Origin of the sequence: Flavihumibacter fluminis (assembly GCF_021491375.1) — a bacterium.
Taxonomy (GTDB): Bacteria; Bacteroidota; Bacteroidia; order Chitinophagales; family Chitinophagaceae; genus Flavihumibacter; species Flavihumibacter fluminis.
Genome location: NZ_JAKEVY010000007.1, coordinates 57,672 through 115,342 on the forward strand (window position 1 = coordinate 57,672; position 57,671 = coordinate 115,342).

Below are 57,671 nucleotides of genomic sequence, written 5' to 3' on the forward strand. Positions count from 1 at the left end.
TCCTCGCTGGGGAAGGATTTCGGAAGGTTCAGGAGAAGATCCCTTTCTCGGTTCAGCCATCGCGGCAGCTATGGTAAAAGGTTACCAGGGCAAGGATTTGTCAGCCGATAATACCCTGCTTGCCTGCGTGAAACATTTTGCCCTTTATGGTGCTGCTGAAGCAGGTCGCGATTATCACTCTGTTGATATGAGCCGCATTAAAATGTTCAATGATTATTTACCGCCTTATAAAGCCGCCATTGATGCTGGTGTTGGTACGGTTATGAGTTCTTTTAATGATGTTGATGGTATTCCCGCCAGTGCGAACAAATGGTTGCTGACTGACCTGTTGCGCAAACAATGGGGTTTCAAAGGAATGGTTGTTTCGGATTACACATCGGTTAATGAAATGATCGACCATGGGCTGGGTGATCTTAAGCAGGTATCTGCTCTGGCTGTTAAAGCCGGACTCGATATGGATATGGTGGGGGAAGGGTTTTTAACTACGCTCGAAGCTTCCTTGAAAGAAGGTAAAATTACAATGGCGGATATTGATCGCGCCTGCAGGATGGTACTGGAAGCCAAGTACAAACTGGGACTCTTTGAAGATCCATTTCGGTATTGCAATGAGCAGAGAGCCGCTTCGGAAATATTTTCAGCAACTCATAGAAAAGTTGCGCGAGAAACAGCTGCTCGTTCTTTCGTCCTGCTGAAGAACCAGGGTGTATTGCCACTTGCAAAAAAGGGCTCCATTGCATTGGTTGGTCCGCTTGCAGATGCAAAAGAAAACATGGTGGGAACCTGGTCGGTTTCAGCAGATGTATCGAAAGCTACTTCACTGTTAACCGGACTTAAAGAAGTTGCTGGCTCAGGAGTGAATGTTCGGTATGCGAAAGGTGCGAATGTTACGGAGGATTCTGCATTGGAAGCACGCACCAGCGTGTTTGGAAAACCCTGGCAGCGGGATCCAAGACATCCGGATACACTGATTGCTGAAGCAGTGCGATTGGCCTTACAGTCAGATATAGTAGTAGCTGCAATGGGAGAGTTGGCCGAATTCACTGGTGAAGCTTCAAGCAGAACCGATCTCAATCTTCCAAACAGCCAGAAAAAACTGCTTGATGCATTGATGGCAACCGGCAAGCCGGTTGTGATGGTACTCTTTTCCGGTCGTCCGCTTACGATTGTGGAAGAGGACAAAAAGCTTCCTGCCATTTTGAATGTGTGGTTTGGTGGTTCGGAAGCAGGATATGCAATCAGTGATGTATTATTTGGCGATGTGAATCCATCTGGCAAACTACCGGTTACCTTTCCACGAAATGTGGGACAAATTCCGATTTACTACAGTTACAAGAATACCGGGCGTCCCTTGGTGGGTGATGAATTCCAGAAGTTCCGTTCCAATTACCTGGATGTTTCCAATACACCACTGTATCCATTTGGTTACGGACTTAGTTATACGAAGTTTGATTACAGTCCGGTTTCACTTAGTAAGGCCTCGCTGAAAGGTGCAGAAAAATTAATTGCCCGGGTAACCGTAACCAATAGTGGAAAATTCGCTGGGGAAGAAGTGGTTCAACTCTATATCCGTGATATTATAGCCAGCAATACCCGTCCGCTCAAGGAACTTAAAGGATTTAAGAAAATCCTGCTGCAGCCGGGCGAATCAAAAGAGGTCAGCTTTGAAATAACAACCGATCTTCTGAAGTTCTACGATCATAACCTTCGTTACAATTGGGAGCCGGGGGAGTTTACTGTATTCATTGGTACCAATTCCCGAGATAACCAGTCGGCCAACTTTACCTGGTCCCGTTGATCCAGCTGATCCCTCCACTCCGCCTTGGCGGATGCCACTTGTCCGGTGCCATCTGCCAAAGCGGAGTAAAATAGTTAGCTTTGACGCATGAACCGTTACAGGCTTTTTTCAGTAGCACCCATTGCGTTGCTGGTCTTCGTCTGCTCCTTTTCACAGCATGGCTCTGATGAAAAGAAGTGGATAGAACTTTTCAATGGCAAGCATATCCGCAACTGGATTGTAAAGGTGAATCATCACGATGTGGGAGTGAATTTTGGAAATACTTTCCGGGTGGAGGATGGTCTTATTAAGGTTCGGTATGATCAGTATGGTGCTTATAATGACCAGTTTGCGCATTTGTATTTCAAACGTCCCTTTTCGCATTATCACTTGCTGGTTGAGTATAGATTTACTGGAAAATTCAAGGAAGATGCACCGGGTTATACCTATCGTAACAGTGGGGTAATGCTGCATTCCCAGGACCCCCGCACTATGTTGAAAGACCAGGATTGGCCCATTTCCATCGAAATGCAATTCCTGGGCGGGTTGGGTGATGGTAAGCCCCGTACTACCGGCAACCTCTGTACGCCCGGCACCAATGTGGTATACGAAGGCAAGCTGGATACCCGGCATTGTATTGACTCCAGGTCGAAAACCTATGATGGAGATCAATGGGTAACTGCGGAAGCTATTGTTTTGGGAGATAGCCTTATTAAACACATCATAAATGGTGATACGGTTCTGCAGTATTCTAAACCGCAAATCGGTGGGGGTGTGGTAAACAATTTTAACCCTGCCATCAAAATTGATGGAACTCCCCTGAAAAAAGGATTTATCGCTCTTCAGTCGGAAGGCCAGGAGATTGATTTTCGTCGCGTTGCGATCCGTATCCTGCGGCGTTGACAGTATCTAAAATCATATGTTGTACCTTTAGGCTATGGAAAAGATAGAAACCATTATCCTGGATTTGGGTGGCGTGTTGTTGAATATCAGCTTTGAAGCCACGGAAAAAGCATTCGAATCCATCGGGCTAACTAATTTTCATCAATATTTTTCACAGTATAAAGCCTCTCCTCTGTTTGAGCAGCTGGAAACAGGGGTAGTGTCGGAGCAGGAATTTTTCACGTATTTCCGGAAAGAAACCGGTCTTGATGTGGATGATGAAATGATTACCACTGCCTGGAATGCCATGTTGCTGGATTTTCCTCCTGAAAGAATTGAATGGCTTCGCAGCCTGGAAAACCGGTACCGGGTATTTTTGTTCAGCAATACGAACAGCATTCACCACGAAGCGTTTCAGTTAAAATTCAGTGCCGAATTTCCAGGCAAACCCTTTGATCTTCATTTCGAAAAAGCCTATTATTCTCATCTCCTTGGGAAACGCAAACCTTATGTGGAAGCCTTTGAGGCACTGATCAGAGATGCGAATATCAATCCGGCAACCGCTATCTTTATCGACGATACCAAAACCAATATCGAGGGCGCTCAAAAGGTAGGTATGAAAGGGATTTTCCTGACAAACGGGGAAACGGTGCTGGATCTGGGGATGTGAAAAGTGAAACGTGAGAAGTGAGACGTCAGACGTGAGATGTCAGATTGGTTCATGAACCAATCTTCCATTCTTCCCTCTTCCATTCCTCCCTCTTCCATTCTTCCCGTCTCCCTTGTCTCCCGTCTCCGGCCTTCTTTGTCCCTCTTCCGTTCCTCCCTCTTCCATTCCTCCTATTCCTTCACCTCCTCAAACTCAATATAGTCTCCTTTGGAAGTGGGTTTTGCAGCATCAGTGCGGGTGTTGGCGGTTGTAGCACGCTGTTGGTTGGCGCCATAGGGTCCATATCCCTGCTGCTCCTGCATGCGGGCAGCCATTTCTTCCTGGGCAGCCTTGAACTGGCGACGCACATTACGGGTAGCCCGGGTAACAGGAATTACAAATCCGAAAATAAACTTATACGCGATGTACGCCAATAACAGTAATAATACAGTTTTTAACATAGCCTGTCAAAGGTACGATCTCAGGCCGTTTTTATTTGTTAATCTTCCCCGGTCAACAGCCTGAACCACACATTTGGATTGTATAGGCCTTTTACCGTACATTTGCATCGGAAAAAGAAACAAAGGAAGGGAACGGAAGCGTTCCCTTCTTCTATTTTCGAAATTCACAAACCAGGCAGCGTGGCAAATGAAACATATATACAGGCGGTTGGGCAATTCATGAATGAATTGCTGGAAGGAGACTCCGACTGTTTTTTGGTGGAGGTTCGAATCAAGCCCACCAACAATTTCAAGGTTTTCCTGGATGCAGATTCAGGAATGTCCATCGCCCGCTGTGTGAATTTTAACCGCGCACTGTATAAGAAAATTGAAGAAGCAGGATGGTTTCCGGAAGGCGATTTCTCCCTGGAGGTTTCCTCCCCCGGATTGGATGAGCCGCTGAAACTCTGGCGCCAGTACAGGAAAAATATCGGCCGGATGGTAGATATTACTTTTCAGGATGGCAGCCAGTTGAATGGTAAACTGCTGGATGTAACCGAAGATGGTTGCGTGGTGGAAGAAACAAAAGGGAAAAACAAAAAAAAGGAAGTGATCACTCACTCCCTCTTATTTGACAATATAAAACAAACCAAAATTCAGGTAGTATTCTAAATAACACTACTATGGCAAGTATCAATTTGATTGAAGCATTCCAGGATTTTAAAGAGGCGGAGAATATCGATCGTCCTACGATGATGAAAGTGGTGGAAGATGTGTTTAAAACCCTTTTGCGAAAAAAATACGGAAGTGATGACAACTTCGATGTAATCGTAAACGCAGAAAAGGGTGATCTTGAAATTTTTCGGAGAAGGACGATCGTAGAAGATGGCGCAGTGGAAGATCCACTGGCTGAAATCGCCTACAGCGATGCCGTAAAGATTGAACCAGATTATGAAGTTGGGGAAGAGCTGTATGAAACAGTCGAAATCCTGGACTTCGGCCGCCGGGCTATCCTGGCCGCCAAACAAACACTTGCCAGCCGGATCAGCGATCTCAAAAAGAACGTCCTGGTTAAAAAATACGGCGACCGTGTTGGAGAGATCATCAATGCGGAAGTTTACCAGGTTTGGAAAAAGGAAATCCTGCTCCTGGATGAGGAAGGAAACGAACTGATCCTGCCTAAAAGCGAGCAAATCCCTCAGGATTATTTCAAAAAAGGGGAGACTATCCGGGCCGTGGTTAAGAAGGTGGAATTAAAAAATAATTCACCCGTAATCATTTTATCACGTACCAGTCCGTCTTTCTTAGCTAAATTGCTTGAAATTGAAGTGCCGGAGATCTTTGATGGTTTGATCGTTATTAAGAAAATCGTCCGTGAACCGGGCGAAAGAGCCAAAGTGGCGGTTGAGTCTTACGATGATCGCATTGACCCGGTGGGTGCCTGCGTAGGTATGAAGGGCAGCCGGATTCACGGAATCGTTCGCGAACTCAAGAATGAGAACATCGATGTGATCAACTACACTACCAACATGCAACTCCTGATCCAGCGGGCATTGACGCCGGCAAAGATCACCAGTATGGAGCTGGACAACGAAAAGCACCATGTGAATGTTTTCCTGAAACCCGACCAGGTATCCCTGGCTATCGGACGTAAGGGTGTTAATATTAAACTGGCTCAGGAACTGACCAGCCTAACCATCGATGTGTTCCGGGATAATGAAGGAGAACCTGAAGAATACGATATTGACCTGGATGAATTCAGCGATGAAATTGAAACTTGGGTTATTGATGAATTAAAACGCATTGGCTGTGATACCGCACGCAGCGTTTTGGACCTGACTGTTGACGAATTAGAGAGAAGAACCGACCTTGAGCGTGAAACGATCGAAGATGTGAAGAAAGTCCTCGAGGCTGAGTTCGAAAAAGAATAAGTTTCGAACAAGAAAAATAAGGTCTGCAGGGGCAGACGCAAAAAGAACGAATGGCAGAAACAACAACACCTAGATTGATGGCCGCCGCCAAGGAATTCAACATCGGCAAGGACACCCTTGTGGATTTCCTGGTGAGCAAAGGATTTGATCGTGATGAACTGAAGCCCACTTCCAAACTCACGGAAGACATGTACAATGCCCTCCAGCGTGAGTTCCAGAGCGATAAAGTGGCAAAGATCAAAAGCGACCAGATCGACCTGCCCAAAGGCAATGTGCAGGAAAAAAAGAAAAAAGAAGAGGAAGAACTCGTTTTTCGTAAGGATTCCAAGAAAACAGAACCTGCAGCAGAAAAGCCTGTTGTAGCTGAACCTGAGCCTGCACCTGAAGTGGCTGCTCCTGCGAAGGAAAAGGTAAAAGAAGAAACTGCTCCGGAACCAGTAGCTGCTCAACCTGAGCCGGTTAGTCCCAAAGAGGAACCTCAGCCTGAAAAGCCTGAGGTTGTGGAAGAAGAGCCTGCAAAGGCAAGCGGTCCGGCTATCGAAGGGCCAAAAATTGTTGACAAGATTGATCTGTCTGCCATTGATTCTTCAACTCGCCCGAAAAAAACAATTAAAAAGCAGGTAGAGAAAGCCCCGGTAGCGGAAAAACCTGCTCCTGAACCGGTTAAAGAACCAGTTAAACCCGAAGCGGTGAAAACAGAGGAACCGGCTGAGGTTAAAAACCCTGAAATTGCTCCAGCAACCCAGGAAGAGGAAAATGAACTGCCACCAGCTATTGAAAATATTCAGGCTGAGCGCCTGACCGGACCGAAGATCCTGGGTAAGATTCAGCTACCCGTGGACAGCGATACCCGTCCAAAAGCAGCTGGTCCTGCTGCTGGTGCAGGTGCGGGTCATGATGAAAAGCGCAAGCGCAAACGCATCCCGATCGATAAAAAAGGAGAAAATATCACCCGTCAGCAGGCCAGTGGTCAGCAGCAGGGTGGTGGTTTCCGTGGCGGCCAGGGTGGTCAACAGGGCGGTAATCGCTTCCAGCGACCCGGCCAGGGCGGCCAACAAGGTGGAAGAGGCGGCCAACAGGGCGGTCGCGGTGGTCAACAACGCAATCAGCCTCGTGAAGTAAAAGAAATCGATCAGAAAGAAATACAGGAAAAAATCCGCCAGACCCAGGCCAAAATGGCCGGAAGCGGTGGTTCCCAGAAAGGCGGTCGCGGTATGAAAACCCGACGTCTCCGTGAAAAACGTGCCGGCATGGCGGAAATGGAAGGTGCAGAATCACAAGACATGACCCTGCAGGTGACTGAGTTCATCAGCGTTAGCGAACTGGCTTCCCTGATGGATGTAAGTTATGCGGAAGTAATTGGAAAATGTATGGGACTGGGTATGATGGTGTCTATCAACCAGCGTCTGGATGCAGAAGTAATTGAACTGGTAGCCAGTGAGTTTGGATATAATGTGGAATTCATCGGCGTGGATGATGCCGATTCCATGGATGAAGAAGAAATTGTAGACGATCCGGAAGATCTGAAACCACGCCCGCCTATTGTTACCATCATGGGTCACGTTGACCATGGTAAAACTTCCTTGCTCGACTATATCCGAAGTGCCAACGTGGTTGGTGGTGAAGCCGGTGGTATCACACAGCACATAGGTGCCTATACGGTGGACCTTCCTAGCCAGAAAAAAATAGCCTTCCTGGATACTCCTGGTCACGAAGCGTTTACAGCAATGCGTGCCCGCGGTGCCAAGGTTACTGATATCGCGGTTATTGTGATTGCTGCTGACGATGCGGTGATGCCTCAGACGAAGGAAGCCATCTCGCACGCACAGGCGGCAGGCGTTCCCATGATTTTCGCGATCAACAAAATTGATAAGGACGGAGCCAATCCGCAGAAAATATATGAGCAACTGGCTGGTATGAATATCCTGGTAGAAGAATGGGGCGGAAAGTTCCAGAGCCAGGAACTCAGTGCGAAAAGCGGTTTGAATGTGGACCTTCTGCTGGAAAAAATCCTGCTGGAAGCGGAATTGCTGGAGCTTAAGGCAAACCCAGACAGGGAAGCAAATGGTAGTGTAATCGAAGCCTCCCTCGATAAGGGTAGAGGTTATGTGGCTACTGTTTTGGTTCAAAACGGAACACTGAAACAGGGGGACCTGGTAGTATCAGGGCAATATTTCGGTCGCATTAAAGCGATGTTCAATGAACGGAACAAGCGACTCGAAGCAGCTCCGCCTTCTACACCGGTTCTTATCCTCGGTTTGAATGGTGCTCCCCAGGCTGGTGAAACCTTCCGCGTATTTGAAGATGAATCAGAAGCAAAAGAAGTGGCCAACCGCAGGGCGCAAATCCTGCGCGAACAGGGTATCCGTACCAAGAAGCATATTACCCTGGATGAAATCGGTCGCCGTCTGGCACTGGGTAACTTTAAGCAGCTCAACCTGATCATCAAAGGTGACGTGGACGGATCTGTGGAAGCACTTTCCGACTCCCTGATCAAATTGAGTACGGAAGAAATCGCAGTGAATGTGGTACATAAAGCAGTAGGTGCGATTACCGAAAGCGATGTATTGCTGGCAACTGCTTCTGATGCGATCCTGATTGGATTTAACGTTCGGGCATCTTCACAGGCAGCTCGATTGGCAGAAAACGAAGGTGTGGAAATCAAAACCTACTCAATCATCTATAACGCGATTGAAGAAATCAAGAGCGCGATGGAGGGTATGTTGGAACCCAAGGTGCAGGAGAAAGAAGTGGCTACGGTGGAAGTGCGCGAAGTATACAAGTTCGACAAGGCTACTGTGGCGGGATGTTTTGTTACCGAAGGGAAGATCAAACGCGACAGCAAAGTGCGTCTCTACCGCGATGGAGTACTTATTTACCCAAGAACGGAAGGTGCATTTGGGGAACTGGGCAGCCTGAAACGCTTTAAAGACGACGTAAAAGAAGTAAACAATAACTACGAGTGTGGTTTAACACTGAAAAACTTCAGCGATGTTCAGGTGGGTGATACCATCGTGGCCATTGAAGAGGAAGAAGTAAAACGCACCCTCTGAGGAAAGTGAGATGTGAGACGTGAGATGTGAGACGAAAACCACTTCTCACGTCTGACGTCTGACGTCTGACGTCTCACGTCTCACGTTTGACGTCTCACTTCCTTGTTTTTTGTTAAAACATGAATCAACTAACACAGGAGCTGCTCTCCTGTGTTAACTTTAATAGGATTATTAAGATTATGCGGATTTTCTGTTCAATACTAGTGGCTATGCTGTTCTTCCAGAACAGCCAGGCGCAGACCCGAAAAGTGGTGGCGGATAAGATTATCGGGGTTGTTGGTGACAAGATCATATTGCAATCGGATATCAAAAACTCCATTTTGGATGCCCAACGCCAGGGGCAGCAGGTTCCGGAGAATGCGGAATGCTTCGTTATGGAACAGGCACTTGCCCAGAAAGCTCTTGTATTACAGGCTGAAAAAGACTCCCTGGTTGTAAGTGAGGAAGAAATTGATGGTATGCTGGATAACCAGGTTCGGCAGTTCATCGCCATGTATGGTTCCAAGGAAGCCCTGGAGCAAATTGCCGGCAGAACCGTTTACCAGATCAAAGAAGATTTTCGCCAGAATTTCCGGGAACGCCGCCTCGCAGAATTGATGCGGAACAAGATTGTCTCCAATATTAAGATTACCCCTACCGAAGTGAAGGAGTATTTTGATAAAATCCCAACCGACAGTCTTATGTTCTACGAAAGTGAACTTGAAATTGGAGAGATTGTTATGTATCCTAAGGCCAGCCGTGATCTGGAACTATATGCCATTGAAGAATTGAATGATTACAAACAACAGGTAGAATCGGGCAAAGCCAAATTTGAAACACTGGCGAGTTTATACACAGATGATCCGGGTAGTAAAAATACCGGTGGGATGTATCAAATCAACCGCACCGAAAGACAGATGGATCCAACTTTCATCAGCAACGCATTTCGCCTGCGGGAAGGACAGATTTCACCGGTTTTTAAAACCAAGTTCGGGTATCATATCATCCAGATGGTGAATCGCGCCGGTGATGATGCAACCGTTCGGCATATCCTTCGGATTCCTGCTATTACGGATACAGAGGTAAATACATCAGTAGAAAAATTGGATTCTGTTCGCAGCGACCTGCTTGCAAATAAATATGATTTTGGAGCTGCCGTTTCCAAATTCAGTGAATCAGAGGAATCAAAATTCACGGGTGGAATGAAACAATGTGGTCAGGGTTCTTATTGTACTATTGATCAGCTGGACAAGGACCTGGTTGTAGCACTGAAGGGATTAAATCCCGGCGATATCAGTAAGCCGCTGGTCTATACAGATGAAAGAGGTAAAAAGGGTGTTCGGTTGATATTTTTGAAAACCCGTACCGAACCACACAGAGAAAACCTGAAAGACGATTATAATAAAGTGGCGGATCGCGCTTTGGAAATTAAGAAGATGGAAACTGTAGACAAATGGTTCAAAAGCAAGATCCCGACTTTTCACCTGGTTATAGATCCTCAATTTTCAAGTTGTAATCAACTTGGAATCTGGATGAACAGCATCACGAAGAACCAGTAATACAATATTCTAATGAAATCAGCGGATGGTCTGCCCTCGGGCAGACCTTTTTTTGTGTAATTTTAAATATGCACACCCTCGCTGCCATGCATTCCGTTGTACAGGATCAGCTGAATTACCAGCTGTATTCCGATGAGGAGTCGAGGGTTCTGCATATTTCTGATTCGCTGGTACCACATCTTTCCTTTGCATTGGAATCCGGTAAAAACCGGCTGGACGATTTAATGCATCTCGATGCCAATGCAAGTGCTTTACTCCGGCATGCTACTCAGACCAGGCAACCGGTTCATTTCAGAGCTTCCATCCGAAAAGAAGCAGGAGTCTTATTGCCGGCTTACTGGACCGTAATACCACAATCATCAAATGATGGCTACAGATGGTATGGCTTTCCACCTCAAGAGAAAAATGAATCTGAAAATCGCTTGCATGAAATTGAAAGAACCTTATCCTCTTTGCATGATATCGTATTTGAAATAGATGAAAACGGCGTATTTGCCAATTTTTGGGTAGATGATATTAATAAACTCTTTCTATCACCAGCAGGATTTCTTGGAAAGGAATTGGAAGAAGTTATAAACGGTTTCCCACCCCCGGTTTCTGAAAAACTATTGCACGCTTATAGAACAGCCAGAATCAGTCAGGAAAAATTTTCGGTGGAATATCCTTCCTGGAACGATGATTCCTGGTATATGTGCCGCTTTATGCCTGTTAGGTATGCTGACAATTCCTACGCCGGAATGATAATCGTAATTACAGATATCACCCAGTCCAAGAAACTCGAAAAAAATCTCCGGGAAAGCGAGTTGCAGTACAGAGATCTGTTTGAAAACGCTCATGATATTATTTATACCATCGATTTTGATGGTTTGGTACAATCCTTTAACAGGCAGGCAGAAAACCTGCTGGAATATGATAAGCAGGAAATTAATGGGCAACGGTCACATGTTTTCTTTTCCCCGGAAAGACTGGAGCAGGCAGTTGAACTGGGAAATCTGAAAAGGAATGGTATATCAACAGACACATTTTATGAATCGGAATTCATTTCAAAATCCGGAAAACGGATTCCGGTAGAAATAAACTCCAGGGTAATTTTTCGGAATGGTCAACCGGTTGGTATTCATGTAACGGCGAAGGATATCCGCGTTCAGAAACAGGCAGCTCTCGAACTGGCAAAAAGTGAAGCCAAATACAGATTCCTGGCCGAACATTCCCGTGATCTGATTTGTCTGCACCGTCCAAATGGCGACTATATCTATATTTCTCCTTCCATACAACCAATTCTGGGATACGACCGGGAAGAACTAATCGGAAGGTCACCCTATGATTTTATTCATCCGGAGGATGCTGCAACAGTTGTTCAGGACGCGCATAATAATAATGAAAAGGGGATTGAATCTCCATCCGTTCAATTCCGGTTACGAAAAAAGAATGGCGACTATGTTTGGCTGGAATCAGTTTCCAAACCCATCATGGAGGACGGAGAACTTATTTTTATTCAAACCAATAGTCGGGATATTACCGAACGCAGGCATTCTGAAGAAAAACTGCGCTTAAGTGAGGAACGTTTTAAAGCGCTTTTTCAAAACTCCCTGGATGTTGTAATGATTATTTCTGAACACGGGATGCTTGAAAATGCCACACCCAGTTTCGAAAAGCAATTGGGTTATACTGTGTCAGATTGGATTGGTAGGTCAGTGCAGGAACTGGTGCATCCTGAACAGGTTACAGTATTTAATAAAGCGATTGAAACCATACTCCATCAAAAAGATTCAGATCTCGTACTTCGCATTCAATTTAAAAATAAGGACCAGCACTGGATATGGATGGAGTTAAAGGCGGCATCGGCAATAGCCACGCCAACCATTCAGGGAATAATTGTGAGTCTGCGTAATATTTCTGAATACATCGAAATCGAAAAAACCCTGCAGCATTATTCAGACCGGATTACCGGAATGTTGCACAGTATCACAGACGGTTTTATTGCGGTTGACCGGAACTTTATTATAACTATGTTCAATGCAGTTGCGCAGGAAGCACTGCAGCATAATTACAACCTGGTGGTTGGAGCTAATTTGTGGAGCCTTTTCCCTGAAGCACTGGACTCACAAAGTTTTCAGTCGCTTCAGCTCGCCATGAATGAAAATTCAACCATTCGGTATGAACAACACATTGATTCATTGCAAAAATGGTTTGATGTAAGTGCATTCCCCTATGATGAAGGATTGTTTATCTATTTTAAAGATGTAACCAATCGCAAAAAACAGGAGAAGCTGGTGCAATTGGAAAAAGAGGTGCTTGAAATGCATACCGGATCACAGGCCAGTTTGCAGAAAATGGCCGATCACCTGCTTCGGGGAGTGGAGTCCATCAGCAACCGGTTTTACTGCGCAGTATGTATCGTTAAAAACAACCTGAGAGATGCTGAACTGCTTGCTGCGCCAAGCCTGCCAAAATTATTCTGGGATTTTACCAACAATACACCGCTGGAACCAGAGCTGACTACCTGCGGCAGAGCCATACTTCATAAGAAACCAGTACAAATTCCTGATGTTGCTGCATCAGATCTTGCAGATACAACCAGGCAGGGTGCTGCATCCCTGGGCATTCGGGCAACATTGTCCATTCCAATGATCAGCACCAGGAACGAAATTTTAGGAACCTTTGCCGTTTATTTCCTGGATGCCCGTAGCGCATCAACAGACGAGACAGAAGTACTGAGCAGGCTTACTCATTTGCTGACCATGATTATTGAAAACAAACAGGCAGCAGAGAAATTGTGGATTAGTAATGAACGTTATCTCCTTGCCACCAAAGCCAGTAATGAAGCCATTTGGGATTGGGATGCGGTGGAGCAGGTTTCCTTTTGGGGAGAAGGTTTTAATACCCTGTTTGGTTATCCATCGATGTTTTACACCGGATCATCGCAAAACTGGGAGAATAAAATTCATCCGGAGGATCGCGATCGGGTATTAAAGTTGATTCAAAAATATCTGGACGGAGAAAAAAAAGGACTGTACAAGACAGAATATCGTTTTTTGAAAGCAGATGGAACCTATGCCCTTGTGATTGATAAAGGCTACTGTCTCTATGATGAGAAGGGCATAGTAATTCGTATGATAGGATCAACAGAAGACATCACTGAACGAAAGCTTCTTGAAGAAAAATTACTGCAGCAGGAAATTCACAAACAACAGCAGATTGCACAGGCAGTGGTGGACGTTCAGGAAAATGAACGTGCGGAAATTGGAAAGGAATTACATGATAATGTGAACCAGCTGCTAACCACGGCAAAACTCTTTCTTGAATTGGCACGAAACGATGTTTCCATGCAGGAAAGCATGCTGAAAAGAAGTTCGGATACCATCATGAATGCGATCAACGAGATCCGGAAAATCAGCCGTTCCCTGATGCCGGCAAGCCTGAGCGATCTTGGACTTATCTCCTCAATTAACGACCTCATCGAAAATATCACCTTGTCGCGTCAATTACATGCCGAGTTCAAATACGATAAGAACATAGAAAAGCGTTTGAGGGCCAAAGAAAAGTTGATGTTTTTTCGGATCATACAGGAACAGGCCAATAATGTACTTAAACACGCTGACGCCAGCCACCTTTTAATCAGTATTACCAATCACCGGCAATTAACCCGTTTGGAGATCAAAGACAATGGGAAAGGGTTCGACCTCGAGACAGCCCGGAAAAAAGAAGGAATCGGTATGTTGAACATTATGAGCCGCGCAGCTATCTTTAATGCCAAAGTAGAAATTATAACGGCACCCGGAAAAGGATGTCATTTAGTTATAGATTTGCCCTATTCCTCTAAAAAAACAATACCAGAATGAAAAAAGTCTCAATCCTGATTGTTGACGACCACAAACTTATCCGTGAAACCTGGAGCTTTATTCTTGGAAGTGATGACCGTTTTGAAGTTATTGCCGATTGTGGTGACCCGGATGAAGCCATCAAAGTGGCCGCCGAAAAGAAACCCAATGTGGTGCTGATGGATATCAACATGATCCCCATGAGCGGCTTCGATGCTACTGAACAGATCAAGAAAGTAAGTCCTGAAACTCGTATCATAGGTGTTTCCATGCATTCTCAACCGGCCTATGCACGAAAAATGCTTCAGGTAGGAGCGCATGGTTATGTAACCAAAAACAGCAGTCGCGAGGAAATGGTAAAAGCCATCCTGGAGGTGGATAAGGGAAATAAGTACATCTGCGACGAAATCCGAAATATCATTTCGGAACAATTAACCGAAACAGAACCACAGGGACCGGATATCCAGAGTTTGACCGACCGGGAAATCCAGATCATCGGATTTATCAAAAAAGGACATTCCTCCCGGGAGATTGCTGCAGAGCTCGATATTTCACTTAAAACTGTAGAAGTTCATCGCCATAATATTCTAAAAAAACTAAAGTTAAAGAATACGGCTGCGCTCGTGAATTTCATCAATAGTAACCCAAGCTTATATTGAATTGACCTTCGCTGAAAAAGCGATACAATACTTTGCCAGGCTTAAGCCACCGGGTAGGTTGCCACCCGGTGTGCAGCCACTTTATCCGCATAAAGACCCCGCTGTTCAGGCAGTAATCAGGGAGTTTTTTAGCAGGTATTATTCCGATGAGCAACAGCGTACAATGCTGATCGGAATAAATCCAGGGCGGATGGGGGCTGGAATAACCGGTGTAAATTTTACAGCTCCCCGTCAACTTGCTCAGTTCCTGGGTATACCTCATCCCTGGTCGGATTCTTCTGAACTTTCCGCTGAATTTATTTATGATGTGGTGTCCGCTTATGGAGGCCCCATTGCATTTTTCAGCCAATTTTACCTGGGCTCTGTCAGCCCAATCGGTTTCGTCCGCGATGGGAAAAACCTGAATTATTACGATGATCCGCTGCTTCAGGAAAGGATCAGGCCCTATGCGCTTAAACAGTTAAAAGCCCAAATTGATTTTGGTGTCCGCAGGTCGGTAGCCATCTGCATCGGGGGTGATAAAAACCTGAAATTCCTGCAGGCCCTGAACGATGAACACAAGCTTTTCAATGAGCTGAGAGTGGTGCCTCATCCGCGATTTATCCAGCAATACCGCCGTTCAGCAAAACAATCCTACGTTCAACAATATTTGGATGAACTCTTGTATTGCATTAAAAAATAATACTAGCTTCGCATTCTTATTTTCTGTTTTATGATTTTCTAATTGGCCGGCACCTCCGGCACTGATCCTATCGGATCACAACTTTACAGAACCTCCAGGTTCTTTTACCAAACTGGCCTTCCTGGCCTATTTGTTATTCTTTAGTACGTAAACAATGCGAAATAATAATTCTACTACCTTAAAATCGGGTAGCATCTGGACCATTATCAAAACTGCACTTCGGGGTGAAGAGCAGGACTATACAACCGGTAGCATTCGCCGGGCGGTATTCTTATTAGCCATTCCCATGGTTATCGAAATGGGCATGGAGAGTGTTTTTGCCATCGTGGATCTTTATTTTGTCGGTCAACTTCCCGACAGCCAGCACAATATCCAAACAGTCGGTTTAACCGAATCGGTATTATCGCTGGTCTATGCCATGGCAATCGGTGTAAGTATGGCAGCAACTGCTATGGTAGCCAGAAGAGTAGGTGAAAAAGATAAAAAAGGGGCGGCTCACGCAGCAATGCAATCTCTCCTGGTTGGAATTGGTATTGCAGTGGCAGTGAGCATAGTTGGACTTGTACTGGCGCCTGATATCCTGCGCTGGATGGGTGCAGAACCGGAAACGGTTCGGATTGGTACGCCTTATACCAGGCTGATGATGGGCACCAGCCTGGTGATTACTTTGCTCTTCCTGATCAATGGAATTTTCCGGGGTGCCGGAGATGCGTCCATGGCTATGAAAAGCCTGATGATCGCCAATATTGCCAATATTCTGCTCTGTCCGATCCTCATCCTCGGATGGGGCCCAATACCCGGAATGGGATTGATTGGTGCTGCACTGGCTACCACTATTGGCCGGGGAATAGGCGTTTGCTACCAACTTTATTACCTGTTCCGGGGAAACACGATGGTGAATCTTAGGCTGGCGACCTGGCTGCCCGATTGGAAGGTGATCCGCTCACTTTTCAAAATTGCAGCCCCCGGTACGGCACAGTTCATTATCGGATCCTGTTCCTGGATATTCCTGGCTAAGCTGGTTGCTGAAACAGGCCATTCTGCTGCTTCCGCAGGGTACCAGACCGCTATTCGGATTATGGTATTTTTTATTCTGCCTGCCTGGGGTATGTCCAATGCAGCTGCAACATTGGTGGGACAAAACCTCGGTGCCCGGAAACCGGATCGTGCTGTTCAGTCGGTTTATGCTACCGCGCGATATAATGCCATTTTTATGGGAATAGTAATGCTGGTGTTTTTTGCTGCCGCGGAATGGGTTGTTGGTTTTTTTACCCATGAACCTGAAGTAAAACGAATCGGAACCCAGGCCCTGCAAATCATGAGTGCCGGATTTATTTTCTACGGTATCGGAATGGTGATGGCCAATGCGTTCAATGGTGCAGGAGACACCAAAACTCCAACGAGAATCAACCTGGTAGGTTTCTGGTTTTTCCAGATTCCTCTGGCTTATATCCTTTCCAAACCATTAGGACTTGGCCCACTTGGTGTATTTATTGCCATACCAGTGGCCGAAACTTCCATTACCATCGCGGCCTGGATACTTTTTTTGAAAGGCCGATGGAAAGATGTTGTCATATAATGGTAAATTAGAACATGAGTTATTTAAACGCTGATAAACTCCGCCAGGTAGTTTTTTTGTTGATGCTGCTCTTGCTGGGCGGCATCCTTTTTTTCGAGCTAAGAGCCTTTTTGCCTGCCGCTCTCGGAGCTTTTACTTTATTTATTCTGATGAACCGCTGGATGCGTATCCTCGTGATCAGAGGATGGAAACCTTCGCTGGCAGCAGCTTCTTTAATGCTGCTTTCATTTATGATTATTGTGCTTCCCATAGCAGGAGTTATCAGTATGCTGGTTAATAGACTGAAAGGATCGGGTATCCAATTGCAGCAGGCTGTAGAGGCCATTGGGAAATTCATTGAAAACCTCGAACAGAAGGTCGGCTTCCAATTGATCAGTGAACAATCCATGTCCAAATTAGGAGGACTTGCTGCACAGGAACTGCCAATCCTGCTGGGAGCCACTTTTAATACGCTTACAACCCTGGTGGTGATGTATTTTATATTGTACTTCATGCTGATGGGTGGCCGCAATTCAGAGTACAATATTTTTCAATGGCTGCCTATGTCGCGTAAGAATCAGCATCAGTTGCAGGAACAGATTAACTCACTTGTTTTCTCCAATGCAATCGGAATTCCGCTGATTGCCATCATCCAGGGTATAATCGGATTAGGAGGTTATTTGCTGATGGGGGTAAAAGAGCCTTTTTTATGGTTTGCGATTACCTGTATTGGTTCCATGATCCCGATCATTGGTGCAGCTATCGCCTATATCCCGCTGGCAATTATCTTTTTTGTAGAAGGTAATACCTGGATGGGGGTAGCAATGCTGATATTTGGTTTCGGTGTCATCGGCACATCCGATAATATTTTCCGGTTCTGGTTACAAAAGAAAATCGGGGACGTGCATCCGTTAATCACCGTATTTGGAGTAATTCTGGGTATTAATTTATTCGGGTTTATCGGACTGGTTTTTGGACCCTTGCTGATTTCTGTTTTTATTCTGCTCATTCGGATTTATCAACTGGAATTTACAGAAGCAGAGCAGATTCCGGAGTTCACGGAAAATGAATCAATTTAAATATTTGTTCTTCAACTGAGTTTTTTGAATTCTTTTGGATTTTACGTAAAAACACGCACACTATTTGCAAGTTAGCGCCCGTTATTACAATCCAATTGTCCATGAATTACAAAATATCCAAACGTACCCTAAGGGCAACAGTGTTTTTTGTCCTGTTGTCAATTCATCTGATGGTTCCTAGCAATGTGACCACCAGTATGGCCGCTAAAAATGGCCCGGCTAGATTATTAGCTTCTGTTTCAATGCCTGCTCCGGTTGTAGATACACTAAAACCTTCCATCTCCAAACTGGAATTGCCTGCAAAGGATGTTGTACTGCTTGCAGCGGATTCAATTTATTCCAACCTGGGACTCGCACGCAAGGGGCTATCGCGACAAGCTTTTCAATTTGCCTGGAAAGGATATAAGAACCTGCTTTCTAAAGGAAAAATCCGCCGGGATGATGTGTTATCCATTTGTGATTTCAGTCAGTCTTCCAAACGCAGGAGATTATATATCATTGATGTGGAAGCGCAAAAATTACTGATGCATACTTTTGTAGCACATGGACGCAACTCGGGTTCTGAGTTTGCCCGTAATTTTTCCAATCGTCCGGAATCTCACCAGAGCAGTCTTGGGTTTTATGTAACCCGATCAACTTATTATGGAGAGCATGGATTATCATTAAAAATTGACGGACTTGAAAGAGGAATTAACGATAAAGCATTGGCCCGTCATATTGTTGTACATGGATCGGATTATGTTGGCAAGGAGTTTCTCAAGTCTAACAAAATGACCGGAAGAAGTTATGGATGTCCGGCGGTTCCCCAGGAACTTGCTCCGAAAATTATTGAAACGATCAAGCAGGGTTCCTGTTTGTTTATCTATCATCCCTCAAAGAAATACCTGAATTCGTCAAAAATTCTTAACGTTTAGCTTGGACATAGACAAAGGCTGGTTTGGACACCCCTAAGCAAGAGCTCAATCCGTAGATTGGGCTTTTCTTTTTATATTCAGGAAAATTAGTATATCAACAAGTGTCAAATCAATCATCCTGCCTGAATTGTAGTTTGGATTCTATTGAAGGAGCCAATTACTGCAGCAACTGCGGACAAGCCCTTAATACACATCGTTTTAGCTTCAGTCATATTCTTCATGAATTTTTTCATGCGTTTACGCACACAGATAAAAGCGTATTTGGCCTGATTTCCGGTTTAGCTCTTCGTCCGGGTATTCTGGTTAGGGAATATCTCAATGGGAAACGAAAAAAATATTTTAATCCCTTTACTTTTTTATTACTGGTAGCTGCCTTTTCCATACTGGTTCTTGGTTGGGTTGGGGAGTTTCATAAGGATAGTGTTCCTGCTGGATCAGTTAAGCCATCTGCATCTGGTAAGTCTATTGATCCTAATATGCTGGAAATTGCCAGGCGGGCGAAGAAAGTTGGTGAATTCATGAATAAAAGACAGAATCTTGTGATGCTCATCGCTGTACCTTTCATTGCCCTTGTATATTTCCTGGCTTACAAAAAAACAGGCTTGAATTATGCAGAACACCTGGTTGCCAATGTGTTTTTTAATGCATTTGTGATTTTGTTCAGCTCTGTCCTTTTTTATCCTTTAATGGCATTTTTCCGACAGCCACCGGCTATGTATTGGGTGCTGGTTCCTATGCTGCTAAGTCATTGTTTGTACTATGCATTTGCCTATGGGCAACTGCTGCAGGTAAAGGGTTGGATGGGCTGGGTACGGGTTTTTATGGTAAGTGCGTTGGCCATTATACTGTGGTCTTCCCTCACACGCACAATAATTGGATTGTATATCCAGGGGGGCTAAAAGGCAGAGATTGTTATATGACAACAACAGCAATCGCCAGGGATATAAGACCAGTAAGGTAGCCGGCAATTAATTCCTTGTAATCATGTTCACCCAATATCAGTCTCGCAGTACCAACCATGCCTGTGATGAGAATGGCTACCATCAGCGGTAAACCCATCGGAATAAAACTGATCCAGGCCTGGTAAAGAAAAAAGCCTGACAGGACTCCCATGGCAATTCCATGCAGACTGATCTTCATAAAATTATTGGCAGTAAGTGCAATGATGCTGGACACAAATACCGCACATAACATCTGTACCAGTTCTGTCGGATTATCGCCCTGGTTTTTAGCCACATAGAAAATCCAGAAATAAAACACCATGGAGGCGATGATCGGGATAATTCGCTCCTTCTGTGTTTTCAACCGTATACTGGTGGCAAAACCTAGTTGTTTGAGAAGGAAAACCGTAAATGCAGGAAAGAAAGCTGTACTTACAAAAACTGACGTCAGTTTGATTTTTTTATACAGGTCTGAGTCTCCTGCAAATGCGAACGGGTGTAAGAAAAGCAGGAATGCCGCTATATAACTGGGTATAAATAGGGGATGAAAAACAATGGATACCACATGTGCAAAGGCACGAGGGAGCCAACCCTGCCTGCTACCTGATCCCAGATCCATATTGGCTTGATTCATTATAATTCCTTTCTTAATCGAGCAACCGGAATGTTTAGTTGTTCCCGGTATTTTGCCACTGTTCTGCGTGCAATGTTATAACCTTTTTCCTGTAATAGTTCGGTTAAACGTTCATCGCTCAGTGGTTTTCTTTTGTGTTCACCGGCCACCAGATCACTCAGGATCTTTTTAACTTCACGGGTGCTTACTTCCTCGCCACTATCCGTACTGAGACTTTCACTGAAAAAGAATTTTAACCGATAGGTCCCAAATTCGGTTTGTACAAACTTGCTGTTGGCAACCCGGCTTACCGTAGAGATGTCTAGCCCGGTTCTTTCCGCAATATCCTTGAGAATCATTGGGCGGAGTGTGGTTTCATCGCCCGTGAGAAAAAATTCATACTGGTAATCCAGTATGGTTTGCATGGTCATCATCAGGGTTTGCTGCCGTTGTTTGATGGCATCAATAAACCATTTGGCTGCATCAATTTTTTGCTTGATGAACATGACGGCTTCCTTCTGTCGCTTGTCTTTCTTTGTGCCACGATCATATTCTTTCAACATATCCCGGTATCCTTCACTTACACGCAGGTCAGGGGCATTCTTGCTGTTTAATGTTATCTCGAGCTTACCGCCTGTATTGTAAATGAAGAAATCAGGAACCACATAACTTTCCGCTTTGTTGACTTCCCCTACATTGCCTCCGGGTTTGGGACTCAGCCGAATGATTTGCTGTATAATCTGTTTTAGTTCTTCATCGTCAATATTCAATCCGCGTTGTATCTTATCGTAATGTTTTTTGGTAAACTCGTCGAAATAGTTCGTTAGAATTTCGATGGCTCCCTGAACAGCAGTGCCTTCATGTTTTTTGCGTTCCAGCTGCAGCAGCAGACATTCCTGCAGATTTCGGGCAGCAACTCCAGCAGGATCAAACTGTTGTATAAGGGAGATTAATTCTTCAATTTCTTCTTCGGAAGCTTCAATGTTCTGACGAAAAGCAAGGTCGTCCTGAATCGATGTGGTTTCCCTGCGCAGGTAACCATCATCATCAATACTACCTACTATCTGTTCGGCAATTTTACGCCGGCGATCGTCCAATGTAAGCATACCCAGTTGATCAGCGAGCAAATCATGGAGGGTAGATTCAATTTTAAAGGGCGTTACCTGCTTGTCATCCATTTCCGGATAATTATCATCCCTTAACCGGTAATCTGCAATATCATCATCCCCTTCAGAAACATATTCGCTGATGTCAATATTGTCATACTCTTCTTCCGACCCTTCGGTTTCAAATTCATCTTCTGCAGATTCAAATTCATCCCTTGTTTCATCGAAACTATCATCACTTGCTTCATCTGATTGTTCCAGGGCCGGGTTCTCTTCCAATTCTTCCTTGATCCGCTCTTCCAGGTTGGCCGTTGGCACCTGCAAAAGCTTCATCAACTGAATCTGCTGGGGAGACAGTTTTTGTAGTAATTTCTGCTGTAAACTTTGACCTAATGCCATTCGTTATGTTCAGGGTTTATACGCTTCTTTTTTGAAAAGGCGCGCTATCCACAAAAATCAGGCCGTAAATTACACAATAAGTTGGAGTAGGGGTGAAATCTTTCCTTAAAATAATGATAATGCTCGGCACCTGTTGGTCGCCAGTCTTTGCAAATGCTCAATCAGCGCGCGTTTGGAAGGATTTTGACGAATATGTTACGATTCGGGTTCGGTTCAGGAATGTACAGGATAAACCTTCAAAAACTCCTAATTTTAGGGATTTGGCTTTTAAAATTTACAAGCTGCCGGAGGAGTCAGTTGACGTTCAATCTGTTCTCCTCAAACCAGGCCTGCAGCAGCCATTGGGAATAAAATCAATTGCACCTGATTTTATTCTTTCTCAATGGGGGATAATTTGCGTGGGGGAATATCGGTTGCAACAAAAAACCGGGCTTCCGCTCCGGTTTCGTTTGGGTTCCTTGGAATATGTAAATGCGCTTGAAGGCAAATAAGCTCAATAAGTAAGAGATCTTGGGTTGGGGGCCATCCATTCCATTGAAGGGATGGTAGCGGGATCCCGGTAATAGTTATTCTTCAGGCTGTCGTTCCATCCATTTGGATTCTTTTCAAAACTTTTACTGCTGAAATAGATTACTCCATGCATATTGGGGGTGTTTCGCACAGCCTGGATCATTCGGGGCAGTTGGTTGGGGTCCTTCCAGGCACTGTTAGAGCCTGCCCTATAAATCCCCAATCCGATATAACAATGTTTGCCATAGGTGTTCTTGCTCCACCAGTCCAGCAATACTTCAAATGCTGCAGCTTTGTGACCGAATTCCCAATACAACTGCGGTGCTACATAATCGATCCAGCCTTCTTTTAGCCAGAGTAATATATCGGCATAAAGGTCGTCATAGTTGGTTTGTCCGGCTGAAGTAGCGCTGCCCCGGGGATCCTTATCATTATTACGCCAAACACCAAACGGAGATATCCCGAATTTCACCCAGGGTTTTTCAGCTTTTATTGCAATTGCAAGATGGCGGATAATAGAATCCACATTACTTCTTCTCCATTCATCCACGCTCATGCCTACCCCGAAAACTTTATAGGATTTCTGGTCGGGGAACTCTTTACCTGCGATGCGGTAAGGATAGAAGTAGTCATCAAAGTGAATGCCGTCAACCGGGTATCTTTTTACCAGATCACGCACAATGTTTACTACAAACTGTTGGGCATTCTTATTACCCGGATCGAAATATTTTTTATCGCCATAAGTCAGAAACCACTCAGGAAAGGTCCTTGTGATATGATTGGGGTCTGTCAGGGTGGTTTTTATATTGAATACGGCGCGGTAAGGATTCAGCCATGCATGAAATTCCATACCTCTTTGATGGGCCTCGTTAATCATGAATTGAAGCGGGTCATAGTAAGGCACAGGTGGTTTTCCCTGTTTGCCGGTTAACCATTCACTCCAGGGCTCGTAGGGAGAGGGGTAGAATGCGTCAGCAGCCGGACGAACCTGTGCGATTACTGCATTGAGTCCGTTTTTTTTATGCATTTCCAGCATCCGTATATATTCCTCTCTTTGTTTGGCCGGATCGGTAGTGCCTTTTGTAGGCCAGTCGATATTGGTAACAGTGGCAATCCAGGCTGCTCTGAATTCATTGGTGGCAGAGCCAACTTCCATAGGTGGCGGTTTAGGTGCTGCAGGTTGCTGAGCGATTACCAGGGTAGAGAGAAATAGGATACTGATTGCTGATAGCAATGATTGTTTTACTGACATGATTCTGTTTTCGGTTAATCCTGACTGTTGCGAAGTTTATCGAGCAGGTTGTTTAATTCGTTGGCCTCTTTTTCATTGAGGTTTTTTAGCAGGCTGTCCCATTCGTTTTCATGTTTATCCATTTCAGTAAGTAACAATTGTCCTTTTTCCGATATGGTAACATCAACGAGCCGGCGGTCGGTGCTGCAAATAACTTTGCTGACCAGTCCTTTTTTTACCAGGCGATCTACTATTCTTGAGGTATCGCTCATTTTATCCAGCATCCGCTGCCTGATCTGCAAGGTGCTGAGTGGTTCACCTGCCCCACGCAAAATCCGCAGGATATTAAACTGCTGGTTGGTCAGGTCGTACTGGTCCAGGTGTTTACGGGTATTTTCCATCAGCCAGTTATAGGAAAAGATCAGGTTGATCATGGCTTTCTGATGCTCATTCCTGAATTTCCGCTGGTTGATGTCTTTGTTAATACTCATAACAGGTATGTTCAGGTTTAAAATTACTGAAAATGAAATTAAACGAATTGGAGTTACTCATCCCCAGACGCGTGTTCCCTCTGAGCAGTTGGCGCAAATATCGATATTAGCGCGACTTTTAAGCAGTGCGGATCGGAATTTTTGGTAAGTAGGATCCTCCCATATTTCTCGAAAACTGGCTTTTTTAAGATCGCCGAGGCGATGTTGTGCATCTTTGTCAAAACAACAGGGTACTACCAACCCGTCCCAGGTTATTACCGTTGCATGCCAGGCCCTCCAGCAATGATTCAGCAACTTGTTTTTAAATGCATACTGACCATCCTTGTTTTTCTTATACCTGCTGTATTTCTCTATCGTTGGAATCAGTTGATTGGGATCGTTTTCATAGTCATATACCTGGGCAGTCTTCAGCCAGATATCATCCACGCCTACTGATTTTGCCAATGCTTTTGCATCCTCAATCTGGTGTTCATTTGGTTTTACTACGAGGAATTGAAATACAACAAATGGTTTTTGTGAGCCCATTTCTTTTTTGGCCTGTACTATGTTTCGTGCACCCTGTAGTACTTTTTCCAATTTGCCGCCTATCCTGTATTGCTGATATACTTCCTGGGTGGTCCCATCAATTGAAATGATGAGGCGATCCAGGCCGCTCTCCACTGTTTTCCTTGCATTGGTTTCGGTAAGGTAATGTGCATTGGTGGATGTGGCTGTATATATTCCCTTTTCGGATGCATACTTCACCATGTCAAGGAACTCCGGATTCAGGTAGGGTTCACCCTGGAAATAAAACACCAGGTAAAATAAGTCCTTGTATAATTGATCAATGGTATTGCGGAAAAAATTAGGCTGCAACATTCCGGTCGGACGTGTGAAGGCTCTTAGTCCGCTTGGGCATTCCGGACAGCGAAGATTGCAGGAAGTGGTCGGCTCCACGCTAATGGAAATCGGAACTCCCCATTGTACGGCTTTCCCGCTGTATTTGCTGATATAATAACTGCTGAGCACTTTTGCAGCGTTCCATGCCCTTCGGACACTCATCTTGCGCAGCATATTCATCGAGTCTCTAAAATGAAACGGCATTGGCCAAAGATACAATCCTGGCTTCACACCGCCCCTGCCGGATGCTATCTCCCGGGTGGAGTGAAGTAAATACCTATTTTTGCGCGCGATGGCAAAAAAGAAAAAAGGTCAGGAATCCGGACCTAAATATTTACTGGCAGTGCTTGTTCTGGTACTGGTCGGCTTTTTAGCCTGGTGGTGGTTCGCTACATCGGAACCTGATTTTGAACATTACGATGATTTTGGAATTGAAATACCAACCAATTTTCAAATTCATGGAATTGATGTGTCCAAATACCAACAGCGCATCAATTGGGAAGCGGTAAAGGCGATGCGGGCAGAAGATGTGAAAATCGGATTTGTCTTCATAAAAGCCACCGAAGGTTTGGGTAATATGGACCAGCAATTCCGGCGCAACTGGAAGCATGCCAAAGAAGCCGGTTTGCCAAGAGGAGCGTATCATTTTTTTATTGCACCCAAAAGCGGTGCTGAACAGGCAGAAAATTTTATTCGTCGCGTGGAACTGGAAAAAGGAGATTTGCCTCCTGTTTTGGATGTTGAACAAACCTATGGGGTTAGCAATTCCAGGCTGAGGTCGGAAGTGAAAGCCTTTCTCGATCGGCTGGAAGCACATTATGGCGTTAAGCCCATCATTTATACTAATGTTGATTTTTATAATCGGCACTTAAAAGATGAATTTGACAGCTACCCGCTCTGGGTGGCACATTATCTTAAAAAAGACCGGCCCCGAATCGCGCGGAACTGGGCCTTTTGGCAATACAGCGAAACCGGAAGGGTTAGCGGTATCCGAGGGAAAGTGGATTTCAACGTCTTTAACGGAGATTCAACAGATTTTCGCGACCTGCTGATAGAGTAGTAGCTTTGAAAAAAATCAAGTATGAGCGGAATGGAACAAGATGCCCGGGACCTGCTGTATAAAACACTGATGACAGTTTCCATAGGAGCACTCTGGATGCTGCTCAACATGACTATTGGGTTATATGCCGGATGGTTTTTCTTTGATGAAACTCCCAAAGCGGGTAACTATATCTGTTATATTTTCGCCCTCGGTTCTTTTATCTGGATGATCCGTTACTTTTATAAAATGTGGTCCTCAAAATCCTGAACCCTCGTCCCCTTCCCCGGCTCCTCCGTCTCCCGTCTCCTTTGTCTCCCGTCTCCATTCTCCTTCTTCCATTCCTCCCTCTTCTCCCGTCTCACATATATTTTCTCTTTCTGCTCTTTCGGTACTTCTCATTTATGATTTCAGCCATTGGCTTTTCATACACTTTGCTTTCAACCCAGGAAATGATGTCCAGGTAAGCAAATGCCCTGGTTTCAAAACGGTCTTTTTCCAGGTGCTTGATTTTATGCAGGAACTTTTCCAGCTCTGGTTTCATTTTTCTTGGAGATACGCCAAATGAATGGCGGATAAAACGGAACATTTCTTCTTCCACTACCGTCAGATTTTTCATTTTCGCCATAAAGCGATAGACGGATTTAATCAGTGATTCGATGATCTCATCATTTCCCAGCTCATAATGAGCAAGCATGTGCATCAGTCGGGCATAACTTTGCAGATCTATCCGCAGATCCGCTGATGTGTCATTGATGATCTTCTGCAGGAAATCAATACTGGTATTGTAATCTCCACTTCCGAAATACAAGGTCGCCAGTTTATAATTGAAAACCACAATCCGGTGCGGGTCAACATAGAGCGCATACTCATCCAGGTTAGTTAATACCCTGTCTACCATTTTGAGTCCTTCCTTAAAGGTTCCTGTCATCAGGTGCCAGTTTAACCTGGCACTATTGATGTAGATGCTGGTATGGATCCTGAAATTATCGTGTTGGAGTGCAATCGGCGTGTGTGAAAAAGCCTCAAACTCTTCCAGCACTTTTTCAAACAATTGATAATTCCGAAGGTCAAAATGGGCATTCAAAAGGTTGTGCATTCCCTTGATGTAGTGACCTAATTCCACCTTTTTCATGACCTCATTTTCATCAAAGAGATCTACCCATTTCTGGGCATACCGGTAATACATCAGGAAATCCTGCCGGATAAACGCATACCAGGTGTAACTCTGGTACAGATAGAGTCGTTCGTAAAAATCCGTCAGCTGAAATGCATCTTCCGGCAATTGCTCTTTAAAAAACTGCCGGATGCCTGCTTCATCTTTTTCATTGCGGGCATGACCATGTTTGGTGTACCAGCCATATAATCTCAACGCCAGGTTGGAAAGCCGTGTTACACGATCTATATGTCCACTTATCTCCAATGCTTCCTGGGTTAGCTTTTCTGTTTTTTCCTGGATGCTTCGGGTAATATGCAGGGTTTCAATTTTCTTCTCAAGTGAAATCACCTGTGCCAGGTAGTTAAATTTGCCATTGGCTTTAGCGATCTCCCTTGCTCTTTCCAGAATTTTAAGCGCCTGGTGCTTCAAACCTTTATTGTAAAGTATCCTGGCATTATCAAGTTGTTCAGACAATTGAAGTTCCAGGGTGTCTGTGCTTTTGAGATCCCGTAAGCTGGCCAGTACCTGCTTGTATAAATGGGTTTTAATATTGTTTAGCTGTGGTTTCTGGATGGACGGCAGTTTTTTCAACAATATCCGTTCATCATACTCTGCTAGTTTATCCAATGCGTCAAATAATTCAACAATTTTAAGGTCCTCTTTCGCCGAACTCCGCTTGATATAAAGCTTGAAATGCCTTTTTTCTGCCTTGTGAAGTGATTTTATGAGTTGAAAAAGAGAGTCGGTAGATCGGTTGGACATCATTAACTTATTTTCTGCAAATCCTTGCTGGATAAGGGTTTAACTGCAAAAATATCCTTTTTGGAGTAATAAACCGGTTCAAATTTTGATTTTCGGGAAGAAAATTCCCGGGCTACTTTTACATCATCAAACGGGAAATCAGAAAACGGCCCGGCCTTACATCGGAACGCAAATTAGAAGCAAACGGTGAAAAAATATGGCAGGCAATCGTTAGAAGCAAAGCATCGTAGAGGCCGTAATCCCGAATCCTGAAAAGGAACAAAGACAAGATTCGAAGATTTTTTTATATGGCAAGCAATCGTTAGAGGTCGACTGTGTCTACAGTGGACCTTCTTTTTTTAATGGCGACGTGAAAATAGGGGTCTCCAATCACATAACAAAGAAATTGGTTAAAATTTTTTAACAATTAGGTAATTTATCCTTCCCTGTTGCCATTTATCATTTGTAGTTCTGATTTATGTAAAATTCTTTTCCCAACCGGTTTTATTGAGGCATATTGAGATTCTAAATAGAATTCATGAGAAAAATTGCCTTTTTGATTCCGGCTGCGCTTTTATTGGCCACCGGATCATTTGCACAAAAAAAAGGGAAAAAGGATGCTCCTCCTCCCGCAGCTGATACCGCAAAAAAAGCACCTCCCGCACCACCGGCAAAACCTACTGTAAAGGATAAAACCAAATCAAGCAAAAAGCATGAAGGGTTGTTCACACTTTACCAGGATACTGTTACGGGTTCGGTGCAACTGTATATCCGCAAAGATCAATTAGGAAAAGAATATCTCTATCAGAGTTTCTCAATGGGCGGACCAACAGCTTTATTCCTGCATCAGAATATGATTCGTGCTACCTTCCCATTCAAGGTTGAAAAATCGTTCGATAAGCTGGAGTTCAAACAAATGAATACCAACTTTTACTACGATAAAAACAATGCGGTTAGTCGAGCTGAAAATGTTGACGTTAGTGAAGCCGTTATGTTTGCCGAAAAGGTAGTGATAGAAGACAGCCTTGGCTACCTGATAGCAGCAGACGGTCTCCTGCTGGGCGATAAACTCGACCCTGTAAAACCTATGATGCCACCCGGATTACCTCCCGGTGCCGTTTTCAACTTGGGCAACCTGAATCCCTCCAAATCAAAATATGGACTGGTTCGTTCTTTCCCCAATAATACCGACGTGCTGGTTGAACTTGCTTATGATAATCCTATGCCGTTTAATGGTGGAGGAAAGGACATAACAGATGCCCGTTATGTGCGCGTGAAAATGCAACATTCCTTTCTGGAACTTCCGAAGAATGATTTTCGCGCACGCCGCGATGATCCCAGAGTTGGTTATTTTGGATCAGAGGTGGATGACCTGACTTCTCTTTCACCAACTCCCTATAAAGACATCATCAATCGCTGGCACCTGGTAAAAAAAGATCCGAATGCTGCTCTCAGTGAGCCGGTAGAGCCAATTGTATGGTGGATTGAAAATACTACTCCCGTTGAACTTCGCCCGATTATAAAAGAAGCTGGAGAAAAATGGAATGAAGCCTTCGAAGCAGCCGGATTTAAAAATGCGGTTGTTATGAAGATCATGCCGGACAATGCGGATTGGGATCCTGCAGATATCCGTTACAATGTTATTCGTTGGGTTAGCTCTGCCAATCCTCCTTATGGTGCCATCGGACCCAGCTTTACCAACCCCCGTACTGGTCAGATCCTCGGAGCTGATATCACGGTAGAATGGAAATCGGGAGCCGGTGCTGTAGTTCAGGATGATTTGTTTAATGGAGGGATGAGTGCCGCAGTAACGCTGCCCTGGGAAAACCCTGAAGCTGCCATGAATGCTTCACAGGCTCATGGAAGTTTCCAGGTAAATGGTATGAAACAACACCTGAACTGTTCAATCGCACAGGAACTTAGCCTGCAGTTTCAAACCGGGATTGCTACCATTGCAACCCTGGATGATGAGGATCGTCAGACTGCAGAGGTAAAAGAACTTCATAAGCAATTCCTGTATTACCTGATCCTGCATGAAATGGGGCACACCCTTGGACTGAACCACAATATGAAGGCGAGTCAGATGCTGAGCCCAACTGAAGTGCACGATCTGTCTATTACGCGTAAAATCGGTTTACAAGGTTCTGTGATGGATTACCCTTCACTCAACGTCAACAGCAATCGTGCGAAACAGGGTGATTATTATACTACTAAAGTTGGCCCATATGATGTTTGGGCTATCCAGTATGGTTATACCCCATTCAGTGCGGCTGAAGAAGAAAGAGAACTGAATAAAATTCTTTCCCGTAGCACCGATCCTCAATTGACTTTCGGAAACGATGCGGATGATATGAGAGCGCCTGGGAAAGCCATCGATCCCCGTGTTATGGTGAACGATATGAGTAATGATATGGTCGCTTATGCAGAAGATCGCCTCAAACTGGTTAACTCCATGATGCCGAAACTGCAAGCCCGTTTTGCCAAGCCGGATCAAAGCTATGCTGAGCTTCGCTCCCGTTACTATCAATTGATGGGCCAGCGTGCCCAGATGGTAAACGCGGTTAGCCGTTATATCGGTGGTGTTTATGTGGATCGCAGTTTTGCCGGACAAAAGTCAAACGCTAAACCATTTACTCCGGTTTCTGAAGCCTATCAGAAAAAAGCGATGGCTTTGCTCAATACCTATCTGTTTGCTCCCAATGCTTTTGCTGCAGATGCCAGCCTGTTCCCTTACCTGCAGATGCAGCGTCGTGGATTTGGTTTCTTCAATGGTACGGAAGATGTAAAACCCTCCAATACCATTGCGAGCATCCAGCTGAGCACTCTGGCGCATATCCTCCATCCGGTAACACTGACCCGTATCAACAACAGTGGTCTTTACGGAAACACTTATAGTGTTGCTGAAGTGTTGGGCGATCTGTCAAAGGCAATTTTCCAGGCTGATCTGGGTGGCAGCGTGAACCTGTATCGTCAGAACCTGCAGACTGAATTCGTTAAAGGTGCTGCCGCTATTGTAGAAGCAAAAACCGGATATGACAATGCCTCCAAGGCAGCAGCTTTACATACATTGAAAAAAGTAAAAGCTATGCTGGCAGGAGCTGCAAGTCCTGATGAGCAAACCCGTGCACACCGAACCAACCTGGTATTCCTGATCGATAAAGCAATAACTGTTAAGTAAGTAGAAACTTTAGATAAAACAAACAACCCCGCCAAAAACGGGGTTGTTTGTTTTTGGAAACTGTTCATTCATCGAAAAAATTGAAAGCAGGGTTCATTTTAAAATACTAAAGGACTGCAGCCCCCGTTATGATCCTTAGTAAAATCCCTGCCCATGAAACGCATTATAACAGTGCTGTCCCTGGCCGCATTCGGTTTAGGCGCCTGTGAAAAGGTTGATAAGCTGACCCAGTTTACGGTAACAGATCGTACCGAATTAAAAATTGAAGCGGGTGCCGCAACCCTGCTGCCATATGATTTGTATACTCCTCCTGTATATTCTGAGGCAAGTCGCGAACTCACATTCAATAATACCAAAGCAGAAATGCTGGAGTCAGTTAAACTCCAGGAATTCAGAATGGTGATCACGCAACCTTTTGGAAGAAGCTGGGATTTCTTGAAAGATATTGAAGTGTTTATTGACGCAGACCAACTGCCGGAAACCAAAATCGCATTCGAAACAGATATTACTGATCAGATCAATGCAATCCTGCTCCTGAAAACAGCAGATGTTCAATTAACTGATTACCTAAAAAAAGGAACCTATATTATCAAGACAAGACTGACTACAGACAAACTAATTACGGATGACCTGGATGTCAGTATAACTACAAAATTTGCAGTAGATGCGAAAGTCCTGGGTTTATAACCCGGGACTTTTTTTGATCCTTCTCCACGACTGATAAAATACCACAATTAGCAGTATCCCAATTCCTATAGTGGCTGTCCTGGCTAGTAAAGGCTCATCATTTTGCTTAAAATAAATTCCGTACAATGCCCAGCAAATTACCAATGCATAGGCAGAATCGCTCCATTTAAGCAAGAAAAGAAGTCCCAGTACTACTGCCACTACCATCATTATGGCTGCCCAGCTTACGGGTGATAAGAACCCTCCTTCCCAACCACTATGAACAAGCAGGGCTGTGGTGTTCGCTATGGTAGCAACGCTGATCCATCCAAGGTAAACGCTGAAGGGTACCTGAAGAAAGAAATAAGCGGTGCTGGAAAAATTGGACCGGTTATCAAGCAGCAAGCGATAGATAATGATAAGGGTAACCAGAAATGCCAGCATCACGAGCAGGGATAATTGAATCTGCAGGTAATGCCACATAAAAATCCAGCTACAGTTGATGATGCAGGTTATGATAAAATAAGCCAACAATTTCGAAAGCATGGATTCCAGCGATCGGTTTTCGGTTTTACTGAATGCATACCAGATACTATAACCGCAAAAGGAGATCAGCAACAGATAGATAATTGACCAGATGCTGAAAGTGAAACCTGCCGGAACAAAATAATTCGGGTATAGATCCGAAATGGCGCCGGTACTCATCTGGTTGATAGGTAACAGAACTGCAAGTGCATTTACTACCAATACGGTTACCATCAAGATAGCTGCAACTACTGAATTTGTTCTTAGTGAATTATTCATATTGTCTGTTTGGGTCTTTGTATAGAATTGCAACAACCAGGCCTTTGCTTGGTTGAGTGGGAATTTCCAAAATTTTGGCTAGATTTCAGAATAAACCCAAACCCATGTCGCCCCGGGACTATATTCTGCCGTATTATACCCTGGTTCATCACCTTCAGCAAACTGTGGGTGCCAATCGGGAAGAATTAATGAACGCGCTTCAACAGGCGGGTTGCGAGCTGAGTTTGCGGACATTTCAGCGACTATTGGAATCGCTTCGGTCTGACCTGGGAATCCGGATTTCATATGATGCAAGTACCAATCAGTATCATCTGGAGGAGATGCCGGAAGGGCAATTGGGGAATTTCTTCCGCTATTGTAAGTATATGCAGGAAGCAGGCTTTATTCTGGATTTGCTGAAAACCCGGGCCGGGGAGGACAAATCGGTATATATTACTCCCGTGCAGGGCACCGCGGGTGCGGAATGGCTTTCGCAGCTCACGGAAGCAATCAATGAGAAAAAAATCCTTCGCCTGACCCTGAGCCAGAATAAAGGAGAAGACAATAAAACGTATTCGATTTTGCCGGTAGCAATAAAACAAGAGGATGAAACATGGGTTCTGCTGGCCTGGCAGCCCAAGAAAGAAAAGTGGAGGCAGATAAAGGCTGAACGGATAGTGGAACTTCAGACAAAAGCTCCAGGTACTGATATTGACCCCCCGCAGCAAAAGGAGGCCGTTCGGCAATTTAAAGTCACAGATAAACAGTCCAGGAAATAGGCCGGCCAGGGTGAATTTAATAGCAGCATCGGTTGATATGCAGGTGCCGCTAAAAAACAGAATGATTGAATTTCGTTGGGTAAACCAGTCATATGTTTCTGTATCGGTATATCACAACTATGTGTGTTGCAGCAGTTTTTACTGCCTGTTCTACCTCTCCTCAATTATCTGCTCCTGCACCCTATGGAGTACTGCCTGAAGAACGCCAATTGCGCTGGCAGGAACTGGAGACTTATGTACTCGTGCACTTTACACCCACTACTTTTGAAAATAAGGAATGGGGTTATGGCGATGCGGATCCCGCCAATTTTAATCCTTCTTCATTTGATGCCAACCAGATTGCCAAAGCGGCTGCCGACGGAGGTTTTAAAGGATTGATCCTTGTTGCCAAACATCATGATGGGTTTGCTTTATGGCCAACCAAAACCACACCTTATAATATCAGCAAAAGTCCCTGGAAAAATGGTCAGGGAGACATGGTTAAGGAATTTGAAAATGCAGCCCGGAAACTGGGACTGCAATTTGGCGTTTATTGTTCACCGTGGGATCGCAATTTCCCAACTTATGGATCACATGAATATGTAAAAGCTTTCCGCGAACAGTTACGCGAGCTCTACACCAATTACGGAAATCTTTTTATCACCTGGTTCGACGGGGCTAATGGCGGAGACGGCTATTATGGCGGTGCCCGGGAAAAAAGGAATATTGACCGTACCACTTATTACGGATGGGATACAACCTGGCAGCTGGTCAGGGATCTCCAGCCTGGTGCAGTTATCTTCAATGATATGGGAGATGTGCGCTGGGTGGGTAATGAGGAAGGTCATGCTGCCGAAACTTCCTGGGCTACCTTTACCCCGGAACCGGTGGATGGGAAAACCGTAGCAGCACCAGGTGAACTCAAATATTGGTTATCACCGGAAGGAACCAGAAATGGCAAATACTGGAAGCCGGCTGAATGTGATGTGCCATTGCGGCCAGGCTGGTTTTATCATCCCGATCAGGACCATCGTGTTAAAACTCCTGCACAATTATTTGATCTTTATTTTAAAAGTGTCGGCCGGGGTGGGGCCCTGGACCTGGGACTAGCTCCGGATAAACGCGGTTTACTTCACGATAATGATGTGGAATCCTTGTCCAAATTTGGAAAGCTGCTGGCTGAAACCTTTTCCAATAATCTTGCAACTGCAGCCAAACTAACAGCGAGCAATACACGCGGTAATGCGGATAAACAATTTGGTGTAAAATTTCTGACCGATGAAGATCGTTATTCTTATTGGGCAACGGATGACAGCGTTACAACTGCTGAGCTGGTACTGGACTGGAAAGAACCTGTAACATTTAATATTATCCGGTTACGTGAGAATATCCAGCTTGGTCAACGGATTGAGCGCATAGCCATTGACGTGAAAGAAAATAATAATTGGAAAGAAGTGGCGCAGGCTACGAGTATTGGCGCCAACCGGCTGGTTCGCTTGCCCTCTTTTCTGACCACCCAACAGCTGCGGGTTCGGATCCTTCAATCTCCGGTGAGTATTGCAATGAGCGATATTGGTGTTTTTAAAGAACCTGATGAGCTTCCAACCGTCTCCTATGGAAATATTATGACTCCCGGAGCAATGGATAAAAGAGGTTGGAAAGTGGTGTCTGTTTCTTCAGAAAGCAAGGATCCGAAAGGTGCAGCCCTTCATGCTATTGACAACGATCCTTCCACCCTTTGGTACACCTGGAACAATGAACGGGAAATGAGCCCACCTCCCCAAGAAATAGTTGTTGACATGGGCAAAGCACAAACTGTCAAGGCATTTACCTACCTGCCCCGCACAGGCGGATCATGGGGGGTGGTTGGGCAGTACGAATGGCAGGTAAGCTCCGACGGGAAGAACTGGACAAGCGTTGCTTCCGGGGAATTTGCCAATATTAAAGCCAATCCCATCGAGCAGGTGATACAACTTTCAAAACCTGTCAACTGCAGGTATTTCCGATTTATCGGGAAGTCTTCCGTAGAGGATAATTACATTTCTGCTGCTGAACTTGGGGCTCTATGATTTCACCGGTCGGGTGGCACCGGTCGGGTAAACAGGCTCCCACAGAGGCCTGGTTTCCGTAAACGGCCGAGCCCAGGGTGTTAAACATTCTGTAAAGGGAGGATTGACTGTGTGAAAATTTTCCGATTGCGTCATCTCAACGGAAAACCATCACCATGCCAACACGCTTAATCAAAAGCAGCCTCCTGGCGGGAGGATTGCTGCTTTGCACCGGAATTATTTATTCGTCAGTAGGTAATTCAAAAAACACAAAAAAGAAAACAGCTTCCATCACCACTGAATCAAACAGAATTGAACCCATCGGAACTCCAATTCCTGCAAACCGGGTAAAGGAGAGTCCAAAACAAATGACGGCGCCTCCATACGCCCGAAAAATTCAGGTAGCTATCCTGTTGGATGTGAGCAATAGCATGGACGGCCTAATCTCGCAGGCGAAGGCTCAGCTTTGGAACATGGTGAGCCTGCTCGGAAAATCCAACTGTGATGGATATACGCCAAAAATCGAGATTGCACTGTATGAATATGGCCGCTCCTCCAATAAACCCTCCGCAGGATATGTCCAACAGATTACTCCTTTCACAACAGACCTGGATGAAGTGTCTAACCAACTGTTCCGGTTGACTACCATGGGTGGCGATGAATATTGCGGGCAGGTTATGTACAACTCACTGAATGAATTGAAATGGGAAGACGGCCCTGACCATTATAAAGTAATTTTCATTGCAGGGAATGAAGACTTTTTACAGGGCAATCTCCCATTCACGAAAGCCTGTGCTATCGCAAAGCAAAAACAGGTGGTGGTAAACACTATTTATTGCGGTGATCGCATGCAGGGATTAAATGAGCATTGGAACCTTGGTGCTGAGTGCGGTAATGGAAGTTTTACACATATTAACTCCAACGCTGCTGTTGACCTGGTGGCTACTCCATACGACGATCGCTTGTTTGAACTGAACAAGGTCCTTAATGCAACCTACATTGGGTATGGACAATTGGGTCGCGAAAGCAAAGTCAAACAGGAAGAAGCAGATGCGCAGAACTATGAATTGAATAAGCCAGCAGCAGCAGAACGGGTAATAGTAAAAGGAAAAAAATCATTATACATGAATTCCCAGTGGGACCTGGTAGATGCACAGGAAGCAGATCCCCAGTTCTACAATAAAGTAGCACCCTCCGCCCTCCCGGAATCGATCCGATCCAAATCAAGGGCTGAAATCAAAGCCTATATTGAATCACTCGCCTCCAAAAGAAAAGAAATACAGAAAGAGCTGGAACTGATTCAGGCTCAGCGTGAAAAATTCATACTTGCCGAAAAAGCCAAAAAAACAGGAACCGTGGAACAAACACTGGCTACCGAAATGGAAAAGATCCTTCGGGAACAGGCCCGGCGCACAGGCATCCAGATCCCGTAATCTCCTCACCCGACCGGTGGCACCGGTCGGGTGAAGCAAGCTGGGGAAAACACGCGTTCTGCATGGGGCCATTTCTATGTAAATTGCATGCTTGTCGCTGGATCTTTCGATCGTCTAAACCAGCGCCGCCCGATTTTGATGAAGCAAGATTACCTGAACGGATTAAATGAGCAACAACGAGCCGCTGTATTACATAAAGATGGCCCCCTTATGATTGTAGCAGGTGCGGGTAGTGGAAAAACCAAGGTGTTAACCACAAGAATAGCACACCTGATGTCTTTCCATAAGATTGATGCTTTCAATATTCTGGCACTGACTTTTACCAATAAGGCAGCAAAGGAGATGAAAGAAAGGATTGAAAAAATCCTGGGTAACTCGGATGCGAGAAATCTCTACGTAGGAACCTTCCACTCGGTGTTCGCCCGCATCTTAAGAAGCGAAGCGCATCATCTGGGATACCCCAACTCTTTTACTATTTATGATACCGATGATGCTAAATCTGTAGTAAAAACAGTAATCAACGAGCTCAATCTGGATGATAAACTCTACAAGCCTAATGTAGTATATAACCGGATCAGTTCCGCCAAAAACGCACTGGTTGGCCCGGCTGAATATGCCCAGGATTACTACATCCAGCAGGAAGACAGTCGCTCAAACCGGCCTGCCATCGCACAGATCTATGCCGCCTATGCCAAACGATGCTTTAAGAATGGAGCGATGGATTTTGATGACCTGCTGATCAAAATGTATGAGCTACTGAAACATTTTCCAGAATCGCTACATAAATACCAACATAAATTCAAGTATATCCTGATTGATGAGTACCAGGATACCAACCCTGCACAATATGAGATTATCAAACTGCTGGGAGCAGTCCACGAAAATGTGTGCGTAGTGGGAGACGATGCGCAATCGATTTATTCTTTCCGGGGTGCCACTATTCAGAATATTCTGCAGTTTCAGAAAGATTACGATGATGTAAAAGTGATCAAGCTGGAACAGAATTACCGCAGTACGAAGAGCATCCTGAATGTTGCCAATGAAGTTATCAATAACAACAAAGGACAGATTCCAAAAGAACTCTGGACGGAAAATGCAGAGGGAGAAAAGATCCGGCTGGTTCGTACCATGACAGATAACGAAGAGGGAAAATTTGTAGCGGATACGATCCAGGAACAAAAGCTGCGTAATCATTTCAGCAATCGCGACTTCGCAATCTTATACCGTACCAATGCACAAAGCCGGGCTTTTGAAGAAAGTTTGCGCAGGATGGGAATTCCTTATACAATGTATGGAGGAGTGAGCTTCTATGCACGAAAGGAGATCAAGGATTTTGTTGCCTACCTGAGGTTAATTGTAAACACCCGTGATGAAGAAGCACTTAAAAGAGTTATAAATTATCCGGTTCGGGGGATTGGTAAAACCACCATCGATAAGATCTTGCTGATGGCCAATACCCATAATATCACTATGTGGGAAGTGCTGGAAAATGCTTCTCTGGCCGGATTCAAAGCGGGAACCCTTGAGGCTATCGAACAGTTTGTTACCATGATCAAAGGATGCCAAAGCATGCTGGCCTCTAAAAATGCATATGATGTTGCATTTCATGTTGGCAAACAGGCCAATATCGTAAAGGAATTGTTCAATGACAAAACAGTTGAGGGATTACAGCGCTATGAAAACGTGCAGGAATTGCTGAACTCTATAAAGGAATTCACAGAGACTCCCAGCAATGATGAAGGGGAAGTGGGCGACAAGGGATTGTCTGCCTATTTACAGCAAATCACGCTTCTGACCGATGCGGATGAAAAAGATCCGAATGCGGATACTGTTAAGTTGATGACCATCCATGCGGCAAAGGGATTGGAATTTCCCGTTGTGTTCGCAGCAGGACTGGAAGAAATGTTGTTTCCAAATGCAATGAGCATCAACACAAGAGAAGAACTGGAAGAGGAACGCCGGCTTTTTTATGTGGTTATCACCCGCGCGAAACAGAAACTTTGGATTACCTACGCTAATACCAGGTATAAATTCGGGCAACTACAACAGAACGAACCCAGTCGGTTTATTGATGAAATTCCTAACCAGTACCTGGATCGGACTTTTGCCGGGGGAGGTTCCAGAAACCAGGGGGCAAGTTATACGCAAGGCTCGGCATTTGACCGCATGCGGGGATTTGGGGCCAGTGAACAGGCAGAAAAATTATATGGACCACCACCGGCAAAAAGAAAAGATACGGTACCTTCTTATATTCCTCCGAAAGCTGCTCCCAAAGTAGTGGAACATACACCATCAGTGAATTTTATACCAAGTGATACTTCAAATCTGCAGGCCGGACAAAAAGTTGAGCACCAAAAATTCGGGTTCGGGAAAGTGTTGAAAATGGAAGGAAGCGCCCACAATCCCATCGCAACTGTTCAGTTTGAATTGAACGGAGAAAAAAAGATCATGTTGAATTATGCGAAACTCAGGATTGTGGAAGAGTAATCAACTGCATTTACCGCAGCAATGGCTTTCCATTTTGGATTTAACCCAGGAAAGCTTTGCTGACTGTACTTTGTTCTCTTTAACCGGAATTACCGTAGTAGTTGCTCCTCCCGGAGGCTCTATCGGCTGAAGAATAGCTTTTGCAGCCAAACCTGATAACAAAATCAGGCAAACTGCGAGTGAATAGAATAATTTCATAAAATCAGGTTTGATACTGCAAAGCTATTACTGGATAAGAATACCTGCAAGGTATTTGTTAATGAACTGTTGTTTTTATGGGATGAATGGTAGAAAGCTTAATATTCGTAATCAAACCGTATCGAGGGCTTGTGCTGACCATTTACCTCAATGTGTTGTATGCGGGCTGTTGGGAATCCATTGGCGTCATATTCATAACTCATGTGGACAATCTGATCCACAGTTCCGTTTGGTAATAATTCTTTGATTCGTATAGGATTATTACGATAAAGTATTAGTCCGGGTAAATATTGGCCCCAGATATCACCTGGAACCGTATGGTATTTGTTATCATACTGCTCTACCAGTAAAGTGGATGTTAACTGGAACTGATTAGCTCCTTTCATTTTTTGTTGATTCACTCTTTTTGTCAGATTCCCCTTTGAGTCATAAAATAATTGAGTTCGCACCTGGCTTACTTCAATGGGCTCTGTAATCGTTTCAATAATTTCCGTCAACTGCTTGATGTTGTTATACATATACTGATGGTCAGCATATTTTTCTCCATTGGGAAAATAGAATTCTGATCGGTCCAATTGATTGTTTTTATAAAAAAACAATTGCTTTCCGCCACTTTGAGTGGCAGCTTCTTTTACTTTACCGTTCTCGTACTGATAAGTTACTTTGTAGGTTTGAATAACTGGTCCTTCCGGTGAATAGGTCCATTTGGATGTATAGGAATCTACCTGCTTCTGGCCTGTGTAAGTATAGGCGTAGTAATCATTCGGTCCGGCTACTACTTTTTTAACCCATTTCATGTTTTCAGGTAAAGGTGTTGGAGAAGAAGGCTCATCATCATTTTTCCGGCAACTACTGAATACAACACTGCCAGCTATTAGAACCATAAGGAACTGACTCATCTTTTTCATAAACAAGGTGATTATTTACATCCTGACAGATCGCGCTATTAAAAACGAATGTCTTTTGGATGAGCGGTTTTTAATCCGGTATCATCGGCGGCAAATGTGAAAAGCTGAATTTTTCGTCGAAATCATGCAACGTAAAGAACTACAGAGTTGCTCATCTCGTAGATCCATTAACCATTTTACCTATCCATCATGAACCTTTTACCATTTGTGCTTGCATGCGCATTAATTGCGTCTTGCAATAAATCGGTCAGTCCGCCACCGCTGCCATCCAACCCAAAACCAGTAGCCGGACTCGTACAGTTTAAAATTTTTTCTGACCCGCGTATCAGGCAGGAGCAACCAGTGTCAAAGGATGCCGGCATCCGGTTAACAATTCACCAGACCAAATTGGAAAATGCAATGCCTGTCAGGATTTGGGATACGCTGGTGCCCATCCGCCAATTGACCAGCTACCCCGGGCCTGAAGATCCGCTCATTATTGAAAAGCCTATTGAAATGGTTCAGGGGAAAAAGATATATTATCATTTGACTGCACAAAAAATCTATCGTGTTAATCAGCAAATCAAAATAGAAGAGTTGTCCCGCGGAATTGGTTCAAATCAACTGGAGGCAATCCTTATAATAGGCCTTTAAAATTATAATAGAACCAGAGAACCGTTTTCTTTCACGGCCGTTTAAGTTGCTGCCTGATATTTGTTACATGATGCGGACCTGTCTTTTTTTATTCCTGATGTTTCTTATTACTGAAGGAACTGCTCAAACGTTTAGATTGGCTACATACCGGTACGACACCAACAATCGGATTGCCAATCTTGAACCACTGGCAAATCATATCCAGAAAACAATAGGTATCCAGGTAGAGATCCACTCTTATCAGTCCGTTCCCGAGTTTATCAAAGCACTTCAAATGGGGGAAGTTGATCTTGGCTTTATCAATACGTTTGGCTATCTGTTACTTTCTGCTTCTGAAAAGAAACATCCTATGTGGGCTCCTGTTACCTGGGTTGTACCAAAAGATACCAGGGATATCTACAAGACTTCATTCATAGCCAGAACCCATTCAACTATCAACTGGAGCAATCTAAAGGAAAAAACTGCTGAGATCAGACTTGCACTTGTTGCACCGGGCTCTACTTCCGGCAACCTGGTACCCCGATTGCTCCTGAATAGCCGGATGATTTCAAGTCCTGAGCAGGAATTCAAATCACTCCAGTATGCCGGAACACACAAAGCAGCTGTGGAAACAATAATAAATGGGAGCGCCGATCTGGCTGCGATGGGTCAGGATGCGTTTCTGGTGTACCAACAGGAGAATCCCGGTTATAAAAATGAGCTCCGGGAAATTGCTGTATCGCCTGAGATACCCCTTGGCCCGGCACTTGTAAATACCCGTCTTCCTGTTCTAGTTCAGGAAAAACTTGTTTCCTGTTTGTTAACCGTACACCAGGTTAATCCACTTGTAATTGAACAACTGAGAGCTGGCTGGACAGAAGCCAGAAAAGCCACTCATTTTGAAAGAATCAAACCCAACCATTACCAGCAATTATTGGAAGCATTCGGACCACCCGGTGCGGTATCGGGAATTTTGCTCCAGTTTGCCCAGTAGCAGGCAGTATGCATTTTTCAGCGTAACTTGAGGCTGAAATCTAAACATGAACCGTAGCGAGAGAATTTTACTATTTCTATGCTGTTTTTTTTCCATTACCCTGTCGGCCAATGCTCAGGCTAACCTGGCAGAGGCAAATGCATTGTTGGATGCTGAACAGATACAGTACAGGCAATTTTTAAATCAGTTCAGAGGAGAGGAGGGGATCAGAATCCGCGTACGTGAATTTGCCTATTTTACCGTTGATAGTTTGCAGGCGGCTTTTTCCGAAAGAGAAGAAGTAAAACCCAAAGAACGGATTAATAGCATTACCAGTCTCCGGTATTTTTTACAAACACTTCGGGCAAGTCTTCAGCAACAGCAATATGATGTGTACGATATCCCATATGCCCTGGAAAAATTTCCGCAAATAGCAAATGCAGTAGTGAATGACCTTCCTCTGCAGGAAATTATGGCAGGTTTTGGAGCCAAAAGAACCCAATTGATGGCTGATGCTTTTCGGTTATACCCGGTGGGAAAACGACTTCAGCAATTGGCTGATGTAAGGAGGGTGGCAGTTGGAGTAGAGAATCTTTTTCCATTTCTGGAGAGGAGACCCGACTTTCCTTATAAAGACACAGCTCTTGTATTCATTGCGGAACGAATTCCCGTAAAACTTATTCAATATATCAATCAACAGCAAACGCCCCTCGCTGCCTATATCCGGGGCTCCTCCCACCCGCTGATTCAGGAGTTGGTAAATATGGCCGGTAATCGTAATGTAGGGGAGCTGGCTCATTTTGCATCCGGACTTGTTGAAAAAAAGTATACAGCAGACAGCCTGCTAACACTTAGGAGTTCTAACGTTAATGGTTATTACCAAACATTGGTGGATGCGATTCAGGAAATGCGCAGAACAAAACCTGCCGGCTCCTCTGTCGGAATGCAGCCTGCACTCCGCACTGCACTACACGATAAGGCCATGGCTTTTTACATCAAGCCAATCAATGATCTGCATGAGAATGGTCAGGCTACAAGATTTGCGAGTATTCAGCCGTTACGCACTATTGATTTGTATTATCTGATTACCACCGGTGAAGATGAATTGTATACTTCCAGTTTTCTGGGAATCTACAAACGTATGATGCAACAGGTTCCGGCAGGACGGTCAGATAGCCTCATGGAAATGGTGGCCTATGACCAGTTCAGAAAATTTATCAGAATCTGCTCCCATTATAACGTGCTGGGAGATTACCTCGCAAATATGCCTGAAACAGAGCGGAAACTTCTCTTATCGCGATTTGTCTCCGGCATTGAGGCAGATCGTGAAAGCGGTCTGGAAGAAGCGATGGATGTGGCAGATGCATTTATCAGTTTATCATCGGATTCACTTGCTAATACGATCGTGGGAGAACTGTTGGAGGAAAACCTGCAGCGATGCAGGAACACAGATAATTTTTACGGAATTCGTCTTTACAAAATTCTGGACCAGATTTACCAGGTTGCAAACAATCCTGCTTCCAGGCAGGAACTATTTGCCCGGTTAGGTAATTATGAGTTGCTTTCACTGAAATCGATTATGGGTTCAGACCAGGTGATTCATCAGCTTGTTTTATTTTATGGAGATGAAGACGGTAAGGCTAGTTTTTCTAATTTTTTACAACTGTTCCGGGACACATCCGTTTGGGAAATTGCAAGACTACCTAAATGGATAGAAATCTGTTCTAAAAAATCCATGCAGCCGGTTAATATATATGCTAATCTTCCCCTTGATCACACTTTTCGGGAGGATGAGAAGGCTCAGCAACAATTGCTCGAATACCTGACCCGTCAAAATATTAAACCAGGGATCATCATTCACCGGGGCCATAGTTATCACCTGCCTACCACTTTGGGATACCTTCAACCTTATATGAAACTCGCTATTCTGGGATCCTGTGGCGGGTATAAAAATCTTTTGACAGTGGCTGGAAAAAGTCCTGAGGCCCAGATCGTAGCTACTAAGCAAATTGGTTCCAAACTGATTAATGACCCTATGATCCAGGAGTTGAATGCGCTTTTATTGCAGGAACAGGACATATATTGGCCGGATTTCTGGAGCAGGTTAAACGATCAGTTCAGCAAATCGGAAGCAACCCGCAATCTGTTTGCTGAATATGTTCCGCCATACAGAAATCTGAGTCTGTTTGTGATTCGGCTCTTCAATGACGACGCAGCAGTATTATAATGCTTTCTTCAGCGCTTCCACTACCGCCTTGGTATTGCCAATGAAAATTTGATTTCCAACAATCGCAACCGGACGTTTGAGAAAGGTGTATTCTTCCAGTAGGAGTCGGCGGTAATCTTTTTCAGTCAGCGTTTGTTCATGTAGTCCCATACTTCTGTATTTCAATGCACGCCTGCTAAACAACGCTTCATAACTGCCGGCAAGTTCTTTCATCTGGTCCAGCTGGTCTGGGGTGATTGGTTCCGTTTTGATTTCTTGCAGTTGAACTTGCTTTTTTTCTGCACCTACTTCTTTTAGGATTTTCTGGCAGGTGTCACAATTTCCCAGGTGATAAATCTTTTTCATATGCTTCTAAACTGCAAATTAACAGCATGCGATCCATTTTGTTGATTCGGGATCGATCTCTACCTTTCAGGAAATTATTTCCATGAAACTCCTGCTTAGTATTGTATTGATTGGGTTTTCAATTGGCAGTTTTGCCCAACATACTGATGAGTTGGCAATCCGTAACGTATTATCCGCTCAGGAAGCCGCCTGGAATAAAGGCGATATTGATGCTTTCATGGATGGTTACTGGAACTCCGATTCCCTGCTTTTTATCGGAGCAAGCGGGGTTACCTATGGTCATGCCAACACCCTTCGCCGATATAAAACCAATTATAATTCCCAGGCAAAAATGGGCAGGTTGAAATTTGATCTCCTTCATTTTCTCCCGTTGGCTCCAGATTATTGGATGATAGTTGGCAAATGGCAGCTTACCCGCGATGCCGGTGATGTTGGTGGACATTTCACGCTGCTGTTCAAAAAAATAAATGGGAAATGGGTGATTGTTTCAGATCATACAAGTTGATTAGCCACCAGCCCGAACACGATTCTGTTCTTCGCTTGAACCACTGTTTTTTCTCCTGGATTCACCCAATTGCTTGCCAAAGCGCCAGTTGAAGCTGATTGTTGCGACCCTGCTGTCCCTGCTTTGATTGAATCTCTCCCGTACATTTTGATAACGGATATCTCCCTGAATCTGTTGAGTGAAAAAGATATCTCTCATATTCAGGCGGATGGTGCCCTTGCCTTTCAGGACCTGTTTGCCAATACCTGCTGCAACCTGGCCAAAGCCATAAATGGTGAATTGCGCATCCCTGCTTTTTGCATTGTAAAACCCGGATAATTCCGCGGACCATCCTTTTCCGAACTTAAACTGATTGTTGATATTCCCGTTGCCGCTGAACATTTCACTGTTGAAATCACTATTCATCCCAACGCCGCTAACCTTCTGATAGGTGCCGGTAAGATTAATGGTAGCAGACCACCATTTTGCTGGCTTAAGCTGTGCTGTCATACTCAGGTTCAGGTTTTTCATGTTGGCGAGATTGCCTTCCGTCAGAATCGTTACCCTGCCTTCAGTTTTAAAGATTTGTGAGAAATATTGTTTGGTATCGCCATACTCTAATGAGGTGGTCAGCCAACCCTTATAGGTATGCGAAAACTGAAAATTCCAGGTAAACTGCGGCTGTATATAAGGGTTACCTACCTGGTAAGTGTATTCATTGATAAAGAAAAGGAAGGGATTTAGCTGCTGATAGGCTGGACGATTGATTCTTCTTCCGGTTTGAATTGTAAAAGTATGATTGGAATCTAATTCGTGTGTCAGGTAAATGCTTGGAAAAAGACTGGCATAATTGCGCCGGAAACTGGAGTCGTTCTTTTCCGGATTTCCCAGCTGGTTGCCTGTATAACTGGTCTGTTCAAACCGGAGGCCACCTTGTGCTGACCATTTTCCGAATTTTTTATTTGTATTCAGGTAGCCTGCATAAATCGATTCTTCATAGAGGAAATGATTGGTTTTGCCATAATCCGGTATCCAGCTGCTGCCAGCAGAATTAAAATAATTGGCCTGGTTATTAGTTTTGACCCTGCTTGATTTAAGTCCGGCTTCCACCTTCCACTCGCCTTTCAGGGTGGTGTTATAATCAGCTTTGGCAGTATAAATTGAAATGGAAGCGGGTAAATCTCCTTTCAGGTATCCATCGCTGACAAGTGTTTCATCTGCCAGTGTAATAGTATTATGAAAAAGCTGATTATTGGTCATATCATAATGCATATAATCCAGGTCAGCGGTCAGTTCCGAGTTTTTGTTGATAGTATGTCGCAGATTCAGATTTAAAGTTCCATTGATCCATTTATTGGAGTTTTTACTGGTAGTTTGTACCGTTGAATCTGTAATGCGATCGGTATCCATTAGATATCCGGTACTTAGGCTGTTGTATTTCCGGGGAGATATAAAACCGGTGCCTGTAATCCCGATAGTTGTTTTTTTATTCAGGTTATAATCAATCCCTGCCTTCAGCGAATTGTTATCTCCCCGCATGCGTAACATAGTTGGCTGATCAAAATACCCGGTAGCTTTTCCAGCTGCATCCAGATAGGTTCGTTTGATGTACAGGTTATTGAAATTCTTATTGGAATTTTGACTGTAATTCAGAAACAGGTTAAACTTTTCGTTACGATAATTGAGGTTCAGCCCGTTATTGGTTTTGAAGTAAGCACCCTGACCATAAGAGAGGTTAAGGCTGCCATTCCATCCCCGTTGTTTATTCTTTTTAGTTTTGATATTAATGATGCCAGAGTTGCCTGCTGCATCGTATTTAGCAGGGGGATTCGTCATAATTTCAATCTGATCCAGTTGGTTGGCCATCATATTATTGAGCAGGTTTACCAGGTCGGCACCAGTCAGATAACTGGGCTTGCCATCAATCAGCACAAGCACACCCTGTCTGCCTTTGAGACTTATATTTCCATCCCTGTCTACTGAAATACCGGGTGACTTTTCCAATACTTCCATGGCGGTTGCCCCGGCATTGGAAATGCCTGCATCCACATTTACGATGGTTCTGTCAGGTTTCACCTCAATCATCCGTTTACTGGCAGTAACTGTAACAGCTTTTAATTCATCAGAACTTTTGGAAAGAGGAACTGCTTTCAGGTCATAGGTCTCATTTTCAGTTTTCAGCGCAAACGCGGTGGTATAATACGTTTGATATCCTACCGCTGACACCTGTAACAAATATTCACCTATGTTTACCTGTTCCAATTCGAATATCCCTGAGGCTCCGGCTACTGCCAGTTTCACAAGGCTGGAGTCTGATGCTTTCAACAGGCTAATCGTGGCTCCTTCCACAGCCTGACCCTTCACCTTTCCGGTTTGTTGGGCAGTTGCTGATAAGTGATTCATCAGTATGAGTAAAACCAGTATAGAAAATCGATACAGCATGTCAGGTTATTTGAAAACAAAATTTCAAATCCCTGGTGGTTACAAAAACCTAATTAGGATAACGGGTCAATAATTCCTGTCAATGCACGAGCGGTGAAAATCAAGTATGAAAGGCTTCGTATTTCATGAAAAAAAGTTTGCCGGGAATGTAATTTCCGGGAGAGATTTGATACCAATTGAAAATAGCTGACATATACAGCACTATGGAGGAGGAGTTTTTTTTATCAGAGATCAGGGCAAACCAGGGGATTATCTACAAGGTAGTATCTCTTTATGCTGCAGACCCCGAGGAGAAAAAGGATCTCTACCAGGAAATCCTGCTCCAATGTTGGAAGGGCCGGTTGCAATTCCGGGGGGATGCCAAATTCAGTACCTGGCTCTACAGGATTAGTTTGAATACGGTACTTACCAGTAACCGTAAGAAGACTATGATTGAATACAAAGAAGTACTGCCTGAATCAGGCCAACTACCTCCCATTCAATTTGAACAGGAAAATTCCAGGGCACTTCAGGAGGCCATTCGTCAGCTTACCGATTCTGACAGGGCTATCATTTTACTTCACCTGGAGGGCTATTCGAACCAGGAAATAGCAGACTGGATGGGGATCTCTTCCAATAGCCTGGCCGTTAAACTGTATAGAATCCGTCAACGATTAACGAACCTCTTAAATGCACCGCATCATGACTGAACAAACCAAATGGCAGGATTGGAATCCGGAAGATGCGGATCTGTCCCGGCTCCTTAAGCCAGGAAGGATTCAGCGAATACAGCCTGGCCACCCCTTGATGAAGCTAAAAAAAGCCTTACTTATGAATATGATATGGGGTGTCCTGATCTTTTTGTTTTATATATATATCATTATTGTTTTTCCTTATTGGCCGATACTAATTACTATAGTTATTACCATGGCTTTTACAGCTTATGTATTGTTTAAAGCATGGAAACTGTACGCTTCCATTCAAACCACAGTTTCCGCCACAAGGCCGGTTTTGGAGGAATTGCGTATGCATCATCGGGAAATCTCAGACTGGGGTCGTGTTCAACAAAAACTAGGTTTGCTGGTATATCCGTTTGCAGCTGCCGGTGGTTACCTGAGCGGTGGAATTCTTGGTTCGGGTAAAACGATTGAAGAACTGATGACGAAGCCGATTTTTGTTTATGCCCTGCCTGTTACCATGCTGGTATTGATTCCTATCTGTTACTGGCTGGCAAAATGGATGTTCAATAAGTCCTTTGGGAAACACCTTCGTTCATTGGAGGGGATTATCCATTCGCTGGAAGTGGACAATTAGTAGTAAATTCTCTTTTCAAATACCAAGCTATGGATCAGAGAATTATCCAGTTGTATGATGAATATACGCATCGCCCGCTTTCCCGTGAACAGTTTCTGAAAGGCCTGATAGCACTTACCGGAAGCGTTGCAGCAGCCCATACTATTCTTCCTTTGCTGGAAGGAAATTACAGGGCAGCTGAGACGATAGCAGAAAATGAACTGTATACAGAGCGGGTTGAATATCCGAGTCCATTTGGTACTATGAAAGCATACCTGGCAAAGCCTAAAAAAGGCGCAAAATTTCCTGCTGTTATTGTTATTCACGAGAACCGTGGATTGAATGCACATATTGAAGATGTAGCCAGAAGGGCAGCTGCAGCAGGCTATCTTGCGTTGGCACCGGATGGTTTGTCGACTTTAGGCGGCACTCCTGCTGATGAAGATGAAGCTCGCCAGTTGTTTTCAAAATTAAATGCAGAAGAAAATACCGCCCGGTTTGGTGCAGCAGTTCCCTATTTACATAAACGTGATGATTGTACCGGCAGGGTGGGAGCGGTTGGTTTTTGCTGGGGTGGCGCGATGGCAAACCAACTTGCGGTCACCGTGCCTGAATTGAATGCTGCTGTCGCTTTTTATGGAAGGCAACCTGCTGCTGCGCAGGTTTCGGCCATAAAAGCTGCTGTTCAGTTGCATTACGCAGAGCTTGATGAACGAGTGAATGCAGGTATGGCCGACTATGAAACTGCATTAAAAGCGAATAATATCCGCTATGAGTTGTATCTCTACAAAGGCACACAGCATGCTTTTCACAACGATACTTCCTCAGCCAGGTACAATAAAGAAGCTGCTACACTTGCCTGGTCTAGAACACTGGCTTTTTTTGAAAAATACCTGCGTTCCTGATTTGGCAATTCAATAGCAGCTTCTGTTAAGAAGTCGTTTTTATTTAGCGATAGTCAGTTTCCTGGTTACAAGCTGATTGCCCTGCTGAATCTGCAGGAAATACACACCAGGTGTAAGCCCGCCTACCTGCATCTGCAATTGGTTAGTTCCATTCTGTACTGCCATACGTTGTCCTTTTACCTGTCTTCCGTTCAGGTCAATAATCCGAATTTCTGCTGATCCGGCTTTTTGAGCAGGCCAGGTGATTAGCAAACGATCCTGTACCGGGTTTGGATAAACTTTAAACAATGGCATCAACTGGGCACCTGCTTCCATTTCGCTGGCAATTGCTGCACTGCTGCTTTCATCATTGTCATCATCGTCATCATCGTCATTGTCTCCTTCTTTTTTAAAACTCAACTTCAGCGAATAACAATTTTTAGCATGATAAGCCCCGTTTTTACCAACAACATAAATAGTATAGCGCTCTTTCTTTTTGACATTATCAAGTTCTATCAATTCGTTGTTCTGACCGGTTTGAATGCTGCTAGAAATGAGCTTGCCCCTTGAATCGTATAAATAAATATCGAAATCTGCAGGAAGGTTGGTCAATTCAACTTTTAATCCTCTGTTTGGATTTTTTGCATTGAAATAGAACCTGTCTGTATCCAGTGGATTTGATATCAGCGCCTTAATGGATGAATTCATTTTTAATTCAGTGCCAAGTAAACTGATTCGTTCATATGGATCAGAGCAGTTTTGAGAAACCGGTCCTTCTGCAGGCTTGATGGCGAGATTGGAAAAATACAATAGGCCAATACCCTTTTCATTTACTAGAATTGGAGCAGCCTGGTTATCGTGACCAATAAAACTCAGGCCGGTGGGGTTTCCATCGGTTCCCGGACCACGAATAAAATCGATGATGATATTATTCTTGTTAATCGAAATTCCGGTAATGGGAAAAACTCCTCCTTCCAGCCGGAAGGAGCTATTGAGATCACCTAAAGCACTATAGGTGGCTTTATTATCTTCCAGGCTAAGGGTAACCTGGGTTGCCAGGTTTTCATCCCCTACTGCTGTAAAAGAGGCCTGCTTTGGTGCTGGTGCGTAAATAGAAGAGGGTAGATTTTTTACATTGTAGATTTCTTTTTTGAGAAGATTTGTTATCCAGTCTCCAAACAGGCCATACCCGTTTGGAAAATTGTAGTGACAATAATTAATAATACCGCCATCAAACAACTGTTGTGTAGCACCTGTTGACATGATGCTGATATCTTTTTTTTCATCGTCGAGCTGGCGTTGGGCCTCCTGAATCTGTAGTGCGCCATCAACGGAAGCGATTCCACATCCAAAGCGAATCTGAAAAAGGCAGACACCTGCGATGCCAGGAAAATCTTTTTTCCAATCTTCATATAAGGTGAGGAATGCCTGCTTGTACTGCTCGGTAGTTAGCTGCGTACCACTCAAAGCACCCAATGCATCGGATTCACCCTGGTGCCATACAATAGCCCGGATGTTTTTTTGAAGCCCTGCTTCTTTTACCCGGCTTAGTAATCTTCCGTAGTTTGAACTAAGGTCATCCGGATTGGCATCATTGCGCTGAAAAAAATTAATCGGCTGTCCGGGGTCAGCCCCATTGAAGATGGCAATCGGAATTTTCAGATCACCTGCCAGGTTGGATGCCATCCGCATACCCCATTGTCCGGTGTTACCATTGTTTTCAAACCATACATTACCATCACCAATGAACCATTCTTTGGTGAAACCGTAGGTGCTACTGCCGCTGCCGTATACCCGAACAAAGTTCCGGTTAGGTGCGTTAGCCGGAGCATTCGCATCGTTTTCAGGAGTGAAATTACCCCGAAGGTTGGCAACCGCGTTGGATTGTCCCTGGATGATAAAGGCATCTCCGGCCACTACCTGGTCAGCTGATTGAAGCAGGGTTTGGGTGAGTCCCTTGACTCCGAAGAGATCGAACCGGTATTCAGCCAGCTCGGCCTTAATATCTTCTCTGAATTTAAAGTCAGCTTTCCCATTTCTGTATTTCAGCAGTAAAGAACGTTGTTCAACCAGCCGGTTGTTCCTGTATTTTTTCAGCAACAGGACATTGTACCCGGTAGCTGCATCAATGCTGCCGGTAATGGGGATCTCCGCTTTATTGTTTTTTGGATTTCTTGGATATAGCTGTCTGTTCTGGGGATATTGGCTGATCTGAGCGATCGTCTGAAGCACAACAACTGCAAAAAAGAGCGTAAGCGTCGGCCCCCGCCAATGGCGGAGAAAGGCCGGATTGCTGATTTTCATAATTACTAAGGTTTACTGAATAGTTGCAGTCAATTTACGGTTAATTATCATGTCTCCATGATTAATTTTTAACACATAATTTCCTCTTGGGAGATTAGGTAGTGACAATCGATATTGTATTGGTCCGGTTGCCAGTTTTTCTTCTTTTACAACCCAGATTCGTCCCATCATATCAATGATGCTGAAGGTTGTTTTTGAATTGGCAACAGCCTGGAATTCAACGATCAGGTAATTGCTTACCGGATTCGGATAAAGTCTTAATCCATGCATCGGAATTAAGTTTGCATCTGTAATTTCCAAAGCAGGGCCTATTCCCAGCTGATTGGTTCCTGAACCGAAAGCAGGAGATCCGGCAGGCAACGGACTGGAAAATGCCTCTCCTCTGATTTGATAACAAACAGATGGCACTACAGTTCCTGTTTTACTGGTCACTCTGATTCGGTAGTTGGTATTTGATGGACCAAGGTTATAGTTGATTACTTCTGCAGTTGTACCACTGTTGGTAGAACTAGCCAATTCATTTCCGTTTACATCATAGAGATACAAATCATAATCTGCAGGTAAACCCCAAAGACTGATTTTAAAATACTGGAAATTCCAGGTTCTGAAACTGAACCAGTCAACATCGGAACTGCTTGCCAGAGAGGCAGACTGATTTGTATTATGCGCTAATGTTTTTGATTCACTGATCGAATTGTTTGGTTCATAATTATCAGGGCAGGGGGGATCATTGGAAGGGGTCGGATCCGGATCTGGTGTTGGATCTGGTGTTGGATCAGCAGTGGGTGGTGGAGTTGGATTTGCGAGTGGACTGGAGAATGCTTCCAGAAGTAATGAGTAACAACGGCTGGGATCATTCGCTCCATTCTTGCCGACCACTCTCAACCGATAACTGGCATCTGCTAACCCATCATTGTATATGATGGTCTCATCTCCAGTTCCGGTGTTGGTTACTGAGCGAATGAGTTCACCGGTCGTTGAATAGATATACAAATCATAATCTGCCGGAAGGTTGCTTAATCGAACCCTGAAATACCTGAAACTCCAGATTCTGATATTAAACCAGTCTTCATCGGAACTGCTGGCAATGGAACCCTGAATAGATGTATTGTGTGGCAGGGATTTTCCTGTAGTAATTGAATTATTCGGTTCATAGTTATCCGGACAGATAGTTCCTCCTGATGGTGGAGGTGTTCCTGATCCTCCTGAGATGGGAAAATATTCGAAGTTGATAAGTCCCAACCCCTGGTTATTGGTTATGATGGGCGAAGCTCCACCCTGGTGATTGCGATAGGATATACTGGTTGGGTTATTAAAAGTGCCTGAGTTTCGAGAGAAACTGATATAAATGGTATTCCCGTTGATGCTTACAGATTGAATGAAATAGCTTCCTCCATCAAGACGGAAATCCTGACTGATGTCTCCAGACAGATTAAAATTGGACTGCTGGTCTCTAAGTGTCAGTGCAATTTGAGTAGCAGCACCTGAACTGTTAAAGGAAGAAAAGCTGGCTGATATTGGTTCAGGGGATTCTATTGATGCCGGCATGGAAGCTCCGTAAAGATCTCTGCGGACCAGGGAAGTTAGCCAATCACCGATATTACGATATCCATCAACAAAATTGTAGTGGCAAAATCCAAGGCCGTTATTTTCAAATAGCTGACTGGTATTGGTACTTGCGATTGTCAGTATTTCAGCAGACTCTTTGTCAAGCTGTCTTTGTGCTTCCTGTACTCTGAGTGTATTATCCGGAGAACTGATTCCACAACCATGTCTGATTTGTACGATATAAAACCGATTTAATCCCGGGTAATCCGATTTCCAATCCTGCTGCAGACTTGTAAATCCGTTTTTGTATTGCTGGGTTGAAAGTTGTGTGCTGCTCAGCATTCCCTGGTTATCGGATTCTCCCTGGTACCAAAATAAGGCCCGAATATTATTTTTTAATCCGGCTTCTTCTATTCTGCGAAGCAGTCTGCCGTAATTGGTATTGGTTGAGGTTGGGTTGGCATCGTTTCGCTGAAAATAATTAAGCGGCTCTCCTGGTATTGCGCCATTAATGATAGCCACAGGTACATTGGTGGCGCCAACAAGATTCGACCCCAAACGCATACCCCATTGACCAATATGGCCATCTACATCATACCATACATTACCTTTTCCAATGAACCAGCTTTTGGTATAACTCATGGTTGTACTACCACTGCCGTATACCCGAACAAAATTTCTGAATGGAGCGTTGCTCGGATCATCTGCATTGTTCGCAGTATTCCCACTGCCGCGCAAATTGGCTACAGCATTTGATTGCCCCTGAATTATATAAGCATCACCAGCAACTACATTATTGGCCGTCCGAATATGATTTTCCGACCACCTGGTTGCTCCGTAAAGAGCAAATCGGTAGTTGTTTCGCTCTGCCGGAATCTGAACACTAAAGTTGTAAGAAGCGGTACCATTAAAATAATTGAGCGTAAAGGAATAGCTATTGATCCAGTTACCATCCCGGTAAACATACAAGCGCATTTGCCGGTAGTTGGAAGTTTGCGATACCTTGCCTGACACCGTTACTGTTGCCCTGTTGGTGTTCAAGTCTCTTGGGTATAACTGATTGTCGGATGGAAAGACGGATATCTGCGCATGGAGCGTGGATACCAATAGCGTACACGAAAGCAGACATGCCAATACAGTTGACATGTAATGCCAGGGGCGATGGGGTTTCATGCCTAGAAGTTTCTACGGTTTAAAAAACAAACGGTTTACGCTAATAATCGGAGACAGGAAAGAATCAGTAAGGTAGGATTGCAGGCTGGTCGATTCGTGTAGTATTATAAAGATAATTTATTTTGAATATAAGTTGGAGAGAAGTGATAAAAAATAATGGCCTGAAGTCCAAAAATCAAAAATCAAGTAGTTTTACGAAAGAGTATAACAGTATACTATATAGCAGATTTATTTTTTGAAATAGATAAGAAAAAAAAGAGGCGCTCACAAAGCGCCTCTTTTTTTATACTTGCTTGAAATTATTTTCTTTCCAGCAATTGGTAGAACTGATCAAGTTGAGGAAGAATTACAATCCGGGTACGACGGTTAGCCGCTTTCCCAGCTGCAGTTGAATTGTCAGCTACAGGTTTGTATTCGCCACGACCAGCAGCAGCCATCTTAGCAGGATCAAGACCATGTTTTTTCTGAAGCACTTTTACCACACTGGTAGCACGCATTACACTCAGGTCCCAATTGTCTTTAATGATACCAATATTTCCACGAATTTCATTGTTGTCTGTATGACCTTCCACCATGAATTCGATATCAGGCTGGTTCTTCAGTACTAAAGCTACTTTGCCCAGTACTTCTTCTGCTCTTGGAGTGATGGCATAGCTACCGCTTTTGAACAGCAGTTTGTCGGAAATATCAACATACACTACTCCTTTGTCAACTTTAATGTTGATGTCTTCGTCTTCCATGTTGCCAATGGCGCCTTTAAGGTTCATAACCAGAGCCATGTTCAGTGAATCTTTCTTAGCCATTTGGGTTTGCAGATCCTGGATATAAGCATCTTTCAATCCCAGGTTTTCCATGGATTTTTTAATGCTTTCAGCCTGAGAAGCAGAAATCACAGAGAGATCCTGCAGTTGTTTCAAGGCAGTGGTGTTGTTTTCTTTCAAAAAATCCATCTGCTTGTTCAGATTCGCAATTTCAGATTCCAATCCGGCCCTTTTACGAGCTTCTTCTGCTTTAGCGTCTTCGCAGCTTTTCAGATCGTTTTGCAATTGATTGTGCTTGTCGCTCAATTCCGCGTAACGGGCCTGTTCAGCTTTGAATTTTTTGGAGCTTACACAGGAGATCATGGAAACTGATGTGAAAGCTGCAAGTACTAAGTAAGAAACTTTCATTTGGTTTTAGTTTTTAGTTAAAATTTCGCATAAATGTACGTCTAACTATCAAGTTTTGTACCTCAATTTGGGGACTTTTAACAACACTTGAAAGTATAGTCAAGAAACATAATGTGTTCTGCCTAATTGCCTTTCAAATCTTGCATTCCCAATTCGGGGTATCTCCCTTTTATCGGAGCAAAAAAATCCACAATTTTCGGAAAATCCGCCTCCGGGCTTTCACCAGGATAAAAGGGTTTTGATAGCTTCAATTCTTTTTTAGAAAAATCCATGCCAGCCATTACAATAGGTACCCTGGCAAGTTTGGCAATATGCCAGAAACCGGTTTTGAGTCGCTCCACTTTTTTCCTTGTCCCTTCCGGAGATAAGGCCAGGACGAAATGCTGGCGTCTGGCAAACTCCTGTACTACCTGTTCAACAAGGTTATTCTTACTGTTTCTGTCCACAGGAACTCCTCCGGTTGCTTTGAAGAACCAGCCAAAAGGTCCGTCAAATAATTCTTTTTTACCAAGGTAATGGGCATAGGGGATTGGAATGACACTTCGTGCAGCCATACCTGTTACAACATCCCAGGCACTTGTGTGGGGGCCTACAATAATGATAGCCCGGGTGAGTCCGGAAGGCCATTCCCCTTCCAGCTTCCAGTGCTTCCATTTCCACCACCATTTCCAGAATAGTCTGCCAGTCATATTGATTGAACAAATATAAAAAAGGCTGTCACAAGGACAGCCAGACAATTTTATTCAGTCTCAGATCAGAGTACCAGGACTCCTTTCGCTATAAATTGTACTTCTTTCTTTGGAGCTTTAATTTTTTCAATTTCATCAGCAGGCTTGCCGGCATCCTTGGCATAATGCTTCTGCTGCTTCACGGAAACTTCTTTAACTATGGCTTCTCCATCCAACACAACTTCTTTTCCCTGGATATCTTTTGGCATAAAGAAACCATAATCCTTAAACTTAACCATCAGGGTTTCTCCGTTCTCCTTCTCTACTTTCATCCAACAGCCCTTTTCCTGGCAAACTTCTACCACCTTGCCACTGATTTTTCCAGTATATCCGGAATTGGTCATCTTGGAAGACAACTCATTCACACTAATTGCACCCTCTGCACTTGTCCCGGAACCATAAGTTACACCCTTGTTTGCGGAAACAGGCGATTGAGCAGTAACTGATCCGGTCAATACAAATAAACCTATGGCTAAACTGAGTATTCTCATGATTTTACTGATTTACGGACAAAGATACAATTCCGGAACTACAACTGCCCAGGTGCTCCGGCTCCTTATGTGAAAAAAATACTAAAAGGTCAAGCGTGATATAGCGGTAAAAATTTTAGTGAAAACTTGCTAAATATATTAGTGTTGATATTTATTTCTCTTCTATCTTTGCTGGACAAATAAATTTGAACAGTACTAAAAACAACAGCTATATGTCAAATGCAGAAAAATTGAAGGCGCTGAAGCTGACCATGGACAAAATCGATAAGGATTTTGGTAAAGGGTCCGTGATGATGATGAACGAACGATCATCAGAACCCCAGGAAGTTGTGTCTACGGGATCACTGGGTCTGGATGTGGCCCTTGGCATTGGTGGTTTCCCCAGAGGGAGGATCATTGAAATATACGGACCGGAATCTTCCGGTAAAACCACCATTGCGATTCATGCCATCGCTGAAGCCCAGAAAAAAG

At 44.2% G+C, this 57,671-nt stretch carries 48 protein-coding genes (2 of these 48 cut by a window edge); 30 read left to right on the forward strand and 18 right to left on the reverse strand.

The features are described from left to right. The 3 genes from bglX to L0U88_RS19765 form a co-directional block, all read left to right on the forward strand. A protein-coding gene (gene bglX / locus L0U88_RS19755) for a beta-glucosidase BglX (RefSeq protein ID WP_234868447.1) crosses the window boundary here: on the forward strand, positions 1-1,795 show its 3' portion. The gene continues 494 nt to the left of window position 1, outside the view; the window shows 1,795 of its 2,289 coding nt (coding positions 495-2,289); its start codon lies off the left edge, out of view; it ends in the stop codon at positions 1,793-1,795. Between the two features lie 87 nt (positions 1,796-1,882). Further along, positions 1,883-2,677, forward strand: a complete 795-nt coding sequence (locus tag L0U88_RS19760) for a 3-keto-disaccharide hydrolase (protein WP_234868448.1) — start codon at positions 1,883-1,885, stop codon at positions 2,675-2,677. Between the two features lie 34 nt (positions 2,678-2,711). After that, complete coding sequence (locus tag L0U88_RS19765; RefSeq protein WP_234868450.1) at positions 2,712-3,326, forward strand: HAD family hydrolase; 615 nt, start codon at positions 2,712-2,714, stop codon at positions 3,324-3,326. Positions 3,327-3,365: 39 nt separating this feature from the next. On the opposite strand, the gene L0U88_RS20970 is transcribed toward L0U88_RS19765, so the two are convergent. Beyond that, positions 3,366-3,491 carry a hypothetical protein gene (locus L0U88_RS20970; RefSeq protein WP_255723239.1) on the reverse strand — a complete coding sequence of 42 codons (126 nt, stop codon included), beginning with the start codon at positions 3,489-3,491 and terminating at the stop codon, positions 3,366-3,368. 5 nt (positions 3,492-3,496) lie between these two features. Continuing rightward, positions 3,497-3,766, reverse strand: a complete 270-nt coding sequence (locus tag L0U88_RS19770; RefSeq protein ID WP_234868452.1) for a hypothetical protein — start codon at positions 3,764-3,766, stop codon at positions 3,497-3,499. Positions 3,767-3,946: 180 nt separating this feature from the next. Between L0U88_RS19770 and L0U88_RS19775 the strand changes: the two genes are divergently transcribed. From L0U88_RS19775 to L0U88_RS19825, 11 genes are all read left to right on the forward strand, one after another. Further along, positions 3,947-4,417, forward strand: a complete 471-nt coding sequence (locus L0U88_RS19775) for an LSm family protein (protein ID WP_234868454.1) — start codon at positions 3,947-3,949, stop codon at positions 4,415-4,417. A gap of 11 nt (positions 4,418-4,428) precedes the next feature. Then, positions 4,429-5,676 (forward strand): transcription termination factor NusA, encoded by a 1,248-nt coding sequence (gene nusA / locus L0U88_RS19780; RefSeq protein WP_234868456.1) that lies wholly within the window; start codon positions 4,429-4,431, stop codon positions 5,674-5,676. Positions 5,677-5,726: 50 nt separating this feature from the next. Next, entirely contained in the window at positions 5,727-8,729 is a 3,003-nt protein-coding gene (gene infB / locus L0U88_RS19785; RefSeq protein ID WP_234868458.1) for a translation initiation factor IF-2, read from the forward strand. Positions 8,730-8,938: 209 nt separating this feature from the next. Further along, the gene (locus tag L0U88_RS19790) at positions 8,939-10,267 is read left to right on the forward strand and encodes a peptidylprolyl isomerase (protein WP_234868460.1); all 1,329 of its coding nucleotides are present in this window, start codon (positions 8,939-8,941) and stop codon (positions 10,265-10,267) included. Positions 10,268-10,335: 68 nt separating this feature from the next. Beyond that, positions 10,336-14,109: a PAS domain S-box protein gene (locus tag L0U88_RS19795; protein ID WP_234868461.1), complete on the forward strand. Its 3,774-nt coding sequence runs from the start codon at positions 10,336-10,338 to the stop codon at positions 14,107-14,109. Beyond that, positions 14,106-14,747 carry a response regulator transcription factor gene (locus L0U88_RS19800; RefSeq protein ID WP_234868463.1) on the forward strand — a complete coding sequence of 214 codons (642 nt, stop codon included), beginning with the start codon at positions 14,106-14,108 and terminating at the stop codon, positions 14,745-14,747. Before L0U88_RS19795 ends, L0U88_RS19800 begins: the two co-directional genes overlap by 4 nt. Position 14,748: 1 nt before the next feature. Then, positions 14,749-15,429: a uracil-DNA glycosylase family protein gene (locus L0U88_RS19805; protein ID WP_234868465.1), complete on the forward strand. Its 681-nt coding sequence runs from the start codon at positions 14,749-14,751 to the stop codon at positions 15,427-15,429. Positions 15,430-15,583: 154 nt separating this feature from the next. Beyond that, positions 15,584-17,008 (forward strand): MATE family efflux transporter, encoded by a 1,425-nt coding sequence (locus L0U88_RS19810; protein WP_234868467.1) that lies wholly within the window; start codon positions 15,584-15,586, stop codon positions 17,006-17,008. A 14-nt stretch (positions 17,009-17,022) separates the two neighbouring features. Next, positions 17,023-18,066, forward strand: coding sequence for an AI-2E family transporter (locus tag L0U88_RS19815; protein WP_234868469.1), 1,044 nt, complete (start codon positions 17,023-17,025; stop codon positions 18,064-18,066). A 101-nt stretch (positions 18,067-18,167) separates the two neighbouring features. Next, positions 18,168-18,980: a murein L,D-transpeptidase catalytic domain family protein gene (locus tag L0U88_RS19820; RefSeq protein WP_234868470.1), complete on the forward strand. Its 813-nt coding sequence runs from the start codon at positions 18,168-18,170 to the stop codon at positions 18,978-18,980. A gap of 101 nt (positions 18,981-19,081) precedes the next feature. Further along, positions 19,082-19,879 carry a DUF3667 domain-containing protein gene (locus tag L0U88_RS19825; protein WP_234868472.1) on the forward strand — a complete coding sequence of 266 codons (798 nt, stop codon included), beginning with the start codon at positions 19,082-19,084 and terminating at the stop codon, positions 19,877-19,879. A 13-nt stretch (positions 19,880-19,892) separates the two neighbouring features. On the opposite strand, the gene L0U88_RS19830 is transcribed toward L0U88_RS19825, so the two are convergent. From L0U88_RS19830 to L0U88_RS19850, 5 genes are all read right to left on the reverse strand, one after another. After that, positions 19,893-20,555: a hypothetical protein gene (locus L0U88_RS19830; RefSeq protein WP_234868474.1), complete on the reverse strand. Its 663-nt coding sequence runs from the start codon at positions 20,553-20,555 to the stop codon at positions 19,893-19,895. Next, on the reverse strand, positions 20,555-22,039 hold the full coding sequence (gene rpoN, locus L0U88_RS19835) for an RNA polymerase factor sigma-54 (protein ID WP_234868476.1): 1,485 nt from the start codon (positions 22,037-22,039) through the stop codon (positions 20,555-20,557). Before rpoN ends, L0U88_RS19830 begins: the two co-directional genes overlap by 1 nt. Positions 22,040-22,532: 493 nt before the next feature. Beyond that, positions 22,533-23,801: a glycoside hydrolase family 10-like protein gene (locus tag L0U88_RS19840; RefSeq protein WP_234868478.1), complete on the reverse strand. Its 1,269-nt coding sequence runs from the start codon at positions 23,799-23,801 to the stop codon at positions 22,533-22,535. A 14-nt stretch (positions 23,802-23,815) separates the two neighbouring features. Then, positions 23,816-24,271, reverse strand: coding sequence for a MarR family winged helix-turn-helix transcriptional regulator (locus tag L0U88_RS19845; RefSeq protein WP_234868480.1), 456 nt, complete (start codon positions 24,269-24,271; stop codon positions 23,816-23,818). A gap of 57 nt (positions 24,272-24,328) precedes the next feature. Then, entirely contained in the window at positions 24,329-25,312 is a 984-nt protein-coding gene (locus L0U88_RS19850) for an SPASM domain-containing protein (protein WP_234868482.1), read from the reverse strand. Positions 25,313-25,442: 130 nt separating this feature from the next. Here L0U88_RS19850 and L0U88_RS19855 point away from each other — a divergent pair, with 130 nt between their 5' ends. Then, entirely contained in the window at positions 25,443-26,210 is a 768-nt protein-coding gene (locus L0U88_RS19855; RefSeq protein WP_234868484.1) for a glycoside hydrolase family 25 protein, read from the forward strand. A gap of 21 nt (positions 26,211-26,231) precedes the next feature. Then, positions 26,232-26,459 carry a hypothetical protein gene (locus L0U88_RS19860; protein WP_234868486.1) on the forward strand — a complete coding sequence of 76 codons (228 nt, stop codon included), beginning with the start codon at positions 26,232-26,234 and terminating at the stop codon, positions 26,457-26,459. A gap of 91 nt (positions 26,460-26,550) precedes the next feature. Here the strand turns inward: L0U88_RS19860 and L0U88_RS19865 are convergent, their stop codons facing one another. Next, positions 26,551-28,113: a hypothetical protein gene (locus L0U88_RS19865; RefSeq protein ID WP_234868488.1), complete on the reverse strand. Its 1,563-nt coding sequence runs from the start codon at positions 28,111-28,113 to the stop codon at positions 26,551-26,553. Between the two features lie 514 nt (positions 28,114-28,627). Between L0U88_RS19865 and L0U88_RS19870 the strand changes: the two genes are divergently transcribed. Continuing rightward, a complete protein-coding gene (locus L0U88_RS19870; protein WP_234868490.1) occupies positions 28,628-31,267 on the forward strand; it encodes a zinc-dependent metalloprotease in 2,640 nt (879 codons plus the stop codon). Positions 31,268-31,420: 153 nt separating this feature from the next. Next, on the forward strand, positions 31,421-31,954 hold the full coding sequence (locus tag L0U88_RS19875) for a hypothetical protein (protein WP_234868492.1): 534 nt from the start codon (positions 31,421-31,423) through the stop codon (positions 31,952-31,954). Here the strand turns inward: L0U88_RS19875 and L0U88_RS19880 are convergent. Then, positions 31,949-32,737, reverse strand: a complete 789-nt coding sequence (locus L0U88_RS19880) for a TspO/MBR family protein (protein ID WP_234868494.1) — start codon at positions 32,735-32,737, stop codon at positions 31,949-31,951. The two genes, L0U88_RS19875 and L0U88_RS19880, sit on opposite strands and share 6 nt — an antisense overlap. Positions 32,738-32,811: 74 nt before the next feature. On the opposite strand from L0U88_RS19880, the gene L0U88_RS19885 reads away from it, so the two are divergent. The 4 genes from L0U88_RS19885 to L0U88_RS19900 all read left to right on the forward strand — a co-directional run bounded on the left by L0U88_RS19885 (position 32,812) and on the right by L0U88_RS19900 (position 39,442). Continuing rightward, a complete protein-coding gene (locus L0U88_RS19885; protein WP_234868495.1) occupies positions 32,812-33,495 on the forward strand; it encodes a WYL domain-containing protein in 684 nt (227 codons plus the stop codon). 92 nt (positions 33,496-33,587) lie between these two features. Further along, the gene (locus L0U88_RS19890; protein WP_234868497.1) at positions 33,588-35,543 is read left to right on the forward strand and encodes an alpha-L-fucosidase; all 1,956 of its coding nucleotides are present in this window, start codon (positions 33,588-33,590) and stop codon (positions 35,541-35,543) included. A 155-nt stretch (positions 35,544-35,698) separates the two neighbouring features. Then, entirely contained in the window at positions 35,699-36,955 is a 1,257-nt protein-coding gene (locus tag L0U88_RS19895; protein ID WP_234868499.1) for a vWA domain-containing protein, read from the forward strand. A gap of 138 nt (positions 36,956-37,093) precedes the next feature. Further along, the gene (locus L0U88_RS19900) at positions 37,094-39,442 is read left to right on the forward strand and encodes an ATP-dependent helicase (RefSeq protein ID WP_234868501.1); all 2,349 of its coding nucleotides are present in this window, start codon (positions 37,094-37,096) and stop codon (positions 39,440-39,442) included. On the opposite strand, the gene L0U88_RS19905 is transcribed toward L0U88_RS19900, so the two are convergent. Next, positions 39,443-39,640, reverse strand: coding sequence for a hypothetical protein (locus L0U88_RS19905; RefSeq protein ID WP_234868503.1), 198 nt, complete (start codon positions 39,638-39,640; stop codon positions 39,443-39,445). A gap of 98 nt (positions 39,641-39,738) precedes the next feature. Beyond that, complete coding sequence (locus L0U88_RS19910) at positions 39,739-40,548, reverse strand: hypothetical protein (protein WP_234868505.1); 810 nt, start codon at positions 40,546-40,548, stop codon at positions 39,739-39,741. Between the two features lie 189 nt (positions 40,549-40,737). On the opposite strand from L0U88_RS19910, the gene L0U88_RS19915 reads away from it, so the two are divergent. From L0U88_RS19915 to L0U88_RS19925, 3 genes are all read left to right on the forward strand, one after another. Continuing rightward, positions 40,738-41,181 carry a hypothetical protein gene (locus tag L0U88_RS19915; protein WP_234868506.1) on the forward strand — a complete coding sequence of 148 codons (444 nt, stop codon included), beginning with the start codon at positions 40,738-40,740 and terminating at the stop codon, positions 41,179-41,181. Between the two features lie 136 nt (positions 41,182-41,317). Continuing rightward, the gene (locus L0U88_RS19920; RefSeq protein WP_234868508.1) at positions 41,318-42,154 is read left to right on the forward strand and encodes a phosphate/phosphite/phosphonate ABC transporter substrate-binding protein; all 837 of its coding nucleotides are present in this window, start codon (positions 41,318-41,320) and stop codon (positions 42,152-42,154) included. Positions 42,155-42,200: 46 nt separating this feature from the next. Next, on the forward strand, positions 42,201-44,360 hold the full coding sequence (locus L0U88_RS19925) for a hypothetical protein (protein WP_234868510.1): 2,160 nt from the start codon (positions 42,201-42,203) through the stop codon (positions 44,358-44,360). On the opposite strand, the gene L0U88_RS19930 is transcribed toward L0U88_RS19925, so the two are convergent. Further along, complete coding sequence (locus L0U88_RS19930) at positions 44,355-44,705, reverse strand: arsenate reductase family protein (protein WP_234868512.1); 351 nt, start codon at positions 44,703-44,705, stop codon at positions 44,355-44,357. The two genes, L0U88_RS19925 and L0U88_RS19930, sit on opposite strands and share 6 nt — an antisense overlap. A gap of 82 nt (positions 44,706-44,787) precedes the next feature. Between L0U88_RS19930 and L0U88_RS19935 the strand changes: the two genes are divergently transcribed. After that, complete coding sequence (locus L0U88_RS19935) at positions 44,788-45,210, forward strand: YybH family protein (protein WP_234868514.1); 423 nt, start codon at positions 44,788-44,790, stop codon at positions 45,208-45,210. On the opposite strand, the gene L0U88_RS19940 is transcribed toward L0U88_RS19935, so the two are convergent. Beyond that, positions 45,211-47,631, reverse strand: coding sequence for an outer membrane beta-barrel family protein (locus L0U88_RS19940; RefSeq protein WP_234868516.1), 2,421 nt, complete (start codon positions 47,629-47,631; stop codon positions 45,211-45,213). It lies immediately after the preceding gene. A 203-nt stretch (positions 47,632-47,834) separates the two neighbouring features. On the opposite strand from L0U88_RS19940, the gene L0U88_RS19945 reads away from it, so the two are divergent. The 3 genes from L0U88_RS19945 to L0U88_RS19955 are packed head-to-tail and all read left to right on the forward strand — an operon-like array spanning position 47,835 to position 49,808. Then, positions 47,835-48,320: an RNA polymerase sigma factor gene (locus L0U88_RS19945; protein WP_234868518.1), complete on the forward strand. Its 486-nt coding sequence runs from the start codon at positions 47,835-47,837 to the stop codon at positions 48,318-48,320. Beyond that, the gene (locus L0U88_RS19950; protein ID WP_234868519.1) at positions 48,313-48,924 is read left to right on the forward strand and encodes a hypothetical protein; all 612 of its coding nucleotides are present in this window, start codon (positions 48,313-48,315) and stop codon (positions 48,922-48,924) included. The genes L0U88_RS19945 and L0U88_RS19950 overlap by 8 nt, the downstream gene beginning before the upstream one ends. A gap of 29 nt (positions 48,925-48,953) precedes the next feature. Further along, on the forward strand, positions 48,954-49,808 hold the full coding sequence (locus tag L0U88_RS19955) for a dienelactone hydrolase family protein (RefSeq protein ID WP_234868521.1): 855 nt from the start codon (positions 48,954-48,956) through the stop codon (positions 49,806-49,808). 39 nt (positions 49,809-49,847) lie between these two features. Here L0U88_RS19955 and L0U88_RS19960 read toward each other — a convergent pair whose 3' ends face one another. From L0U88_RS19960 to L0U88_RS19980, 5 genes are all read right to left on the reverse strand, one after another. Next, a complete protein-coding gene (locus tag L0U88_RS19960; protein ID WP_234868523.1) occupies positions 49,848-52,091 on the reverse strand; it encodes a T9SS type A sorting domain-containing protein in 2,244 nt (747 codons plus the stop codon). A 12-nt stretch (positions 52,092-52,103) separates the two neighbouring features. Then, positions 52,104-54,812: a sialate O-acetylesterase gene (locus tag L0U88_RS19965; RefSeq protein WP_234868525.1), complete on the reverse strand. Its 2,709-nt coding sequence runs from the start codon at positions 54,810-54,812 to the stop codon at positions 52,104-52,106. Between the two features lie 299 nt (positions 54,813-55,111). Further along, complete coding sequence (locus L0U88_RS19970; protein ID WP_234868527.1) at positions 55,112-55,981, reverse strand: OmpA/MotB family protein; 870 nt, start codon at positions 55,979-55,981, stop codon at positions 55,112-55,114. Between the two features lie 122 nt (positions 55,982-56,103). After that, positions 56,104-56,670 carry a 1-acyl-sn-glycerol-3-phosphate acyltransferase gene (locus tag L0U88_RS19975; protein ID WP_234868528.1) on the reverse strand — a complete coding sequence of 189 codons (567 nt, stop codon included), beginning with the start codon at positions 56,668-56,670 and terminating at the stop codon, positions 56,104-56,106. 65 nt (positions 56,671-56,735) lie between these two features. Then, entirely contained in the window at positions 56,736-57,200 is a 465-nt protein-coding gene (locus tag L0U88_RS19980) for a DUF4920 domain-containing protein (protein WP_234868530.1), read from the reverse strand. Between the two features lie 212 nt (positions 57,201-57,412). Here L0U88_RS19980 and recA point away from each other — a divergent pair, with 212 nt between their 5' ends. Continuing rightward, on the forward strand, positions 57,413-57,671 hold the start of the coding sequence (recA, locus tag L0U88_RS19985) for a recombinase RecA (protein ID WP_234868532.1). The gene runs 743 nt beyond the window's last position; 259 of the gene's 1,002 nt are visible here — the first part of the coding sequence; it begins with the start codon at positions 57,413-57,415; the stop codon falls past the right edge of the window.

What these genes read in the sequence shown, in the direction of transcription:
- L0U88_RS19760 (WP_234868448.1), top strand. Translation starts at nt 1,883, where the DNA reads ATGAACCGTTACAGGCTTTTTTCAGTAGCACCCATTGCGTTGCTGGTC.
- L0U88_RS19765 (WP_234868450.1), top strand. Translation starts at nt 2,712, where the DNA reads ATGGAAAAGATAGAAACCATTATCCTGGATTTGGGTGGCGTGTTGTTG.
- L0U88_RS20970 (WP_255723239.1), bottom strand. Translation starts at nt 3,491, where the DNA reads ATGGAAGAGGGAGGAACGGAAGAGGGACAAAGAAGGCCGGAGACGGGA.
- L0U88_RS19770 (WP_234868452.1), bottom strand. Translation starts at nt 3,766, where the DNA reads ATGTTAAAAACTGTATTATTACTGTTATTGGCGTACATCGCGTATAAG.
- nusA (WP_234868456.1), top strand. Translation starts at nt 4,429, where the DNA reads ATGGCAAGTATCAATTTGATTGAAGCATTCCAGGATTTTAAAGAGGCG.
- infB (WP_234868458.1), top strand. Translation starts at nt 5,727, where the DNA reads ATGGCAGAAACAACAACACCTAGATTGATGGCCGCCGCCAAGGAATTC.
- L0U88_RS19790 (WP_234868460.1), top strand. Translation starts at nt 8,939, where the DNA reads ATGCTGTTCTTCCAGAACAGCCAGGCGCAGACCCGAAAAGTGGTGGCG.
- L0U88_RS19795 (WP_234868461.1), top strand. Translation starts at nt 10,336, where the DNA reads ATGCACACCCTCGCTGCCATGCATTCCGTTGTACAGGATCAGCTGAAT.
- L0U88_RS19800 (WP_234868463.1), top strand. Translation starts at nt 14,106, where the DNA reads ATGAAAAAAGTCTCAATCCTGATTGTTGACGACCACAAACTTATCCGT.
- L0U88_RS19810 (WP_234868467.1), top strand. Translation starts at nt 15,584, where the DNA reads ATGCGAAATAATAATTCTACTACCTTAAAATCGGGTAGCATCTGGACC.
- L0U88_RS19815 (WP_234868469.1), top strand. Translation starts at nt 17,023, where the DNA reads ATGAGTTATTTAAACGCTGATAAACTCCGCCAGGTAGTTTTTTTGTTG.
- L0U88_RS19820 (WP_234868470.1), top strand. Translation starts at nt 18,168, where the DNA reads ATGAATTACAAAATATCCAAACGTACCCTAAGGGCAACAGTGTTTTTT.
- L0U88_RS19830 (WP_234868474.1), bottom strand. Translation starts at nt 20,555, where the DNA reads ATGAATCAAGCCAATATGGATCTGGGATCAGGTAGCAGGCAGGGTTGG.
- rpoN (WP_234868476.1), bottom strand. Translation starts at nt 22,039, where the DNA reads ATGGCATTAGGTCAAAGTTTACAGCAGAAATTACTACAAAAACTGTCT.
- L0U88_RS19840 (WP_234868478.1), bottom strand. Translation starts at nt 23,801, where the DNA reads ATGTCAGTAAAACAATCATTGCTATCAGCAATCAGTATCCTATTTCTC.
- L0U88_RS19845 (WP_234868480.1), bottom strand. Translation starts at nt 24,271, where the DNA reads ATGAGTATTAACAAAGACATCAACCAGCGGAAATTCAGGAATGAGCAT.
- L0U88_RS19850 (WP_234868482.1), bottom strand. Translation starts at nt 25,312, where the DNA reads ATGAGTGTCCGAAGGGCATGGAACGCTGCAAAAGTGCTCAGCAGTTAT.
- L0U88_RS19855 (WP_234868484.1), top strand. Translation starts at nt 25,443, where the DNA reads ATGGCAAAAAAGAAAAAAGGTCAGGAATCCGGACCTAAATATTTACTG.
- L0U88_RS19860 (WP_234868486.1), top strand. Translation starts at nt 26,232, where the DNA reads ATGAGCGGAATGGAACAAGATGCCCGGGACCTGCTGTATAAAACACTG.
- L0U88_RS19865 (WP_234868488.1), bottom strand. Translation starts at nt 28,113, where the DNA reads ATGATGTCCAACCGATCTACCGACTCTCTTTTTCAACTCATAAAATCA.
- L0U88_RS19870 (WP_234868490.1), top strand. Translation starts at nt 28,628, where the DNA reads ATGAGAAAAATTGCCTTTTTGATTCCGGCTGCGCTTTTATTGGCCACC.
- L0U88_RS19875 (WP_234868492.1), top strand. Translation starts at nt 31,421, where the DNA reads ATGAAACGCATTATAACAGTGCTGTCCCTGGCCGCATTCGGTTTAGGC.
- L0U88_RS19880 (WP_234868494.1), bottom strand. Translation starts at nt 32,737, where the DNA reads ATGAATAATTCACTAAGAACAAATTCAGTAGTTGCAGCTATCTTGATG.
- L0U88_RS19890 (WP_234868497.1), top strand. Translation starts at nt 33,588, where the DNA reads ATGTTTCTGTATCGGTATATCACAACTATGTGTGTTGCAGCAGTTTTT.
- L0U88_RS19895 (WP_234868499.1), top strand. Translation starts at nt 35,699, where the DNA reads ATGCCAACACGCTTAATCAAAAGCAGCCTCCTGGCGGGAGGATTGCTG.
- L0U88_RS19900 (WP_234868501.1), top strand. Translation starts at nt 37,094, where the DNA reads ATGAAGCAAGATTACCTGAACGGATTAAATGAGCAACAACGAGCCGCT.
- L0U88_RS19905 (WP_234868503.1), bottom strand. Translation starts at nt 39,640, where the DNA reads ATGAAATTATTCTATTCACTCGCAGTTTGCCTGATTTTGTTATCAGGT.
- L0U88_RS19910 (WP_234868505.1), bottom strand. Translation starts at nt 40,548, where the DNA reads ATGAAAAAGATGAGTCAGTTCCTTATGGTTCTAATAGCTGGCAGTGTT.
- L0U88_RS19915 (WP_234868506.1), top strand. Translation starts at nt 40,738, where the DNA reads ATGAACCTTTTACCATTTGTGCTTGCATGCGCATTAATTGCGTCTTGC.
- L0U88_RS19925 (WP_234868510.1), top strand. Translation starts at nt 42,201, where the DNA reads ATGAACCGTAGCGAGAGAATTTTACTATTTCTATGCTGTTTTTTTTCC.
- L0U88_RS19930 (WP_234868512.1), bottom strand. Translation starts at nt 44,705, where the DNA reads ATGAAAAAGATTTATCACCTGGGAAATTGTGACACCTGCCAGAAAATC.
- L0U88_RS19935 (WP_234868514.1), top strand. Translation starts at nt 44,788, where the DNA reads ATGAAACTCCTGCTTAGTATTGTATTGATTGGGTTTTCAATTGGCAGT.
- L0U88_RS19940 (WP_234868516.1), bottom strand. Translation starts at nt 47,631, where the DNA reads ATGCTGTATCGATTTTCTATACTGGTTTTACTCATACTGATGAATCAC.
- L0U88_RS19945 (WP_234868518.1), top strand. Translation starts at nt 47,835, where the DNA reads ATGGAGGAGGAGTTTTTTTTATCAGAGATCAGGGCAAACCAGGGGATT.
- L0U88_RS19950 (WP_234868519.1), top strand. Translation starts at nt 48,313, where the DNA reads ATGACTGAACAAACCAAATGGCAGGATTGGAATCCGGAAGATGCGGAT.
- L0U88_RS19955 (WP_234868521.1), top strand. Translation starts at nt 48,954, where the DNA reads ATGGATCAGAGAATTATCCAGTTGTATGATGAATATACGCATCGCCCG.
- L0U88_RS19960 (WP_234868523.1), bottom strand. Translation starts at nt 52,091, where the DNA reads ATGAAAATCAGCAATCCGGCCTTTCTCCGCCATTGGCGGGGGCCGACG.
- L0U88_RS19965 (WP_234868525.1), bottom strand. Translation starts at nt 54,812, where the DNA reads ATGAAACCCCATCGCCCCTGGCATTACATGTCAACTGTATTGGCATGT.
- L0U88_RS19970 (WP_234868527.1), bottom strand. Translation starts at nt 55,981, where the DNA reads ATGAAAGTTTCTTACTTAGTACTTGCAGCTTTCACATCAGTTTCCATG.
- L0U88_RS19975 (WP_234868528.1), bottom strand. Translation starts at nt 56,670, where the DNA reads ATGACTGGCAGACTATTCTGGAAATGGTGGTGGAAATGGAAGCACTGG.
- L0U88_RS19980 (WP_234868530.1), bottom strand. Translation starts at nt 57,200, where the DNA reads ATGAGAATACTCAGTTTAGCCATAGGTTTATTTGTATTGACCGGATCA.